General features: G+C 68.0%; 52 protein-coding genes and 10 pseudogenes (1 of these 62 cut by a window edge). 27 read left to right on the plus strand and 35 right to left on the minus strand.

Going from position 1 to position 55,717, the window contains the following annotated elements:
• Window positions 1–89: 89 nt before the first annotated feature.
• Window positions 90–296: a hypothetical protein gene (locus ACZ5ID_RS34155; RefSeq protein WP_468905919.1), complete on the plus strand. Its 207-nt coding sequence runs from the start codon at window positions 90–92 to the stop codon at window positions 294–296.
• A 232-nt stretch (window positions 297–528) separates the two neighbouring features.
• Window positions 529–693: a hypothetical protein gene (locus ACZ5ID_RS34160; protein ID WP_468905921.1), complete on the plus strand. Its 165-nt coding sequence runs from the start codon at window positions 529–531 to the stop codon at window positions 691–693.
• Between the two features lie 324 nt (window positions 694–1,017).
• Here ACZ5ID_RS34160 and ACZ5ID_RS34165 read toward each other — a convergent pair whose 3' ends face one another.
• From ACZ5ID_RS34165 to ACZ5ID_RS34175, 3 genes are all read right to left on the minus strand, one after another.
• Window positions 1,018–1,344 (minus strand): hypothetical protein, encoded by a 327-nt coding sequence (locus ACZ5ID_RS34165; protein ID WP_468905924.1) that lies wholly within the window; start codon window positions 1,342–1,344, stop codon window positions 1,018–1,020.
• A 265-nt stretch (window positions 1,345–1,609) separates the two neighbouring features.
• A complete protein-coding gene (locus ACZ5ID_RS34170) occupies window positions 1,610–2,050 on the minus strand; it encodes a hypothetical protein (protein WP_468905927.1) in 441 nt (146 codons plus the stop codon).
• A gap of 346 nt (window positions 2,051–2,396) precedes the next feature.
• Window positions 2,397–2,924, minus strand: a complete 528-nt coding sequence (locus tag ACZ5ID_RS34175; RefSeq protein WP_468905929.1) for a MarR family winged helix-turn-helix transcriptional regulator — start codon at window positions 2,922–2,924, stop codon at window positions 2,397–2,399.
• Window positions 2,925–3,147: 223 nt separating this feature from the next.
• Between ACZ5ID_RS34175 and ACZ5ID_RS34180 the strand changes: the two genes are divergently transcribed.
• Together ACZ5ID_RS34180 and ACZ5ID_RS34185 are read left to right on the plus strand one after the other, a co-directional pair.
• Window positions 3,148–4,218 (plus strand): alkene reductase, encoded by a 1,071-nt coding sequence (locus ACZ5ID_RS34180; protein WP_468905931.1) that lies wholly within the window; start codon window positions 3,148–3,150, stop codon window positions 4,216–4,218.
• A gap of 108 nt (window positions 4,219–4,326) precedes the next feature.
• The gene (locus ACZ5ID_RS34185) at window positions 4,327–5,199 is read left to right on the plus strand and encodes an LLM class flavin-dependent oxidoreductase (protein ID WP_468905934.1); all 873 of its coding nucleotides are present in this window, start codon (window positions 4,327–4,329) and stop codon (window positions 5,197–5,199) included.
• A 324-nt stretch (window positions 5,200–5,523) separates the two neighbouring features.
• Here ACZ5ID_RS34185 and ACZ5ID_RS34190 read toward each other — a convergent pair whose 3' ends face one another.
• On the minus strand, window positions 5,524–6,465 hold the full coding sequence (locus ACZ5ID_RS34190; protein WP_468905937.1) for an ABC-2 transporter permease: 942 nt from the start codon (window positions 6,463–6,465) through the stop codon (window positions 5,524–5,526).
• Window positions 6,466–6,670: 205 nt separating this feature from the next.
• On the opposite strand from ACZ5ID_RS34190, the gene ACZ5ID_RS34195 reads away from it, so the two are divergent.
• From ACZ5ID_RS34195 to ACZ5ID_RS34205, 3 genes and pseudogenes are all read left to right on the plus strand, one after another.
• Window positions 6,671–7,141, plus strand: coding sequence for a MarR family winged helix-turn-helix transcriptional regulator (locus tag ACZ5ID_RS34195; protein WP_468905939.1), 471 nt, complete (start codon window positions 6,671–6,673; stop codon window positions 7,139–7,141).
• A gap of 12 nt (window positions 7,142–7,153) precedes the next feature.
• Window positions 7,154–7,358 (plus strand): annotated as a pseudogene (locus ACZ5ID_RS34200) (MarR family transcriptional regulator); the annotation flags it as partial.
• 221 nt (window positions 7,359–7,579) lie between these two features.
• Complete coding sequence (locus tag ACZ5ID_RS34205) at window positions 7,580–8,332, plus strand: NAD-dependent epimerase/dehydratase family protein (protein WP_468905942.1); 753 nt, start codon at window positions 7,580–7,582, stop codon at window positions 8,330–8,332.
• 306 nt (window positions 8,333–8,638) lie between these two features.
• Here the strand turns inward: ACZ5ID_RS34205 and ACZ5ID_RS34210 are convergent, their stop codons facing one another.
• The 3 genes and pseudogenes from ACZ5ID_RS34210 to ACZ5ID_RS34220 all read right to left on the minus strand — a co-directional run bounded on the left by ACZ5ID_RS34210 (window position 8,639) and on the right by ACZ5ID_RS34220 (window position 10,112).
• Complete coding sequence (locus ACZ5ID_RS34210) at window positions 8,639–9,124, minus strand: peptidase inhibitor family I36 protein (protein ID WP_468905944.1); 486 nt, start codon at window positions 9,122–9,124, stop codon at window positions 8,639–8,641.
• A gap of 291 nt (window positions 9,125–9,415) precedes the next feature.
• A pseudogene (locus ACZ5ID_RS34215) lies at window positions 9,416–9,760 on the minus strand (helix-turn-helix domain-containing protein); the annotation flags it as partial.
• A 7-nt stretch (window positions 9,761–9,767) separates the two neighbouring features.
• Window positions 9,768–10,112 (minus strand): hypothetical protein, encoded by a 345-nt coding sequence (locus ACZ5ID_RS34220; protein WP_468905948.1) that lies wholly within the window; start codon window positions 10,110–10,112, stop codon window positions 9,768–9,770.
• A 311-nt stretch (window positions 10,113–10,423) separates the two neighbouring features.
• On the opposite strand from ACZ5ID_RS34220, the gene ACZ5ID_RS34225 reads away from it, so the two are divergent.
• Window positions 10,424–10,636, plus strand: coding sequence for a cold-shock protein (locus ACZ5ID_RS34225; protein WP_468905951.1), 213 nt, complete (start codon window positions 10,424–10,426; stop codon window positions 10,634–10,636).
• An 81-nt stretch (window positions 10,637–10,717) separates the two neighbouring features.
• Here ACZ5ID_RS34225 and ACZ5ID_RS34230 read toward each other — a convergent pair whose 3' ends face one another.
• Entirely contained in the window at window positions 10,718–10,885 is a 168-nt protein-coding gene (locus ACZ5ID_RS34230) for a DUF6233 domain-containing protein (protein WP_468905953.1), read from the minus strand.
• Between the two features lie 192 nt (window positions 10,886–11,077).
• On the opposite strand from ACZ5ID_RS34230, the gene ACZ5ID_RS34235 reads away from it, so the two are divergent.
• A complete protein-coding gene (locus ACZ5ID_RS34235) occupies window positions 11,078–11,632 on the plus strand; it encodes a hypothetical protein (protein WP_468905956.1) in 555 nt (184 codons plus the stop codon).
• A 419-nt stretch (window positions 11,633–12,051) separates the two neighbouring features.
• On the opposite strand, the gene ACZ5ID_RS34240 is transcribed toward ACZ5ID_RS34235, so the two are convergent.
• The 8 genes and pseudogenes from ACZ5ID_RS34240 to ACZ5ID_RS34275 form a co-directional block, all read right to left on the minus strand.
• The gene (locus ACZ5ID_RS34240) at window positions 12,052–12,702 is read right to left on the minus strand and encodes an HAD family hydrolase (protein ID WP_468905958.1); all 651 of its coding nucleotides are present in this window, start codon (window positions 12,700–12,702) and stop codon (window positions 12,052–12,054) included.
• Window positions 12,703–12,952: 250 nt separating this feature from the next.
• On the minus strand, window positions 12,953–13,315 hold the full coding sequence (locus ACZ5ID_RS34245) for a transposase (protein WP_468905961.1): 363 nt from the start codon (window positions 13,313–13,315) through the stop codon (window positions 12,953–12,955).
• 150 nt (window positions 13,316–13,465) lie between these two features.
• Complete coding sequence (locus tag ACZ5ID_RS34250; RefSeq protein ID WP_468905963.1) at window positions 13,466–13,912, minus strand: ISL3 family transposase; 447 nt, start codon at window positions 13,910–13,912, stop codon at window positions 13,466–13,468.
• A gap of 193 nt (window positions 13,913–14,105) precedes the next feature.
• Window positions 14,106–14,369 (minus strand): annotated as a pseudogene (locus ACZ5ID_RS34255) (tetratricopeptide repeat protein); the annotation flags it as partial.
• 18 nt (window positions 14,370–14,387) lie between these two features.
• Window positions 14,388–14,903, minus strand: a complete 516-nt coding sequence (locus tag ACZ5ID_RS34260; RefSeq protein WP_468905966.1) for a hypothetical protein — start codon at window positions 14,901–14,903, stop codon at window positions 14,388–14,390.
• A 381-nt stretch (window positions 14,904–15,284) separates the two neighbouring features.
• Window positions 15,285–15,644, minus strand: coding sequence for an ImmA/IrrE family metallo-endopeptidase (locus tag ACZ5ID_RS34265; RefSeq protein WP_468905969.1), 360 nt, complete (start codon window positions 15,642–15,644; stop codon window positions 15,285–15,287).
• A 104-nt stretch (window positions 15,645–15,748) separates the two neighbouring features.
• Window positions 15,749–15,832 (minus strand): annotated as a pseudogene (locus ACZ5ID_RS34270) (MOSC domain-containing protein); the annotation flags it as partial.
• Between the two features lie 121 nt (window positions 15,833–15,953).
• Window positions 15,954–16,068: pseudogene (locus ACZ5ID_RS34275) on the minus strand (Hsp20 family protein); the annotation flags it as partial.
• A 154-nt stretch (window positions 16,069–16,222) separates the two neighbouring features.
• Between ACZ5ID_RS34275 and ACZ5ID_RS34280 the strand changes: the two are divergent.
• Window positions 16,223–16,867, plus strand: a complete 645-nt coding sequence (locus ACZ5ID_RS34280) for a type III effector protein (protein WP_468905972.1) — start codon at window positions 16,223–16,225, stop codon at window positions 16,865–16,867.
• 167 nt (window positions 16,868–17,034) lie between these two features.
• Window positions 17,035–18,954, plus strand: coding sequence for a molecular chaperone HtpG (htpG, locus tag ACZ5ID_RS34285; protein ID WP_468906062.1), 1,920 nt, complete (start codon window positions 17,035–17,037; stop codon window positions 18,952–18,954).
• Window positions 18,955–19,478: 524 nt separating this feature from the next.
• Here htpG and ACZ5ID_RS34290 read toward each other — a convergent pair.
• From ACZ5ID_RS34290 to ACZ5ID_RS34300, 3 genes and pseudogenes are all read right to left on the minus strand, one after another.
• Window positions 19,479–20,102 (minus strand): lysozyme family protein, encoded by a 624-nt coding sequence (locus ACZ5ID_RS34290; protein ID WP_468905975.1) that lies wholly within the window; start codon window positions 20,100–20,102, stop codon window positions 19,479–19,481.
• 271 nt (window positions 20,103–20,373) lie between these two features.
• A pseudogene (locus ACZ5ID_RS34295) lies at window positions 20,374–20,667 on the minus strand (phosphatase); the annotation flags it as partial.
• Window positions 20,668–20,865: 198 nt separating this feature from the next.
• Entirely contained in the window at window positions 20,866–21,495 is a 630-nt protein-coding gene (locus tag ACZ5ID_RS34300) for a maleylpyruvate isomerase N-terminal domain-containing protein (protein WP_468905978.1), read from the minus strand.
• A gap of 479 nt (window positions 21,496–21,974) precedes the next feature.
• Here ACZ5ID_RS34300 and ACZ5ID_RS34305 point away from each other — a divergent pair, with 479 nt between their 5' ends.
• Window positions 21,975–24,281, plus strand: a complete 2,307-nt coding sequence (locus ACZ5ID_RS34305; RefSeq protein WP_468905980.1) for a beta-L-arabinofuranosidase domain-containing protein — start codon at window positions 21,975–21,977, stop codon at window positions 24,279–24,281.
• A 931-nt stretch (window positions 24,282–25,212) separates the two neighbouring features.
• Here the strand turns inward: ACZ5ID_RS34305 and ACZ5ID_RS34310 are convergent.
• Entirely contained in the window at window positions 25,213–25,809 is a 597-nt protein-coding gene (locus ACZ5ID_RS34310) for a TetR/AcrR family transcriptional regulator (RefSeq protein WP_468905983.1), read from the minus strand.
• Between the two features lie 119 nt (window positions 25,810–25,928).
• Here ACZ5ID_RS34310 and ACZ5ID_RS34315 point away from each other — a divergent pair, with 119 nt between their 5' ends.
• The 9 genes from ACZ5ID_RS34315 to ACZ5ID_RS34355 all read left to right on the plus strand — a co-directional run bounded on the left by ACZ5ID_RS34315 (window position 25,929) and on the right by ACZ5ID_RS34355 (window position 35,604).
• The gene (locus ACZ5ID_RS34315) at window positions 25,929–27,059 is read left to right on the plus strand and encodes an FAD-dependent oxidoreductase (RefSeq protein WP_468905985.1); all 1,131 of its coding nucleotides are present in this window, start codon (window positions 25,929–25,931) and stop codon (window positions 27,057–27,059) included.
• 285 nt (window positions 27,060–27,344) lie between these two features.
• On the plus strand, window positions 27,345–27,836 hold the full coding sequence (locus ACZ5ID_RS34320; protein WP_468905988.1) for a DUF2975 domain-containing protein: 492 nt from the start codon (window positions 27,345–27,347) through the stop codon (window positions 27,834–27,836).
• Complete coding sequence (locus tag ACZ5ID_RS34325; protein WP_336004421.1) at window positions 27,836–28,057, plus strand: helix-turn-helix domain-containing protein; 222 nt, start codon at window positions 27,836–27,838, stop codon at window positions 28,055–28,057. Before ACZ5ID_RS34320 ends, ACZ5ID_RS34325 begins: the two co-directional genes overlap by 1 nt.
• Window positions 28,058–28,992: 935 nt before the next feature.
• Complete coding sequence (locus ACZ5ID_RS34330; protein WP_468905992.1) at window positions 28,993–29,814, plus strand: hypothetical protein; 822 nt, start codon at window positions 28,993–28,995, stop codon at window positions 29,812–29,814.
• Window positions 29,815–30,117: 303 nt separating this feature from the next.
• Window positions 30,118–30,261, plus strand: coding sequence for a hypothetical protein (locus ACZ5ID_RS34335; protein ID WP_468905994.1), 144 nt, complete (start codon window positions 30,118–30,120; stop codon window positions 30,259–30,261).
• Window positions 30,262–30,330: 69 nt separating this feature from the next.
• Entirely contained in the window at window positions 30,331–31,350 is a 1,020-nt protein-coding gene (locus ACZ5ID_RS34340) for an aKG-HExxH-type peptide beta-hydroxylase (protein ID WP_468905997.1), read from the plus strand.
• Between the two features lies 1 nt (window position 31,351).
• Window positions 31,352–32,590 carry an MFS transporter gene (locus tag ACZ5ID_RS34345; protein WP_468906000.1) on the plus strand — a complete coding sequence of 413 codons (1,239 nt, stop codon included), beginning with the start codon at window positions 31,352–31,354 and terminating at the stop codon, window positions 32,588–32,590.
• Complete coding sequence (locus ACZ5ID_RS34350; protein WP_468906003.1) at window positions 32,577–33,251, plus strand: 2OG-Fe(II) oxygenase family protein; 675 nt, start codon at window positions 32,577–32,579, stop codon at window positions 33,249–33,251. The genes ACZ5ID_RS34345 and ACZ5ID_RS34350 overlap by 14 nt, the downstream gene beginning before the upstream one ends.
• Complete coding sequence (locus ACZ5ID_RS34355) at window positions 33,244–35,604, plus strand: B12-binding domain-containing radical SAM protein (RefSeq protein WP_468906006.1); 2,361 nt, start codon at window positions 33,244–33,246, stop codon at window positions 35,602–35,604. The genes ACZ5ID_RS34350 and ACZ5ID_RS34355 overlap by 8 nt, the downstream gene beginning before the upstream one ends.
• A 450-nt stretch (window positions 35,605–36,054) precedes the next feature.
• Here the strand turns inward: ACZ5ID_RS34355 and ACZ5ID_RS34360 are convergent, their stop codons facing one another.
• Entirely contained in the window at window positions 36,055–36,846 is a 792-nt protein-coding gene (locus ACZ5ID_RS34360; RefSeq protein ID WP_468906008.1) for an MBL fold metallo-hydrolase, read from the minus strand.
• Window positions 36,847–36,930: 84 nt separating this feature from the next.
• Here ACZ5ID_RS34360 and ACZ5ID_RS34365 point away from each other — a divergent pair, with 84 nt between their 5' ends.
• On the plus strand, window positions 36,931–37,548 hold the full coding sequence (locus ACZ5ID_RS34365; RefSeq protein ID WP_468906011.1) for an ABATE domain-containing protein: 618 nt from the start codon (window positions 36,931–36,933) through the stop codon (window positions 37,546–37,548).
• 432 nt (window positions 37,549–37,980) lie between these two features.
• Here ACZ5ID_RS34365 and ACZ5ID_RS34370 read toward each other — a convergent pair whose 3' ends face one another.
• Window positions 37,981–38,322, minus strand: coding sequence for an STAS domain-containing protein (locus ACZ5ID_RS34370; protein WP_468906013.1), 342 nt, complete (start codon window positions 38,320–38,322; stop codon window positions 37,981–37,983).
• A gap of 49 nt (window positions 38,323–38,371) precedes the next feature.
• Between ACZ5ID_RS34370 and ACZ5ID_RS34375 the strand changes: the two genes are divergently transcribed.
• Window positions 38,372–39,186, plus strand: a protein-coding gene (locus tag ACZ5ID_RS34375) for an IS5 family transposase (RefSeq protein WP_468906064.1) whose coding sequence is annotated in 2 segments (ribosomal slippage) — window positions 38,372–38,732 and window positions 38,732–39,186 — 816 coding nt in all. Because the reading frame shifts where the segments join, the coding sequence is not laid out codon by codon here.
• Window positions 39,187–39,571: 385 nt separating this feature from the next.
• Window positions 39,572–40,414 (plus strand): annotated as a pseudogene (locus ACZ5ID_RS34380) (IS5 family transposase).
• Here the strand turns inward: ACZ5ID_RS34380 and ACZ5ID_RS34385 are convergent.
• The gene (locus ACZ5ID_RS34385) at window positions 40,369–40,773 is read right to left on the minus strand and encodes a hypothetical protein (RefSeq protein WP_468906016.1); all 405 of its coding nucleotides are present in this window, start codon (window positions 40,771–40,773) and stop codon (window positions 40,369–40,371) included. The pseudogene ACZ5ID_RS34380 and the gene ACZ5ID_RS34385 sit on opposite strands and share 46 nt — an antisense overlap.
• Window positions 40,774–41,175: 402 nt before the next feature.
• A complete protein-coding gene (locus tag ACZ5ID_RS34390) occupies window positions 41,176–41,547 on the minus strand; it encodes a DUF6009 family protein (protein WP_468906018.1) in 372 nt (123 codons plus the stop codon).
• Between the two features lie 105 nt (window positions 41,548–41,652).
• Here ACZ5ID_RS34390 and ACZ5ID_RS34395 point away from each other — a divergent pair, with 105 nt between their 5' ends.
• Window positions 41,653–42,102: a hypothetical protein gene (locus tag ACZ5ID_RS34395; RefSeq protein WP_468906021.1), complete on the plus strand. Its 450-nt coding sequence runs from the start codon at window positions 41,653–41,655 to the stop codon at window positions 42,100–42,102.
• 579 nt (window positions 42,103–42,681) lie between these two features.
• Here the strand turns inward: ACZ5ID_RS34395 and ACZ5ID_RS34400 are convergent.
• From ACZ5ID_RS34400 to ACZ5ID_RS34425, 6 genes and pseudogenes are all read right to left on the minus strand, one after another.
• Window positions 42,682–43,245 (minus strand): cysteine hydrolase family protein, encoded by a 564-nt coding sequence (locus ACZ5ID_RS34400; RefSeq protein ID WP_468906023.1) that lies wholly within the window; start codon window positions 43,243–43,245, stop codon window positions 42,682–42,684.
• Window positions 43,246–43,468: 223 nt separating this feature from the next.
• A complete protein-coding gene (locus ACZ5ID_RS34405; RefSeq protein ID WP_468906026.1) occupies window positions 43,469–44,473 on the minus strand; it encodes a YcaO-like family protein in 1,005 nt (334 codons plus the stop codon).
• Between the two features lie 27 nt (window positions 44,474–44,500).
• The gene (locus ACZ5ID_RS34410) at window positions 44,501–44,686 is read right to left on the minus strand and encodes a DUF1737 domain-containing protein (RefSeq protein WP_468906028.1); all 186 of its coding nucleotides are present in this window, start codon (window positions 44,684–44,686) and stop codon (window positions 44,501–44,503) included.
• 606 nt (window positions 44,687–45,292) lie between these two features.
• A pseudogene (locus tag ACZ5ID_RS34415) lies at window positions 45,293–45,597 on the minus strand (IS701 family transposase); the annotation flags it as partial.
• A gap of 77 nt (window positions 45,598–45,674) precedes the next feature.
• On the minus strand, window positions 45,675–46,280 hold the full coding sequence (locus ACZ5ID_RS34420; protein WP_468906066.1) for a WS/DGAT domain-containing protein: 606 nt from the start codon (window positions 46,278–46,280) through the stop codon (window positions 45,675–45,677).
• A 90-nt stretch (window positions 46,281–46,370) separates the two neighbouring features.
• A pseudogene (locus ACZ5ID_RS34425) lies at window positions 46,371–46,952 on the minus strand (wax ester/triacylglycerol synthase domain-containing protein); the annotation flags it as partial.
• A gap of 1,577 nt (window positions 46,953–48,529) precedes the next feature.
• On the opposite strand from ACZ5ID_RS34425, the gene ACZ5ID_RS34430 reads away from it, so the two are divergent.
• Together ACZ5ID_RS34430 and ACZ5ID_RS34435 are read left to right on the plus strand one after the other, a co-directional pair.
• The gene (locus ACZ5ID_RS34430) at window positions 48,530–50,875 is read left to right on the plus strand and encodes an MMPL family transporter (RefSeq protein ID WP_468906030.1); all 2,346 of its coding nucleotides are present in this window, start codon (window positions 48,530–48,532) and stop codon (window positions 50,873–50,875) included.
• Between the two features lie 386 nt (window positions 50,876–51,261).
• Complete coding sequence (locus tag ACZ5ID_RS34435; RefSeq protein ID WP_468906032.1) at window positions 51,262–52,128, plus strand: SDR family NAD(P)-dependent oxidoreductase; 867 nt, start codon at window positions 51,262–51,264, stop codon at window positions 52,126–52,128.
• Between the two features lie 351 nt (window positions 52,129–52,479).
• Here the strand turns inward: ACZ5ID_RS34435 and ACZ5ID_RS34440 are convergent, their stop codons facing one another.
• The 5 genes and pseudogenes from ACZ5ID_RS34440 to ACZ5ID_RS34460 form a co-directional block, all read right to left on the minus strand.
• Window positions 52,480–52,794: a hypothetical protein gene (locus tag ACZ5ID_RS34440; protein WP_468906034.1), complete on the minus strand. Its 315-nt coding sequence runs from the start codon at window positions 52,792–52,794 to the stop codon at window positions 52,480–52,482.
• 14 nt (window positions 52,795–52,808) lie between these two features.
• The gene (locus tag ACZ5ID_RS34445) at window positions 52,809–53,057 is read right to left on the minus strand and encodes a hypothetical protein (RefSeq protein ID WP_468906037.1); all 249 of its coding nucleotides are present in this window, start codon (window positions 53,055–53,057) and stop codon (window positions 52,809–52,811) included.
• A 314-nt stretch (window positions 53,058–53,371) separates the two neighbouring features.
• Window positions 53,372–54,244, minus strand: coding sequence for a helix-turn-helix domain-containing protein (locus ACZ5ID_RS34450; protein ID WP_468906039.1), 873 nt, complete (start codon window positions 54,242–54,244; stop codon window positions 53,372–53,374).
• Between the two features lie 839 nt (window positions 54,245–55,083).
• Window positions 55,084–55,593, minus strand: a pseudogene (locus ACZ5ID_RS34455) (transposase); the annotation flags it as partial.
• Window positions 55,569–55,717 carry the final stretch of a helicase associated domain-containing protein gene (locus ACZ5ID_RS34460; RefSeq protein WP_468906042.1) on the minus strand. Its footprint extends 763 nt past the window's final position, so 149 of the gene's 912 nt are visible here — the last part of the coding sequence; its start codon lies off the right edge, out of view; it ends in the stop codon at window positions 55,569–55,571. The gene ACZ5ID_RS34460 and the pseudogene ACZ5ID_RS34455, both read right to left, overlap by 25 nt.

Genomic DNA, 55,717 nt, shown 5'->3' on the forward strand with positions numbered 1-55,717 from the left:
CTTGCGGACGTACCACCACCGTCTCAGGCACCACCCGCCGGAACAACTCCCACAACTCATCCGGCACCAACCGCTCAGCAAGACTCGCCATGCCCAGCACAACGACCCGCGCCCCCAAAGGAAACGGTGTCTATGTGCCCGAGGTCGACGGCCGCCCCGTCCAGCTGCGCAAGCGGCTGTATGCCGTCCGCGACCGCTACCCCGGATACCCGCAAGAACTCCAGGCGCTTTTGCACGAGCTCGGCCTGCCCTGGGTGAAAGTCGAGACGTGCCAGAGGAGTTCATTCGTCGGGTGAGGGCTTTTCGTATTCCGCCACGCGCCCTCTGCGCTTTCGGTACCGTCTTGCTCCGTACGTGAACAGGCCGAGGAGTTCAAGGCCTTGTTCGCCCCTGCGTTGCGGGGGCCGGGCGTTCCCTTCGGGGAGTGCCCGGCTCACGTTTCCAGGAGCGACACAAGGGAGCTCCACGTCCCCCAGGAGAGGGGCAGCGGCATGGGCACGTCCAGCGCTCAGAGCCCGTTAGAACCACGTGACGCAGGAAGGATTGACGCTGCGCCGGCTGATCCGCCGGGCGCGGGGGTGGCTTTCGAGGCCATGCCGCAGGCGCCATGGGTGGCAGCAGCTGAAGGAGCTGGTCGAACTGGCCGCGGGTGCCGCAGCGATCGTCCAGGTGGTCCTCCTGTTCTGGCGCTGACGCTCTGAGCATCCAAGGAGCCGCCCGGGGTATTACTAGTACCCCGGGCGGCTTCTTGGCTGCCCACCGCGTCCACCGGGCACCCTGTCCGCCGCTCCCCGCATTATGTCTCCGCATTTATAACCTGCGAGGCTAATAATGCGTCTGCCTCAATATATCTGGCAGATTATTACGTCGCGTTAGTGTCGCTGAAGTCTTCTCAGACTGACTATACCGATGTGAGCTGGCGCTGGAGGCGCTTCCGAAAATCCGGAAGCAGTTCCGCACGAGGGTCGGCCGCGTCCTGACGCTTCACCCATATGGGTGATGGAGAACCGAATTGCGTCACCCATATGGCCGTACGCGGGCGAAACAGCACCCAACCCTCCAGGTCACGGGATGATTGTCGCCCTGCCCATTGGAGAGGACGAACCCGTCGCTGGACCCCGCCGTTCCGGGGTCCACAGCATGCTCGCCGGGATCACCCTCGTCTTCGAGCCGCACCACCATCGCTCGCTCGGCGTTCGTCACGGAGGCCAGCAACCGTCCAGACGAACTGGTCAGCCACGTCTCAAGCTGCCCGCTGTCGATCCTCGACTGAAGAGCCTCCACCACCCCCGCCGACGACACAGCGACAGGGCTGTCGTCATCGATCATCCAAGTCTCGATCACGAGCACGACGATCTCACGGACGGATCCAAGAGACAGGCACCCCGTCGACGCCCGCGAGGGCGCACTGCGCTCCGATCACGCGGTCCGCGCCCAGCTTCCCGTCCTGCTCGACCTGACCGACGACGGCCAGTTCATCGAGAACAGCTGGACGGCTCCCCGCACCCCCGGCACAACCGCGGCCCGTTGTCGCGGTCCTCAACCACGACCAGCCGCAGACGCACAGTCCTTTGCTGAACTTTGTCACGCAAGGCACCGATACAACTCATCAGAGCCCTGTGTCGTCAGCTCGGGTCGGCAAGCGCCAGGCAGGATCTGTGTAGTTGTCCCACCACCGGTCCGCGACGGCTCGGGCCAGTTCCGCGTCGTACTGTTCCGCGTCGAAGTGGAGATCAAGCGGCACGTGATCCTGGTACGGCCCTTCCCAGTCGGACCAGACCACGAGCCTGCCGCAGCGTTGCACGACAGCGGTCAGGAACCCACAGCAGCCGCCGGTGCACTCGGGTTCGCCCAGCCTGAGGCGGCGGGCTTCGTGGGTAGCCGTGAGCGGACTGGGCCAGTCCCTCTGCAGCACGTGCGCGGCAAACGGTCCACGCCCGCCCTCGTCGACCGCTGCCTCCACCACGTCGCGGCCGTCCACCAAGAACCGCACCTGACACGCCCACCGGGACCCCGGCGGCAACACGGTTATCTCCAGTCGATTGAACACAAGCCCACCCTAAGCGGATGCTGGTCGACGCTGACCTCCGTCACGGTCGAGCCCACCGATCGTCGCCCTCCATGAAAGGCCCTCCCGCCGCGATTCACCTACGACCTGCATGGACTGGCCCACTCAACTCGTCATGCAAGGACGCTGGCGGACCACGAACGCGCTGTCCGCCGATCAGGGATGGGCCCGCCCAGCGCGTCGCCCGCCAGGTCCTCGTCGCGGAACTGGGCGCATGGTCACGGCCCCTCCCCCGGATCACTGTGAGCAGCTCATGGGCCCGTGCGGCCGGGCTGACAAGACCTGGCAGCGGGAACATCTGCTCTCTGGAGAGTCGCCCGGGCGCTGTCTACTCCTCAAGCGCGGCCGCGCTCCGGGCCAGGTTGTGCTCCAGTCGCTGCAGCACGTCCAGAGTTGTGGTGCGCTCGTCGGCGCTGAGATCGCCGGTAGCGGCGGCTTCGAGTTCCGCCCAGGTCCGTTCGACTTCCCGGCGCAGGGCGAGGCTGGCAGGGGTGGGTTCGACGATGACGGCTCGCTTGTCGGTGGGCGAGGGGCTGCGGCGTACGAAGCCGGCGTTCTCGAGGCGCTGGACGGTGCGGGTCATGGTGGCGGCGTCGGAGTCGATCAGACGTACGAGGTCGGTCTGTCGTTGGGGACCGAGTTCCCACAGCTGCATCATCACCAGTTCCTGGCCGGGATACAGCCCGACGCGGCGCAGGAGCTGCCCGGCGATCATGCGGTGCAGGCGGGCCACGCGGAAGATGGCGTGGCTGATCGGGCCCGCGTGGGCGGATGCCGGCACCGGCACGGTCGCCGCGCTCACCGCCGCCGCGCCTGCCGCCCGGACGTCGGCCTCATCAGAAGGCGGATGTGTCATGACTACGCACTCCCCTCAAGGGAACTTGCCCGAGCAGTAACACGCCTAGCGTGCCATGACAGAGCCAACTCTTCTTCGATACCTCGTCGCACCTGCGCTTATGCGGTGTGATGCGGGTCACTACAACCCCGGGGAATCCCCGCCTCCGTGTTTTAGTTGTTCGGACAGTAAATGCGTCGGGGTCGTGGATCGGCCCGGGCGCCCCCCCTGGTGAAGGAACGACATGACTGCTGCATTCGACCCGATCGACCTGGGATCCGTGCGACTGGCCAACCGGGTCGCCATGGCGCCGATGACCCGCAGCCGGGCCTACGGCCCCGGTGCGAGCGCGACGCCCGCGATGGCGACCTACTACGCGCAGCGGGCGGGCGCCGGGCTGATCATCACCGAGGGCACCCAGCCCTCCGCGGTCGGTCAGGGCTATCCCGACACTCCGGGCCTGCACTCCGAGGAGCAGGTGGCGGCTTGGCGGAAGGTGACCGAGGCAGTTCACCGTGAGGGCGGCGTGATCTTCGCCCAGCTGATGCACACCGGCCGCATCAGCCACCCCGCTCTGCTGCCCGGCGGACTGCATCCCGTGGCACCTTCGCCGGTGGCAGCCAGGGGGAAGGTGTTCACCCATGAGGGGCCCAAGGACTTCGTCACTCCCAAGGAGCTCAGTGAGGCCGAGATCAGCGCAACCATCGCTGACTTCGCAGCCGCGGCACGCAATGCGATAGCCGCGGGCTTCGACGGAGTGGAGATCCACGGTGCGAACGGATATCTGATCCACCAGTTCCTCGCCCCCAACACCAACCAGCGTGCCGACGGCTGGGGCGGCTCCGTCGAGGGCCGCATCCGCTTCGCAGTCGAGGTTGCCGCCGCCGTGGCCGAGGCGGTCGGAGGCGAAAGGGTCGGCTTGCGCATCTCGCCCGGCAACCCCTACAACGACATCGCCGAGGACGACCTTGCCGAGACCTACGCGGCGCTGGTCAAGCAGCTGGCCCCGCTGAACCTGGCCTACCTGCACATGCTCGAAGGCCCGCACCGCACCCTCACGCTCCAGCTGCGCAAGGAATGGCAGGCCGCCTTCATCCTCAACCCCTTCACTCACCCCGACACCACCGGCCCCAACGCGCTGGAACTGATCGAGGACGGCACGGCAGACATGATCGCCTTCGGCGCGCTGTTCCTGGCCAACCCCGACCTGCCCGCCCGCCTCGCCGCGAACGGCCCCTACAACACCCCCGACCCCGCCACCTTCTACGGCGGCGACGAGCGCGGCTACACCGACTACCCCACCCTCACCGCCTGACGTGTCAAACACACAGCGGAGTCCCTGCGGCTCCTAATGTGCTTTGCCGACCCATGGAAAGTCCCTGCCGGGCGTGCCGGGCCGGGATGCAGAGGGAGGGTGCAACCGATGGCACTGCCTGTCTTGTTCGGCGCCAACGTCGACCCCTCGTGGGCCGAGGCGGGCCAGCCGCTTCGGCTGGCGACGCAAGCGGAGCGTGACGGCCTGGACCTGATCACCGTCCAGGACCATCCGTACCAGAGCGCCCACTACGACACCTGGACCCTTATGTCGTTCCTCGCGGCGGCCACCGAGCGGGTGACACTCGTCCCCACGGTGGCGAATCTGCCGCTGCGGCCGCCAGCGATGCTGGCCAAGGCTGCCGCGAGTTTCGACGTCCTCTCCGGGGGCCGCCTGCGGCTGGGACTGGGGGCAGGAGCCTTCTGGGAGGCGATCGAGGCAATGGGCGGACCCCGTCGGGGCAAGAGGGAGGCCGTCGACGCTCTCGAGGAGGCCATCGAGGTCATGCGTGCGATGTGGAGCGGGCAGCGCTCGGCCAGAGCGGGCGGCGCCCACTACCGCGTCGCGGGAGTGCACCCCGGCCCCACGCCGTCGCCGGCGCTGGATATCTGGCTGGGCTCCTACGGCCCTCGCATGCTGGCACTGACCGGCGCCAAGGCCGAGGGCTGGCTGCCTTCCCTGGCCTACCTGGGCCTGGAAGGCCTTGCGGAGGCGACCGCCAGAATCGACGACGCCGCCCAAGGCGCCGGACGCGACCCCGGCCACATCCGCAAGGTCTACAACCTCGGCGGCCTGATCACTCCCACCAAGCGCGGCGACTTCCACGGCCCCGCCGGCCAGTGGATCGACCAGATCGTCTCCCTGGCAACGGAGCGGGGGATGAACGGCTTCGTGTACTGGCCCAGCGAGGACCACGGACGCCAGCTGGCCCTCTTCGCCCACGAAGTCGTCCCCGCCGCACGCTCAGCACTCTCCCCCTGACCGACAGACCGCAGGTCAAGTGCCTCACCCTGCCGCAGGAGTAGGGCCCCGACCTGCTTGACTGCTCACCACAAGGAGCCCTCTGCAACCGTGGTCCTGGCGTGCGATGTTCCTGCTCAACGTCGCACTCGCACTGGCAGCGTTCGTCGGCACGCTCGTTTTCGTGCCGGAGTCCTCCGAGGCCGATCCGCCGGCAGTGGACGCGGCCGGAGCGGTCCTGGTGGCCGTCCCGCGCCCTTCCATCCTGCCCCGGGAGCGTGAGCAGGCCCCGCGACCATCAGCAGGATCGCGGGGCCGCCGCCGAGGGAGGACCGGCCGGATTCTTTACGGGGTGTGCGGCCGATTCTTGCGGGCGCCGCGCAGATCGCGCAGGTAGAGCAGGGCCACGCACGCGATGAACCACGCGGCCAGGACGGCGAGGCCGGACCACAGGCCGTCATTGTGGAAGTAGGACATCCCCTGCAGGGCGCGCACCCCCGCGCCGACGGGCAGCACGCCAGAGAGCGGGTGCAGCCAGTCGGGCAGGTAGGAGGCGGGCATGACCCCGCCGCTGGTGGCGTTGCCGAAGATGAGCAGAACGACCGAGGCGATGGCGGCGCCGGCGGATCCGGTCCATTTCACGATGGCCATGGTCGCGCCGCCCGCTGCCATGGCCATCAGGGCGGTCACCACAGCAGTGCCGGCGAAGGGGCCGGGAAGGGCGCCGAAGCCGGTGTCGCCGGCCAGGAGGGCAACGATGATGCCCCCGAGGGCCCCGAAGAGGGTGAGACTGGCGATGCGCTGGCGAAAACGCAGGGCCGGTGCGGCCTGGTAGGTCATCATGCCGAACAGGTAGCCGGCCAGGACCAGGCCGAACGCGGCGTAGAAGACCGACAGGCCACGGGTGTCGCCGGTGGACACCGCGAGGATGTCCTGGGCGGCCGGGGGCGGGCCCACCTCGGGGCCGGCTTGGGCGAAGGCGGCGGTGAGGGTGGCTGTCACAGAAGGGCCGTTGGCACCTGCGTACAACAGCTTGCCCCTCCCCGCGCCGCGGTCGGGAACGTAGGCGGCGTAGACCTCACGGCGCTCGACCGCCTCGCGGGCCGCTGCTTCGTCACCGTAGGGCCGCACGTCAAAACCGCCAGATATGGCGTGTTCCAGGCCGGCTTCCAGCCGGTGCGCCTCTGCCGCGGTACCGACCACCGCGACGGGCAGGTCATGCGGACGGGGGGCGTGAAACGCGGCGAGGTACACGCTTACGAAGATCGTCCCGATGGTGAGCACCACGGCGACGGGAAGCAGCACACCTTTGAGACCGGAACGAGGATGGGGCTCCGGGGCGGGGTCGGTTATGTCGCCGTGGGCGGCCGGCAAGACGTCGGCCGGGCGGAGTGGGGTCGGGGCTGGCATGAGGGAAGACCGTCCAGAAGTTGTAAGCTGCCTGATAACAAGAGCAGTAAAACATAAGTTGCCTTACAAGTCGGGGAGCCACGTGCACGACAAGCCCATCCACACCGGTTACCTGGCCTGGCACTTCGCCCAGGCCATGGGCACCCGCCTGGAGAAGGAACTGCGCACACTCGAGCTCAACCTCGCGCAGTACAACGCCCTCCAGCACGCCGATAGCCAACCCGGCATCTCCAGCGCCGACGCCGCCCGCCACGCCGGCATCACCGCCCAGTCCATGGGCTCCGCCGTGGGCAGCCTCACCGAACGCGGCCTGATCACGCGCTCGCCCCACCCCACCAACCGTCGCGTCCTGTGCCTGCACATCACCCCCGACGGCTCCCGCCTGCTCACACGGGCCAGCGCTGTCGTCCGGCACGTCAACGAAGAGGCCCTGGCCATCCTCGAACCCCAGGAACAAGCTGACGTCCACCGCCTCCTCCACCGCCTGGTCACCCACCTCAACCCCGGTGCCCTGCCCCCCACCCCAGTCCCCAAGGCAACACCCGGCCCGTAAAGCCACCACGCCCTGCCCCGCCCGCACCACCTGCACCCTCCTCCTGCCCGCCGTGCGGGCCACTACCGAGGCCACGCGATCTTCCGCGTCGCCCGACTGCACCGCACGTGCCGGCCAGCTGCTGCGCCGCGTCGGCCTGCACCCGGGCCAGGAACTGGTGATGATGCAACTACGGGAACTCGGACCGCAGCGCCAGGCCGATCTCGTCCGCCTCCTCTGACGCTGAACCTGGACCGTCTGCCATCGAAGTTGGATCGTCGGCGGCGCTCCCAGAGGTCCCCGTGTCTCGCGCAAGAGATAAGGGGAGTTCCGCGGGTTCCCCACCGCCTTGCTGAGTGGATCAACGGGAGCGAAGATGCCCGGGTTGTCGAAATAAGGGGAGACGCAGTGACTCTGGGAACGGTGGCAGTAACGGGAGCGGCGGGCACCATTGGTTCCATGGCGCGGGAGGCGCTGCGGGGCGCGGCGGAGCGGTTGATCCTGCTCGACCGCGTGCCGCTCCGCCCAGAGGCCGAGAACGAGGACGTGCACGCCGTGGACCTGCGGGACGCCGCCGCTGTGGAGTCGGCCTTGACGGGAGCTGACCGGGTGCTCCACCTGGGCGGCGTGCCCGACGAGGCGCCCCTCCCCGATCTGCTCGAAACCAATGTGCTGGGCACGCACCATGTCCTGGAGGGTGCGCGGCGCATAGGAATCGAGCGGGTGGTGCTGGCCAGCAGCAATCGCGTCACCGGCTTCTACCCCGCCGCGCACCTCACCAGCCCCCAGGAGCCGGTACGCCCCGACGGCCTCTACGGGGTGAGCAAAGCCGCCGTCGAAGCACTCGGACAGCTATATGCCGACAAGTTCGGCCTGTCCGTCGTCTGCCTGCGCATCGGCAGCTTCGAGCATCTGCCTACCGAGCCCCGACACCTGGCGACCTGGTTGAGCCCGCGCGACGCTGTCGGCTACCTGCGGGCCGCCCTGGTCGCACCCTCCTCCATCCGCTTCACCACGGCATACGCCGTTTCCAACAACACCCGCCGCTTCTGGGCCCTGCCCGACCCGGCGGAACTGGCCTACACGCCTGTCGACAACGCCGAACTTCATGCCGCAGGCATTCCTGCGGCGGACTTCCCGGAAGACCCGGCCGCGCCCCAGGCCGGTCCGTACGCCCTACCGCAATTCACCCTCAGGCACCTTCGGCCATGACACCCATATCCACCGTCGGGATGCGTGACGGCAGCAGTTCCGCTGTCGGGTCGTAGCGGTCCGACTTCGGTGGCAAACGGTCCAGCTTCAGTGTCAAAGGGCACGAAGGTGTGACGGCGCAGGCTTGTCTGCGCGGGACGGAAAACAGGCTGCGACATGGACGGTGCCGGAGCCGATGCTGAATGGCCGGTCCACCGCCGGCCGGGCACGGGGCCGGTGCCCCCGTGCCCGGCCGGCGTGGACGAGCCCTGCCCCGCTGCTCCCTCGACCAGTTGGTCCCGCGTGTGACGTGGGCGGACCGGCTGCTTATAGCCCCCTGGCGGCGTAGTCGTATTGGTCGTTGTAGCGGACGTAGGACTTGCGGCCCTCGAACGGCTCGAACCAGTCAGGCTGGAAGTCCTTGGCGGCCTTGAGGAAGTAGTTGCGGTCCGGGCATCCGCCGCGAGCCCAGAAGGAGGACACCTTGTTCCTCCAGTACGCGGTGAATTTGAACTTCTTGCAGTGGTCCGCGGTGGTGCTCCACTGGGCCATGGCGCCGCGGAAGTCATTGTGCTCCCATACGCAGTAGTACCCGTTGCGGCAGGACGCGGCGGTCGCGGACATCAGAACGCGGACGTGACCGTTCTCGTAGGAGATCTCGTTATCGCTGACCCTGGTGCCGTTGGGTACCGCCTTCATGTAGGCGTCGACCCTCGCGGAGGCCGTGGCGGCTTCGGCGGGTAAGGCGGTGAGCCCACCGGTGAGCAGGGTGGCGGTACTGAGAGTGATTGCGGCCTTATGCAAAGCCCTCATGTGGGGTCTCCTCCCGTTGTGAGGCGGGGTTTTGCGTGCGTACCCCACGCTAGGAGCAACGGCGTGGGAGAGGCATCCACCCCCTGGTGGCAACCGCGCCTCGAACCAGCGTGGCAGCCCGCGTTACGGCATACCGCGAGGGTTTACTCACCGGCGGTACAACCGCCGGATACCGGTGTAGGTGCTCCCCAGCTCTCCCCCGTCAACGGCCGGCCTCTTTCGACAGGGCCGCGGTTCGAGGGTGGCTTCGAAGCCGCCGCGATCAGCGGGCGGCCCGTACGGTCAGGAGCTCTGGGTGGGGACCAGAGTGCCGTCCACGATGAGCACGGCGTCCTTCGCGAACCGCTTGCGGGGCTGGAGCGCGAGTAGCGGCCCGAGATGGTCGATGATCCGGTCAGCCGCCGACTTCGACACCCCGAACAGCGGCGCAAGCTGCCGCATGGTCAGGTTTGTGCGCCAGCAGGCTGCGACCAGCAGGGCCCTGTCCTCCAGCGGAAGGCTCCAGGGCCGGCCCCTGCGAACCGCGTCCGCACCCTCGCGCCGCAACACCGTCACCAGCTTCGTGAAGGCACGCGGGCTCAGCCCGGAGAACGGGGCTGTCCAGGAAGGCTCCGACGCCGTGATCACACCAGTCACTGCGTGATCATTCCGCTGCTTCAGGTTCCCCCTGCTCGAACGCAATGCGACAGCGTTCTACCTGGTCGGCCACCTGCTCCATGTACCAGCGCATAACCTCGAAGGGGACGACGCGCTCGTCAGGGCTCCAGACCCGGAGGGTCGGTTGCAGATCCGGGTCCTCGTCCGGGACATGTGTCACCAAGAAGGCAGCGCCGGGCAAGTGGGTCACCGCGGCGTCGGGGTTCTCGGCCTCCTCAACCGACGCCGGCCTAGCTTCGCTCAGTTCCACGGACCAGGCGTCGTCAGACAAGGCGTAGTGGAACAGGACGGCGTAGTGGCGACCTGCGTGTTCCTTGAGCTCCCATGGCATGTCGGCAGGCTGCCACAGATGCCCTTTCGGAGGCTCGCAGGGATCCCGGGTCTCACCTATGAACGCGCCCGGAGGGCGCCCGCGATGCACCCGCAGGGTCCGCCAGGGCCCTTAGGGCGGCCTCGGGGCGCCGTGTCGCAGCCTGGCCACCGCCACAGAAATACGGGGCCCGCAGGGCCCGTTGAGCGCGTGCTGCGCCCTGCCCTCCCGGTGCTGCCGTAGCTCGTTTGCGAGATCCTGAGTGCGACCCGAGTCCGCATGCCACGATCCCATGGGCAGCGCTGGGCCGCCACGCAACCTTGGGAGTGGACATGTCCAACCGGCAGAGCGGCACAGTGAAGTGGTTCAACGACGAGAAGGGGTTCGGCTTCATCACTCCGGACGGGGGCGGTGACGACCTCTTCGTGCACTTCAAGGCCATCGAGTCCGCGGGGTTCAAGTCCCTGAAGGAAGGCCAGGCCGTCTCATCCGTCGCTGAGCGGGGCCAGAAGGGCATGCAGGCGGAGCAGGGCCGCCCGGAGTAACCCGCGTGCGGGCCTGTGTGTCCAGGTGGCGAGCTTCGCCACCTGGACACAGCCACATCGGCGGAGCGCCCGGTTGAGTGGTCAGCCCTGCAGGCTCAGGGCGGTGTCGTGGCGGCAGATCTGGCACGCCTCGGCGCCGCCCCCGCTCAGGGCGAACAGGGCCTGCGCCCGGGCGGCCGGTGCGCAGCGTTCGGCCCCGACGCGGGCCCCGCACTGGTCGGCGGTGGGGCTGGTTTTGGTGTGGATCATGAGGGGTCCACGGTCGATGCCCGTGCTGGACGAGCCATTCCGCCGGGGGCGGGCGCCGACCCAGTTCAGAACATGGGACCCATTTGCCTTCGGGGCGCCGCGCCGTTCGAGGAGAGAGGCGTCTCACGCCCCTGGGCATGCGGACTCTGGCGCGGCAGCCTGACTGCTGTCATCGACTGCCGGGGGGAATGCGTGTTTCTGGATCAGGTGGCCACATTGCTGGGTGTGGGAGTCGGCGCTGCTGGTTCGTACGCCACCACGATGCTCACGGAAAGGGCTCGTTGGCGCCGGACGCAAACCGAGCGCTGGCATGAGAAGAAGTTCGAGGTGTATGCGCGGTATGGCAATGCGCTGAAGGAACAGATTTGGATCACTCAGCGCATCGGTGCGACCCTGGGGTCGCTGGGGTATACGCACGTCGTCGATCCACTGGAGCCCGCTGAAGGCCTGCGTCTTCTCGCCGAAGCCGAAGCGCGCCGGGCCACACTGTGGGAGTCGGTGCTGCTGGTGGGTGACGCGACGACCGTGGCCGCGGCGCGGTCGTGGCACGAGGCAATCTGGACGCTGGGGCGGCATGCGGAAGAGCGGCGGCACGATCCGGGGGGCTGGACCCGCGATTCGCGGCAGGTCAGTCAGAAACGCGACACCTTCTACGCCTCTGCCCGACGTGACCTGGGGGTAGGCGGGCCCCCGCCTCCGTCCGGGAACTGGCCTCGTGAATGGCAGCAGGATGGGGCGGCCAACTGAACACACGAATGCCGAACCTCGGCCAGCCCCGCCGCATCGCACCCCGGCCGGGCGTGCTTTCCGCCAGGGCGCGGGTCATAGGGACGCCGCCCCCAGGGCGGCGCGAGAGTCCGGTGGACGGGGGGTATGGCCGCCAGTGCTGCGGGCGACCTGATCGCCACCGCCGAGCCGCAGTGAACCCTGTCCATGGAAACCTCCGGGCATCTCAGACAGCATCTCCCGTTGACACGCCGTAGGCATCTTGCTCCATGCCGCCCTGTGGGCGTACTCGTCGACGATGCTCAACCGATGGCGGGGCCGGGCTCCCGGCCGCGGTGCGTGCCGGGCTGATGCGGGCTGTGCGCGCCGTACGGGCTATACGCGCTGGGGGTGCTGGTGGGAGCCATGGTCAATTCTTGTGGATGGGACGGTTCAGGTGGCTACCGCTCCGCGATGAGTGTCGGCAGTTTGCGCATGTCGTAGAAGACGGTGGTGTTGGGGCCTTCGAGTCGTTCAGCCGGGGTGAGCCCGCCTGCATAGCCGAAAGATCGCATGCCGGCGGCGCGGGCAGCGCGGACTCCGGGCTGGCTGTCCTCGATCACCACGCAGCCTGCGGGATCGACGCCCATCTGTCGGGCTGCGTGCAGGAACAGGTCCGGGGCGGGCTTGCCGTGAGAGACCTCAGATGCGCTGAAGATGCGGCCCGCGAAGCGTTCGTAGAGTCCGGTACGGCCGAGGGTGTGCCGCATCTTGTCGTGGGAGCCGCTGGAGGCGACGCAGGTCGGCAGGGTGAGTGCGTCGAGGGCTTCTGTCAGGCCCTCGACCGGGGAGAGCTCGGCGTCCACGGCCTCGCGGTGAAGCTGCTCGAACCTCTCCGACCACGTCGCGGCTGTGTCCTCACCGAGCTGAGCTGCGACCTGGTCGCGGATGGCAGCGTGTGAGCGCCCGATGAACCGGTCCACGACCTCATCCTCGGTCAGCGGCCAGCCCAACTCGGCTCCCAGGGCGACCTGCACGCGTGCGGCGATGCGCTCGCTGTCGACCAGCACGCCGTCGCAGTCGAATATGACGAGTTCAATGGGCTTGATCATCCCCGCAGCATAGGACCTCACCAGTCAGGCAGCCGTGCAGCCATCGAGCGTTCGACCAAGACGCCGTTGGCGGACTTGGCGCCGGAGCGGACCAGGGCGACGAGGTGGGGCACATCTGGAGGTCACGTCCGGGGCGAAGACCCAGCCCGCCGTCACCCCCAGCAGCACCCACATGGCCTTCTCGACGACATTCACGTCGGCCGGGTGACGGCGCTCATTGAATCTGGTTCTGGCCGCAGTTCCGTGAAGCTCATGGCCGGGTGAGGATGCGGATCCGGAGGAGTCGGAAGGATGCCCGGTTGCACATGCTCCTCTTGATAGTTTTCACTCTGTTCACGTTGCCTTCGACGACGCCGGAGCTCCATTCCAGGGTGAGGCCGGCGGTGACGGCGTCGAGGTCCTGGCGGAGGAAGCCGCCGAAGCCGCGAACCGGTACGGGAGCGTCCTGTTCGGCCTGGCGGATCCAGTCCATCAGCAGGTGCCCGCGGCGGTATGTGACCAGGTCGTGGAAGGTGCGGGCCAGGTCGCAGACCCGGATGATGTCCGGGCAGGCAAGCCGGACTTGGAAGGGGCGTTCGGCGTCTTTCGTGCTGAGGTCTTCCCGACGGCACATGATCCACGAGGTGATCTTCCGCGGGCTGGGGATGTCGGCGCGGACCGGCTCGGCCTTGCCGTATATCGAGGTCGGTGTCGCGGAAGCGGCGTACGGTCTTGCGGTCCAGGTGGAGGCGGCGGGCGATGGCGCTGATGGTCCAGCCGGCGTTCACGAGCCGGCAGATATCGGCGTGACGCTGTCGGGTCCGCTCCATGATCTGGGTGCGGGGCAGTTCGGCGGGCGGCAACTCGGTGATCGTGATGGGCGCCGCCGTCTCCTCCTCGGCGTGTTTCCGCAGGCAGGAGCGGTGTTGATGGCAAGTCTTCTCCACGGCCGGTTGCCGAGGTTCTGCGGCAGGTGCCAGCGGTCTGCGACCTCCAGGGCGTCCGGTGCGGCTTCCTTGATCGCTTTGCTGTAAGCGGTGGCACGGTCTCTGCAAATGATCTCGGCGCCGCGATGCGCGGTGCGCCAGGCGGCGAAGGTGTCGCACTCGCGGTCGGACAGGACGTCGACGACGCGGCCGGTTTCGACGTCGACCAGCACGGTGCCGTACCGCTTCCCCTTGCGGAAGACGAAGTCCTCGACACCGAGCACGCGCGGCGCCTGCTCGGGCACGGCCGGCTCCGTGAGCAGGCCCAGCAACCGCGTCCGGCCCGCCTTCAACCGCAGCCGTCGGCAAAGCCGTTGACCGGCACGACCACCCAGCTCGACCGCAACCGCATGCTGCCACTGCTTCAGTCCGAGGCTGGAGCGCGGTACCGCTCGCTGAGCTGGGCGACCTGCTCAACGAACGTCCGCGCTCGCAGTCCGCCAGGGTCCGTTCGTACAGCGCGGTCGCCCGGCCCAAGTCCCCCGCTGACCCGTACGCGTACGCGAGGCTGTTGCGCGAGGACAACGTGTCGGGGTGGTCCCCGCCCAGCAGTTGCTCGCTGACGGTGAGGGCGCGTTGGAAGGCACGGATCGCGGCAGCAAGTGCGCCCTGTCCGGCTCGGTAGATGGCGGCGCGGTGGAGGGCTCGGGCGGTGGGCCTACGGTGAAACAAACGCTGCACCGGCACTCCATTGAGGGCCACGCGCCGTAACGCCCGCGACTACGGCAGTCCCCCGGCAACCTTCTGGTACTCCCCCGCCTGCGCTGGGGTGAGGAGGTGGCTGACACGGATGACGCTGGCGCCGTGGACGTAGTCGTACTCGGCCAGTGCCGGCATGCTCTTAATGACGGTCTGGATGTACTTGGCCCGGGCTTGGGCTTCGTCGGGCGTGGTGAAGGTCTCGATGGCGCCGCCGCGGCTGACGTCGCCGGCGTCAAGGCCTTCGGTATCGGCCTTCTTGATTCTCGTGTCCGTGAACGTGATCTTTGACGTGTACTGGCCGGGCCTGCCGAGGAGGTGGTTCGGGTCGTTCTCGGCCGTGACGGTAGCGCCGCGCTTGGCGGTCGGGATCTTCGCGGCAAGGCTGGTGAAGACCACGCCAGCGTCTCTGGCCTTAGCTGGGCTGGACGCGGTCGACGTGGCGGCATTCGGCTCGCTATCGGGCTTGTCGTCGCTGCTGCTGCATCCGGTGGCGGCGAGCAGGACTGCGATGGCGAGGATGGTGGTGCGCTGCATGGCGTGCCCCTTGGTGTGGAGGCCGCTTAGTCCAGTACCGAACGGCTGCCAGTGGGGCTGGTGTTGCCAGTCGTAACGCGATGTCGCCCGCGCGAGTGACCGGCCCCGGACACAGCGAAGCGCCCCCGACCCGCGGTCGGGGGCGCTGTTGCACGTCTGCAGCAACAGGCGCGCGGCTGGAGCCATCAGCCAGGGGCGAGCGAGATGCCGGTGCCCGGGTCACGGTAGCGGGCCGGGGCGTGGTCGTGGCGCTCTGTCGGGGTTCTGGGGCGCGGGTGCATCAATTCACGGCCGCCCGTGGGGAGGACGTTGGCCATGAGGCTGTGTCCTGTTCCGGTCAATTGTCGCCGGCGATCCCGAGGGTGAGGAGTCGGTAGCCCATCACCATTTCGCTGACGTTGAGCTGGCGGGCAAAGGTGGCGGCGAGCTGGGTGGCCGACTCGAACTGGGTCTCGGCGGGCGCACGGCGGTCTCCGGGATCAGGAGCGCGCCGGCGAACCGATTGGCCTCGGCCTCTTCACGGTCGGTGGGCAGGCAGGCGAGGGGGCCGTGGGCGGTGCGGTCGGCGATGCTGAGGATCAGATTGCGGCTGCGGTGGAGGTGGGCGTGGCCGATGAGGTGGGCGAGCGCGAACCGCTGGCTGGCGGACGTACATTGCGGGTCGAGGCCGATGGCGAGTTGTCCGTCGCGGCGTAGGAGTATGCCGGAGAGTTCCAGGTCCCCGGGCTGACGGGCAATCATGATTCCGAGGGTCGTGGCGGCTTTCTCCAGGTCGCTGGGGAGTTCCGTGAGGCCTACCTCGCTGGCGAGGTCCTGGGCTGCCAGGTCAGCTCGGGACAACGCTCACCTGCCTCGGCCAGCGCCGAGACGGGGTGGACCTGGCGTAGATTCGGCTGGGTGGGATCCTGCGCAACGCGCGAGCGATGCTTGAAGGCGCGTCGCCGAGCCCCGGGGGGATCCCCCCAATAACGGCTTTCCCCCCACCAACCCCGCTGACGGCGATCCGATTCCCAGCAGGCGGCAGACGGCCACTTCGGGGGATACAGGGCACTGGCTGGGTGAGCACGCCCGCGTCGCAATCGGCGTTGATGTGCTCGGAATCGTGGGCGTCAGCGAGCACGATCTGGCGGGAGAAGACCTCCAGTGGCCGCTCGGACAGCTCCATCTACGGAAGATGTCGGTCCGCGTCAACGCGGTGAAAACACCCCCCAGCAGGATCAGCGCTCGCCGCCAGTGCTTCACTGCTACCGTGGGGCATGTCATCCTAAAGATGACAAGCAAAATGTCATCGACGAGATGACAGCCCGAGGGAGGTGCCCATGACCGCAGCCGACCAGCCGTCCACGACCGGCTCCGACGCCCACAGCCCGGCGTCCTTTCTCGCCGCCGCCGCTGCCCTGGCCGCCATAGACGACGCCCTGCGCGACGCCCGTCATGAGTCCCCCGACCCTGCCGGACCGAAGCCCGAGCAGGCGCTGGCCTCCCTGATGCTGCTGCGGCAGGTGCGCGAGCAGCTCGCCGACTGGGAGACCGGCCTGATCGAAACCGCCCGCGACGCGGGCGCCAGCTGGGCCGACCTCGCCCCGCCTCTCGGCGTCGCCAGCCGCCAGGCAGCCGAGCGCCGCTACCTGCGCGGCCGCCCCGGCCCGGCCGGGACCACCGGCGAACAGCGTGTGACAGCCACCCGCCAGGCCCGTGCCGCCGACCGCACCACCGCCGCCTGGGCCCGCCGCAACGCCGCCGACCTGCGCCGCCTCGCCGGACAGATCTCCTCCCTCACTCACCTCGCACCCGAAGCACGCTCGGCCCAGGCCGCCCTGGACACCGCCCTCGGCGCCACCGACGCGGCCGAGCTCATCGCGCCGTTGATCGCCATGCGCCCGCACCTCGACACCCGCCACACCGACCTCGTCACCCGTCTGGCCCGTCTGGATGACCGGCTGACCCACGGCGACGGGAGGTGACGATGCATCCCGCACTGTCCACGACCACATGAATCGGCGGCGGGCCGGTCCGACCCGACCGTGCCCAGGCGACCACGGTCCCCCTCAGCCCAGCCCGACCGCTCACACCGTCCGTACCGTTCATGACCTTCATGACCGTCATGACGTTCACCCAGAAAGAGACCCGCATGGGCAGCAGCGCCGAGACACGGGAATTCCAGGCCGAGACACGCCAGTTGCTCCGACTGGTGATCCACTCGATCTACTCGAACAAGGACATCTTCCTGCGCGAGCTGATCTCGAACGCCTCCGACGCGCTGGACAAACTCCGGCTGGAATCGCTGACGGACTCCAGCCTCGGCGAGATCGACACCACCGACCTGCACATCTCGTTGGAGGTCGACCGGGACGCCCATACGCTGACCGTCCGTGACAACGGCATCGGCATGAGCCGGGACGATCTCGTGGAGCTGATCGGCACCATCGCCAAGTCCGGCACCGCCGAGCTGCTGGAGAAGATCAAGGAGTCCAAGGACGCCGCCACCGCCGAGAACCTGATCGGCCAGTTCGGCGTCGGGTTCTACTCGGCGTTCATGGTCGCCGACGAAGTCACCGTGCACACCCGGCGGGCCGGCACCGACTCGGGCACCCAGTGGCGGTCCAGCGGTGAGGGCGTCTACACCATCGAGGAAGTCGACGGCCTTCCGGTGGGTACCGCCGTCACCCTGCACCTCAAGCCCGCCGACAGCGAGGACGGGCTGGCCGACTACCTGTCCGAGTCGAAGATCCGTCAGATCGTCAAGCAGTACTCCGACTTCATCCGCTGGCCGATCCGTATGGCCACCGAGCGCACCGGCACCGACGGCGCGTCCTCCCGCGAAGTCGACACGCTCAACTCGATGAAGGCGCTGTGGGCCCGGTCGCGCAGCGAGGTGACCGAGGACGAGTACAACGAGTTCTACCAGCAGATCAGCCACGACTGGCTGCCCCCGGCCGAGACGATCCACATGCGCGCCGAGGGCACCTTCGAGTACGAGGCGCTGCTGTTCATCCCCTCGCAGGCGCCCTTCGACCTGTTCTCGCGCGAGACCAAGCGCGGCGTGCAGCTGTACGTCAAGCGGGTGTTCATCATGGACGACTGCGAAGCGCTCATGCCCCACTACCTGCGCTTCGTCAAGGGTGTCGTCGACGCCCACGACCTGTCCCTGAACGTTTCCCGCGAGATCCTCCAGCACGACCGCCAGATCCGCGGCGTGCGCCGACGCCTGGTCAAGAAGGTCCTCGGCGCCATCAAGACCATGCAGACCAAGGACGCCGAGCGCTACGCCAAGGTGTGGTCGCAGTTCGGCCGTGCCCTGAAGGAGGGTCTGCTGGAGGACACGGACAACACCGAGGCCCTCCTGGAGCTGGTCTCGGCCGCCTCCACCCACGACCCGGAGAAGCCCACCACACTGCGCCAGTACGTCGAGCGCATGAAGGACGGCCAGGAGACCATCTACTACCTCACCGGTGAGACCCGCGCCATGGTGGAGAACTCCCCGCACATGGAGGCCTTCACCGCCAAGGGGTACGAGGTCCTGATCCTCACCGACCCCGTCGACGAGGTCTGGGTCGACCAGGTCCGGTCCTTCGACGGCCACCCGCTCCAGTCCATCGCCAAGGGTCAGGTCGACCTCGAAGGATCCGCCGAGGACAGCCAGGAGATCGATGCCGACAAGGCCCAGCGCGAGCAGGACTTCGCCGCCCTGCTGCCGTGGCTGACCACCACCCTGTCCGAGCAGGTCAAGCAGGTCCGCCTGTCGTCACGTCTGACGACCTCGGCAGCGTGCATCGTCGGCGACGCCCACGACGTCACGCCGACCCTGGAGAAGATGTACCGGGCGATGGGACAGGAACTGCCGACCGTCAAGCGGATCCTGGAACTCAACCCCACGCATCCGCTGATCACCGCACTGCGCACGGCACACGCCGCGAACGCCGGCGACCCCAAGCTGGCGGACACCGCCGAGCTGATCTACGGCAGCGCGCTGCTCGCCGAAGGCGGCGACCTGCCCGATCCGGCCCGCTTCACCCGCCTGCTCACCGACCGCCTGACCGGCACCCTGTAAACAGGGGCGCGGCCCGGCACCACCATCACCCAGCCGCCCCCGCCCGGCCTCGCCTCTGCCCGCACCCGCACGATACGGGCAGAGGCGAGGACGCACCCAGTAGGGAGACGGGGCGGGCGTACGACAGCCCTCAGAGATCCGCCCCGGCTTGATCGTCTCGACCATGAGGACCGGGTCGAGAGGAGGAACGAGGGCTCTGGTGTCGACGGCAACGAGATCATCTGGCGCGGGACCGGTCTGCAAGGCAGTGCAAGGCAGTTACGTACTCGATGACTTCGGCGTGAGCCAGGCCTGGGACGCGCTGCCGTAGCAGGTGCATCGCGATGATCCGACCTTGTTCTTCCGCTGCTCGGCGGACTTCTTCGTGCAGGTCGTCGACGGCCGTGCGTACGGACATCTTCCCGGATGCGCCGGCGGTAGTCGGCCTCCCCTCGCCGGTGACGTGAGAGACCGGACCGATCCGGTGGAGACCGCCGTCGATACGGTGCTCCAGTCGGCCCGGCCCCTGCGATCGCGGCCCCCAACTACCCTTCCCCTGACGCCTCTTCTTCGAATCTCCTCAGCGTGGCAGCGGCTCGGCCCTGGTAGGTGCGGTACCGGCGCAGATAGGACCGGGCCATTGGGCCGGGAGGCACGCCCCGGGCGAAGGCACGCATATTACGTTCGCCCGCGTTGTAGCCGAGGGCGAGGAGCTCGTCGCGGGTGTAGCGGCGCGCGTGCCGTGCGGGCAGGCACGCGTCGAGGTCGCTCAGGTGCAGGGCAGCCGCGCGGATGGCGAAGGCGGGGTCGTCGCGCAGATCCTGCCATCGCTGCGCCAGGCCGTGCGCGCGGCGCACCGCCTCGAAGGTGGCGTTGTGCATGTTGGCCACCCCGAAGGACGCGCCCGGCTTCCACCACTGCCACAGCCGTTCCCACAGCGGGTGGTGCGGCTTGTACGCCTCGTTGTACAGCACTGTCATGACCAGCAGGGGCGACACCCGCGCCTCGGCGGCGCCGCGCACCACGCATTCCACGTAGTCGGCGGGATCGTAGGCCGCGGGCCGCAGCGGAGGCGTGGACGCGGTCTCGGACGGGGCGGACGGCACCGGCGCGCCGTCGGGCCGAGGTGATGCGGGTGCGCCGCCGGGCCGGCGTGGGGTCGCGGGCACGCGGCCGTCTCCTGCCGGTCGTGACTGTCGCTCCGGCGACGACAGCTCGGCCATCGTGGGCCTCCTTTCCCTGCGGCCGTCCGCAGGACAGATCATCCACCGCGTCGGAGCCCGCATGCCCCGGCACAGTGACCCCAATCGCGGCCGAACGGCGCAAAGGCCCCGCCTGTCAGCCGCCGCCCGGCGGGCGACGCGCGGCCGGGCCCCGGAGTGACCCGCGCTGTCGGCACCTCGGGCCGTGGTCCGGTCCGCGCTGGATGCGTGCAGATCAGCCACGCACCCGGTGCTCACAGTTCGACGTCACCAGCGCCAGGTCCCGGGCTGCAATCCGGTGAACAGGTCCGGGGCACCGTCGAAAGCCGCATAATCCCCGGTACGGACGTCTCATCCTCCAACTCGTGCAATCCGGCAAGGCACTGGTGCGGATCCTGGTTCGATGCACCCTGCGCGAAGGTCTCCATCAGCCGGGTCCGTAGCGCAGTGCGGTACACCTCATCGCGGTCCAGCCCATACGTCGCGCCCAGGTTCGCCCGGCCAGGCGCTGATTGTTCACGGCATCGATCAACGTGCGACGTGGTGCTGGCCGGCGGCAGCGAGTCGGGCCGCTCGCGGATGACCGCCACCTGCTTCAGCCGGATACGGGCGCTGTCCCGCCGCCGGGACCCCCCGGAGCTGGCCAGCCGCCCAGGGGGCGTTCGCCGGGGGTGATCCCGTACGCGTTCGGGAACGCTTCGTCAGCTTTCGACCCGTTCCGTGGCGTGTATCAGAGCGCCGAGATGGAAGCCGGTGCGCGTTCGCTGCGGCTCAGTGCGCGCAGGACGTTGGTGGCGCCGTGCCGGCGTAGGGCGATCCGTGACAGCAAGTCCACGACGGTCTCGACGGCAGGGGCCGGGAACTGTGGGGTCGGCAGCCCGACGCTGTGCGCAAGGTCGTCGCAGTGAACAGCAAGCTCCAGCATACGGCTGGCGATGAAGTCGTCGAGACTGATCGACCAGGGCCCCCACGTGGGCCGACGTACCAGGCGATCCGGCGCGTTGGGCAGGATGCCGCGCAGTTCCTCGACGCATGCGGCGACTCGCGCGGCCAGTGCGCCCGGGCCGTCGGCCGCCTCTTCCCCGCCGCCTGATCGAATGGCCTGGTTGAACGGAGTGTCAAGGTCCGAGCCGATCCAGCTGACTCGCGCGTAGTACTCGTGGACAGAGATGGCGGGCTCGGTCGGTACCGGCTCTGCCAGCACCGTAGGGATGAAGAAGACCTGCCCGGCCAGGTGGCCCGCCAGCCCCTGGACGCTGAGCTTCGCCAGTGCGGAGGGCTGGTGCCAGCCGTCGGCCACCTCCGGTGCGGCCAACAGCTTCGCCGCTGTGTCCCCCACACTCAGGTAAAGCTCCCTCACCTGTGTCACCTTGCTGTCCCCTGTCGCCGTCGGTGGGTGTCTGCCCCGGTCAACCTCGCGGCAAGGCCGATGCATTCCCGGCGAGACGGCCGTTGATGCGGCGCGGGTGCATCACGGGGGTGGCGGACTACCGGCGCGGGATCCTGCGGCGCGTGTGGGGGTAGTGCCTGTTTATTCGAAATCCCGGACAGCATACGGAGCTTAGGTGCCAAATATTGTCACGGGCGTTGACTTCCGCACTGTGCCCCCCTTACGTTCGGCGCCATTACGTCCGACACTTCGATAGCCGTTCGATATATCGGACCTCCCGGACGCAACATGCCCATGACTCCAGCGCCTCGACGTCGGCAGCTCCAACCAGCGAGGGACGTTCCAGCGCGCCCCCGGCTAGCCCCTGCGGCTCGGGGGCCATCTCGACCACCGCGCCCCGGCGCCGCAACGACCGAACAAAGCACTCTCTCGTCATCGAAAGGTGCACGATGTCGTCCATAGTCAGCAGACGGAGACTTCTGCAAATAGCCGGGGCTGCCGCTGCGGCCTCTGCCGAGGGGTTCGTCATCGGCAGTTCTCCCGCCCGAGCCGCGATCCCCTCCACGCGGGCCGCCACCGGAGTCTTGGCACGGCCCTTCGCACTTGGCCAAGTCCGGCTCACCGCAAGCCGGTGGCTGGACAACCAGAACCGTACAGGGAACTATCTCCGGTTCGTCGATGTCGACCGCCTGTTGTACAACTTCCGCGCCAACCACAGGCTGTCCACCGGCGGAGCAGCCCCCACGGGCGGTTGGGACGCGCCGACGTTCCCCTTCCGCACCCACGTCCAAGGGCACTTCCTCACCGCGTGGGCGCAGCTGTATGCCGTGACCGGGGACACGGTCTGCCGCGACAAGGCGACGTACATGGTCGCGGAGCTGGCCAAGTGCCAGGCCAACAACAGCGCCGCCGGCTTCAACCCCGGATACCTCTCCGGTTACCCCGAGTCCGACTTCACCGCCCTCGAGCAGCGGACCCTGACCAACGGCAACGTGCCGTACTACACCGTCCACAAGACCCTCGCCGGACTCCTCGACGTATGGCGCCATATCGGCAGTACGCAGGCCAGGGACGTGCTGCTCGCCCTGGCGGTATGGGTCGACCGGCGCACCAGCAGGCTGAGCAGCCAGCAGATGCAGGCCATGCTGGAGACCGAGTTCGGTGGCATGAACGCCGTGCTGACCGATCTCTCTTCGGAGACCGGTGACGCGCGGTGGCTCGCCGTCGCCCAGCGGTTCGACCACGCCGCGGTGTTCGACCCTCTCACGGCCGGCCAGGACAAGCTCAACGGGCTGCACGCCAACACCCAGGTACCCAAGTGGATAGGCGCCGCGCGGGAGTTCAAGGCCACCGGCACGGCCCGCTACCGGGACATCGCCACCAACGCCTGGGACATCTGTGTCGGCTCGCACACCTACGCCATTGGCGGCAACAGTCAGGCGGAGCACTTCCGCGCACCGAACGCCATCGCCGGATACCTGAACAAGGACACGTGCGAGAGCTGCAACACCGTCAACATGCTCACCCTCACCCGGGAACTCTTCGAACTGGACCCCAACCGGACCGCGCTGTTCGACTATTACGAGCGGGCATGGCTCAACCAGATGATCGGCCAGCAGAACCCGGCCGACGACCACGGCCACGTCACGTACTTCACCCCGCTCAGTCCCGGAAGCCGACGCGGCGTCGGGCCGGCCTGGGGCGGGGGCACATGGAGCACCGACTACGGGACCTTCTGGTGCTGCCAGGGCACGGGCCTGGAGATGCACACCCGGCTGATGGACTCCATCTACTTCCACCGTGACAACACGCTGATCGTGAACCTGTTCGTGCCCTCGGTACTCACCTGGACAGAACGTGGAATCACCCTCACCCAGACCACCTCGTACCCGGCCAATGACACCACGACCCTGCAGGTCACCGGTAACGCCGGCGGAACCTGGGCGATGTGCATCCGCATCCCGAGCTGGACGAGCGGCGCCACCGTCAGCGTCAACGGTGTCGCGCAACCCCTCACCGCCACCCCCGGCAGCTACGCCACCCTGAGCCGCTCGTGGGCCTCCGGCGACACCGTCACCGTCCGCCTGCCCATGCGGATCACCATGCGGGCGGCCAACGACGCCCCCAACGTCGCGGCGATCACGTACGGCCCGGTCGTCCTGTCCGGCAACTACGGCGACTCGGCCCTGAGCGCTCTGCCCTCCCTGACCACTTCCTCCATCAGACGGACCAGCAGCAGTTCGCTCGCCTTCACCGCCACCGCCGACGGATCCACCGTCAGCCTGGGCCCGTTCCACGACGCGCACGGGCACAACTACGCCGTCTACTGGAACACCGGCGCCACCGTACGGCTCGCCAACGCGGGCAGCGCTCTGGTCCTTGGCATCCAGAACATGTCGACGGCCGACGGCGGCCGCGCGCTGCAGTGGCATGACTCGGGCACGGCCGACCACGACTGGGAGATGGTCGCTGACGGAAGCGCGGTCCGCTTCCGCAACGCCCACAGCGGCAAGGTGCTCGGCGTCCTGAACATGTCCACGGACGACGGCGCGACGGTCCTGCAGTGGTCGGACAACGGCACCGCCGACCACCGGTGGACGCTGCTCGACCAGGGGGACGGGACCTACAAGATCCGCAACGTGCACAGCGGCAAGTTACTCGCCCTCGCGGACAACTCCACCGCTGTGGGCGCGTTCGCCGTGCAGGCCCCGGACGACGGCACGACCGACAACCGGTGGCGCATCGTGCGCAGCTAAGGACCGCACAGCTCCACCCGCGCACCCGCATGCCCCGTGCAGAACCAAGGAGTTGCGCATGTCCCGACCTCTCTCCCGGCTGGCGGCGGTCATCGTCGGTGAACTCCTTGATCGGCACGAAGGGGGTGCGTGAGCCCGCACTGGTGCGCTCACCCGACGGGAGCAAGTACCGGATCATCGCGACCGACCCGTGCATCCGCTGCGGGCAGCGGCGACGCCTCCTTCCGTGTGCCGAGCTGACGCGAGACCGGCAGGTGATGCGTACCCGAGCTCCGCCCCAGACCCATGACCTGAATAGTCGCGGGCCACGGAACTGTGGCTCCGGCCGGTGCGGGTCAAGGCCTGAACGGCCTCGAACAGCCTGCAGGCATGGCGTGCTGCCCGACTGTCTTCCGCGGTGCTCCTGGCGGTCTCCCCTGCCGGTGCGGGATCGTTCTCGCCGGCCGGGGAGGAGGGCTGCGGGCAGGCAGCCGGCGTGGGCGGAAGCGATGTCCTGGACGCGGCGGGAGAGGCCCTGCCAGAGATGGGAAGGGTCGCTGACCTGCACCAATCCTGCGGGACACGGGGGGTGCAGCCCGGCCGGCCCACAGCCGAGGGCCCGCAGACGCCGCCAGCCAGCCGTGAAGGCGACGATGCCCGCGCGGGCGGCACGTCGCAGGTCGTCGCCCTGCTCCAGCGGCAGTGTGGCTCCGGCGGGGCGACGGCGTGCAGCGCCGCGAAGGCGGTGGGGACACGGTCGTTGGTAAAAGGCGCCAGAGCGCGGTGCAAGGTCATGCGGGACAGGCCGGTGCGGCCCGACAGCTCCCGCAGGGACGGCGAGCGGAGGGCCTGGTACAGATCCAGGAGAGCGTTATGGTGGTCCGGTTCGATGTAGCGGCCTGCGTCCGGGTGACGGGCGCTCGCATTCCCGTCGCGTTCCCAGCAGGGGGCGTCAGTGCGGCTCCACAGGACCCAGCGCGCTTTCCAGCGTGGCCCGGATCGCCGGAGTGAGCGTCTGGGCGATCTGATCCGGCGTCAGCGCCGCCACGACGGGAAGCTTCAGCAGATACCGGGTCACCGCGAGGCCGAGGAGCTGAGCTGCCACCAGGCCGCCGGCGCGGAGCGCGGCGTCCGGGCCGAGAGCGGCTGCCAGGGCCGGTCCGACCTGCGAGGCGAAGATGTCGTGCAGGCGCTCGGCGGCCCGTTCATTGGTCACGGCCGAGCGGAGCAGCACCAGGAGGGCGTCGTCGGACGGGTCACCCTCCCACCGTTGAAGGAAGTGCCGCACCATCACCCCCGCAAGTGCTCCCGGCTCGGCCTCGGCCAGGGCGGGCAACCGCAGGTCGATCGTCAGCGCGGCGTCGAAGAGCTGCTCCTTGCTGCCGAAGTAGCGCATCACCATCGACGGGTCGATCCCGGCGTCGGCGGCGACCGCGCGGATGGTGGTGCGCTCGTAGCCCTGGCCGGCGAAGCGCTCCCGCGCGGCGCGGAGGATGGCGGCCCGGGTGATTTCGGAGGACCGCCGTGCGGGCGGTGCGCTGTTCGTCATGTCAACGATCGTAGGCCCACGTTCGTAGGCCAACAACCGTTGACATGACTGGGCCTCAGGAACATGATGCTCGGCAGGAGTTGGCCAACAGCCGTTGGCATACGAGAAGGGGATCCCCCATGACCGGTACCGCACTCCCCGCCACCACGCACGTCGCCATCGTCGGCGCCGGGCCGACCGGCCTGGCACTCGCCGTCACCCTGGCCCAGTCCGGTATCGACTTCGTCCTCCTGGACCGCCTCGCCGAGGGCGCCAACACCTCCCGCGCCGGCGTGGTGCACGCCCGGACCCTGGAGGTCCTGCAGGAACTCGGGGCCGCCGACGCGCTGATCGCCCGGGGACTGCGGCTGAACCGCTTCGCCGTCCGCGACGGCGACCGCCGCCTGCTCACCATCCCCTTCGACGACCTCCCTACCCGCTACCCCTACACCCTGCTGGCACCGCAGTACGAGACCGAGGCCGTCCTGCTGGCCCGGCTGCGTGAGCTCGGGGGCGATGTCCACCGCCCCTACCAGGTCAGCACCGTCGAGCAGGACACGGACGGCGTCACCCTCACCACACACACCGGCGCGCGACTCCGGGCCGCGTACGCGGTCGGCGCGGACGGCATGCACAGTGTGGTCCGCGACGCGGCGGACATCGGCTTCACCGGCAGCGCCTACGCCCAGTCCTTCGTCCTCGCGGACGTCACCATGAAGTGGGCACCGGGCCCCGAAGAAGTCGCTCTCACCTTCGGCGCCGCCGGGATATTCGTCGTCGCCCCGCTGCCGGGCGAGCGCTACCGGGTGGTCGCCACCGTCGACGAGGCACCGGCCGAGCCCAACCTCCCCTTCGTCCAGCGGCTGCTCGACGAGCGCGCCCCCGGTCAGGCCCACGTGACGAGCCTGGTGTGGTCATCGCGCTTCCGGGTCCACCACCGCGTCGCCGACCACTACCGGGCCGGGCGCCTCTTCCTCGCGGGCGACGCCGCCCACGTCCACAGCCCCGCCGGCGGCCAGGGCATGAACACCGGCATCCAAGACGCCCACTCCCTCGGCCGCGCCTTCGCCACCAGCACACTGGACGAGTACGAGGCACGCCGACGCCCAGTCGCCCAGCAGGTGGTCACCTTCACCGACCGGATGACCCGGATCTCCACCGTCACCGGGCCGCTGCGCGCGCTGCGCAACACCGTTCTGCCCGTGCTCGGCCGCATCCCCGCCTTCCGCCGCAACCTGGCCACCAATCTCGCCGAGCTCAACTACCGCTGAACGCCGCGACAGACACCGCGCCCGGGGCAGCCACACTGTCGCCCCGGACACGGCCTTGGCTGCGAAGCAGAGTCGAGGGACCGCTGGTCCTACACGGACGGGGCCGTGAGCCCCGGATCACCGAGCAAGAGCACTCCCGCATCATTGCGCTGACCAAGACGCTTCCGTCGAGGGGTCGACGCCATCCCGCCATGGGGCGAACCGCCGCCCGCCCTCCGACCCAACCCTTGCTTCACCTATCGATAGTCGATAGATTTCCATCGCAAAACGATGGAAGGATGGGTCATGGGAAAGCTGACCGTACGTGCGCTGCGCGCGGTGCTCGTGGTGGCGCTCACCGGCACCCTGTTCGCACAGACAGCGATGGTGTGGGCGCTGGTCAGCGGGAACGACCCGGAGGACGGGTCGCTCCCGCTGACCCCGCTGCGCGTGATCACAATCCTGGGCATCGGGACGGCCCAGGTCGCCCTGGTCGGTGTATGGCGACTGGTCACGATGGTGCGACGCGGAACCGTGTTCTCCCACGCCGCCTTCCGGTACGTGGACGTCATCATCGGCGCGATCGTCGCGGCTGCTCTCGTGTGGTTCACGATCACGGCCCTGAACGCGCCCGGCCAGCGGGACGACCCGGGCGTCACCCTCATCATGGGCGGGATTGGACTGGCCATCCTGGGAGTCGCGCTCATCGTGCTCGTGCTGCGGATGCTGCTTGCCCAGGCCGTCGCCCGCGACGCCGAAGCGGCCCAGATGCAGGCCGAGTTGGACGAGGTGATCTGATGCCGATCGCTGTCGACATCGACGTGATGCTGGCCAGACGGAAGATGTCTGTGGGCGAACTCGCGGACCGGGTCGGGATCACGCCCGCCAACCTGGCGGTGCTCAAGAACGGCCGGGCCAAGGCAGTGCGCTTCGCCACGCTCGCCGCGCTCTGCGAGGTGCTCGACTGCCAGCCAGGCGACCTGCTGCGCTGGGAGGCCGAAGACGCCGCGGGCGAATGAGCCGTGCCTGTCGACGCGTCACCGCTCGATCCCGCTTGCCCTTGATGAACTCCGCGAGCATCCCGAGACCGTGCCTGAAGAGATCCGGCGTACGGCCCGATCCGCTAACCCCGAAGCGGTAGATACCGGCGGAGGCGACAGCGCGGCCGCTGCTGGACCGTATCGACGCGACGCGTTGGACCGGGTGGTGAGCCGCTGGCTGCCCGACCGACGCGCCGGGGCCGACGGCCAGCTGCACGCAGTGGCAGTCGACGCCAAGGCCCTTTACGGAGCGGCCAGGGTCACAGGCCGCAAGAGCCATCTACTCGCCGCCTGCGACCACCTCTCCGGCCTGGTCCAAGTCCGTCTACGCGGCCACCAGCCTCACTGCGGAACGGGCCACACCCGCCGAGCGCTGGCCTACACGATCCAGGGCGTACGGAAACTGCTGGCGCGTAACGGCTGGTCCTGGCGGGGGGCGGCTATGTTTTGCCGTCCAAAACCAGTGAAGGTGCACACCCGCTCTCCCAACACGCACACCAACCCGCAGCACAGAGAGCATCCGAGAACGCAAGCACGCACTGCCTCAATCCCGGCGCCTACTGCTCACCTGAACCAAACAAACAAAGCTCAACGAACAAAACTCAAGGCCGCCCAGCACCACTGAAATGGAGTCACCGGAGGGCCGGAGCTGACCATCGGTTGTCCGCGGACAAGTCCTCTTGTCCGCCCGCAGGTGAGCGCTGACCTGCGTTGTTGCCGTATGAGTAGTGCGGACAACGGTGCCTGTGGCGATGTTGGGTGTCGTCAGTCAGAAACAGCTGCGAACGTGCCGGGAATGCTTTGCCTGGCGGCATTGACGGGGAGGGACGACGTATGAGGCCTGTCCGCCACAGCTTGCAAACAGGTTCGCTATCCACCGTGTTGGCGGTACTTACCGGGAGGTGCTGCTAGTCGTGGTTTTTGTGGAAAAACTGTTGCCGACGCTGAACAGCGTGGAGTGGGTGGACTCCTACACCGACCCCATCGCACGCCTCGAGCGCAGTCGGGCCGAACAGCCCCCGACCTACGATCTCGCCTGGCTCGCCGCCATCGGGTCCCGACACCAGGCCGTTGCGGACTTGGCCGCCGGTGTCGGCCGGTCGGTCATCGGGTTGAGAGCCGGCGGATGTTCCGTCATCGCCGTCGACTTCGCGGCCGAGGCTGCCGCGCTCCTCGATGACGTCGCTCGCGAGCATCCCGCCGGCGCCGTCACGGTGGTCCAGGCCGAGGTGCCTTCGCAGGCGATGGTGGACGTGATGGCGTCGGCCGGGGTGACCGCGGCGGTGATTGCGGACTGCTCGATCGACGTCGTGGTGGGCGATGACCACCTGGCGGCTCTCTTCAGCGCCCTCGCGGGAATCCACAGCCTGCGCAATGTGTACATCTCGTGCTTCAGCGATCGGAGCATCGAGATCCTCGCTGGTTATGACGGGGTTGCTTACCAAGTCGTCGATGACAACGGCACAGCCAGGCCCTATCTCACAGAGTTCAGCCCACAGGGTCCCGAACGGCCTCGGCTGCTTCGCCGTCTCATCTGCGTGCTGAGGCCCGACAGTTCTGGCCGTGAGGTCAGTGCCGTCGCCGCCAAGTCGACCCATCGGCTGTGGAGTGTGGAGGAGTTGACCAAGGCGGCCGCAGAACATGGCTTCGTATCGGCGCGGGCTGAGTCAGTGCCGCTGAATCCTGATGATCCGGATGGACTTGATGCCGTGTTCATCGACTTCGAGAGGTCGTAGCCGTGACCGCTGCCACGAGTAGGAGTGCGCTAGCTGGTTCCAATCTTCATCTGCGCCGGATCCCGGGCACTGGCCATTGGTGGTTGGCCACGGTTACGCCGCCCAGCATCCGCCGAGTACCCGCGAGCGTCGCGTCCGTGGTGTGGCTGGCTCACTGCCATGGCGTATCGGCAGCGCGCAAGCACATCGAGGCGACGAGTCCCGCCGCGCTCCGAGCGTTCGACGAGGTCATCGCTCAGTTCGAGCCCCTAGACATGCTCAATCCGAGCAGTAGCCCTACGGAAGAGTGAAGGAGGTGTAAAAATGCGCACTTTCGATACTGCCGCGTTCGGCGACCTCGACAAGCTGCTCGCCGAGCTGCCGACCGAAGCGGAACACGCTGAGCTCCTGGTCCAGGAACTCGGTATCGAACTGCAAGCACAGTCGCAATATCCGACACCGGACTAAACGACTGCAGCGGTGAGGTGTGGCGGCCTAATTCCGCCACACCTCCCGTCCCGAGTTCGAAGAGGTCTCATGAATTACGAACGCCATCTCACGTCCTCGATTTTCGGCAACGCGCAGATCATAGCCGAGGACATGCAGAGCATTCTGCACACAGTTGCAGACGTCATTGACCATCACGACGACGGCGCACCGATTGCCGCACTCCTCCGGTCGCCAGGTACGCCTGTGGAACGCATGATGGCTCACACGACCATGTTTCATGCGATTCGCGAGTGGCGGGCCGGTACCACGGACTGGCTTGACCGACTGGCACCTTTCCCCGCGTGTGCACGCGTAGCCATCGGCAGCTTGAGCCGCCCCGAGAACCGGCCTTCCACGTTCTGCGGTGACCTGCCGGTCGAGTTCGTTGCCTACGTCTCGGCAACCCTGACGGCTACACTCGAGAAGGACGGAGCCGGCCACAATGTTCTGGCCGCCGACCTCACCGAACAGCAGTTAGGGAACCTTGATGCCGCCTACGACTGGCTCAGCGAGGTCCTGCCGGCCTTGTCGGCGAGTTGTCTGTCGGCGGTCGAGTTCTTGATCCCCTTCGACGGGCCGATGGAGAGCGGATATCTCCAGGAATTGCCGCGAACCATCCTCGTTTCCAGGAAACACATCACGAACGGCTCCATACCACGGATCGCCGAAGCGATTCTGCACGAAAGCGTCCACGCCGTCCTGGGTGGCTTGCGTCCCACCAGATCACTCTATGTTCCCGACTACGACGAGCGCAGTCCTGACAACCCGGTGGTGCCGATCCCATGGGGCCCGCCTCGGAGCTACCCGGTTGGCCGCTCACTGGCGGCAGCGCACGTGTACGTGCATCTGGCCGCGATGTACGCGGCAGCCCTCAATCGTTTCGGATCGGATCGTGAAGCCGAGACCGGTCTGCGGCTGGCCCATGATCGAGCAAGCTACTTGCTCGGCGCGGTAGTCGAGGGCGGAAACTCCGTGGTCCTGGGGCCGGACGGTCTTGCCTTCCGCGACTGGCTGGCAGCGCCGTTGGCGCAGCTAGCGCCGGTAAGCCCTGCGTCACGAGGCGCGTAACGTGATCGAGGCAGGTCTGTCGTGGCGTCGAGAACTCTCACTGCATACGGGTGCTTTCGTCAACTCGACTGGCGACGGGATCGCTGTCACGGTCGTCACGCTTTCCCTGGCGGCCTCCGGCCATCCGTCGTTCATAGGTGTCGCCATGCTGGCGGCGCTGCTCCCCATGATCGTTGCGGGTCGCCGATTCGGCATGGTGGTGCGGTCCCGCGGCGGCGCCGGCCTGCTGCTGACAGCCATTCTGGGACAGGTTGTTTCGATCACGGCGATCATGCTGATGATCCGGAACTTGACCGTGTCCCACTGCGTTGTGGTGGCGGTGCTCACCTTCGTGACGGGCGCCTTCGGATCCATGCAGGGCCTGCTGACCTCCACCGCCGTCGGGCGTCTGCGCGAGTCGGACCGAGGCCGGTACACGGCGCGGTTGAGCAGTGTGAAGTCCGCGGCAGGCGCGTTGGGGCCGGCGTTGGGAGGGGTCCTCTATGCGGCCGTGGGGCCCCGAACGGCTCTGATCATCGATGTCGCCAGTTTCGCGGCCAGCATGCTGACGTTGTTCGGATTGCGAGAGGTTCTTCGCCTGCTGGGCGACAACACAGCCAGCCGCCGAAAGCCCACACCGAAGCCGTTCCAGATCCTGGCTGAGGACCCTCAGGTCCTGGTGATGGCGGTGACGGTCTTCGTCGTCGCGCTGGGGTCCAGCGTGGAGGGGCCGGTATTCGCCGTCTTCGTCCGCGAGGTCCTCCACGTTGAAGGCCAATGGTACGGATGGTTGAACGCGTTGTGGGCGATGGGTGGTATCGCTGCGGGAGCAGCGTTCGACCGGCTGGCTCCGATCGGTCACCTGCACCTCATTTTCATCGGCGCCGTGGGAGTCGGCGCGGCCGTCATGACGCCAGCCTTGGTGCCGCAGCCAGCTCTCGTCCTGGGCGTGTATGTGCTGGGAGGCTTCTGCAACTCAGTGCTCAACATCGCCGCGGTCAACCTGATGTATCGGCGCCTGCCGCACGATCGACAGGCGGTCGGCTTCGGAGCCTTCGGCACTGGTGCCAACGCTGCCGTATGTCTCGGATACCTCATTGGAATCAGCGTGGTCGCCTACCCCCGGACCGCCGTCCTCGCTGCCGGCTGCTGGAACATCAGCGTCTCGGCCGGCGCAGCTCTGCTGTTGCTTTGGAAGTCACGGTCTGGATCCGGCTTGTCGGCCGCTCAAGAGGAAGCTGTGGTTCATGATTCTGTCTGACGCCGTTTCGGCCGCTGAAGTGTCGGAGCTGTTCAAGGCCCTGGTCAAGGAAATGGCCAATGCGGATGGAACGATCCCTCAACCTGGCAGCCGCGAAGAACGTCCTCTGCTGGTCCTGGGCGGCCTGCTCGATCGTTTCCGGACCTGCGCACGCGAGCCGATCGTCGTGGATCGGGGCTGGCTTCCGGAAGCGACGCTGTCTGCCTTGCTCACCGAGGCTGCGAACCGTCAGCCGGCCTCGTCGAAGTACGACGGTGGCAGATCCGTGGCGCACACCGGTCCGGTCGCGCAATCGGTGCTTCGCTCCCGGTACCTGCGTGAGGTCGTCAAACACGAGGTCCACGTTCCGTTCGCGGAGCCGGTGTCCGCAGGCTATCTGTACTACGCCGACGCTGGTGATTGCTGCCCGCTCCATCTGGACAACGACAAGTACGAGATCAACCTTCTCCTGTGCCTGTCACACACGAGGGTCACTGCCGCCCACGGGTCCGTCACCTACTTCTACACCTGCTCCGGGCTCCAAACCTTCGATCTGGAGCCCGGCCAGGCGGTCATGTTCCACCGGCTGACACCACACGGACGCACGCCGGTCCGTAGTGGCGAACAGGTGTCACTGGCCACGTTCGGATTCAACGTCAAGGGAGGTGGAGCGGATGCCTGAGACGCTGACCGCGATAGGGCCACGAGACAATCCTGAAGTCCTTGTCGTGTGCCCTCCCACGTGGAACGCCCACGCGCCGCACCTCGCCGTTCCGTTGCTGGTGGGCGTGCTCCGAGAGCACGGGTTCAATGCCGCAGGTTTCGATCTCGGTATCGAGACGTTGGACGATCTGCTGTCGCCGGGAGCCCTCGCGGAGATGCTCCGGATGCGTCGCGGGCAGGAGGGATCCGAGGCCGATACCCCCGGCCTCACTGCACGGACCGCGGGTATTCTGGACTCCCTGTTGTGGGCGAAGGCTGTGGTACGTGGCACCGTCGAGGTGTCTCGACGGGAGTTCGACAACGCGGTGCAGCTCGTGAGCGCGGCATGCGACCTGGTCGCGAAGTCCTTCCCAGGGCATGGAGTTTTCAGCCTGTCGCCCCGGGGCCGCAGTTTCTCTGCGGAGTCGTTCGCAGAGGTCTGGGAATTGGCCGGCGACCCGGAGACGAACGTATACCAGTGGGCCTTCAATCGCATTTGGGACACCAAGGTCGCACCGCGGCTCACTACAAATCTGAAGTACGTCGGAGTCAGCGTCTCCGCAGACAGTCAACTCGTGGCTGCGATCACCTTCATCACACGGCTCAAAGCGGCCCGAAGCGACATCAAGGTCGTCGTGGGAGGCAACTACGTGACCCGCATCAGCAGCCAGTGGACCGCGCCGAACCGATTGTTCGACATCGTCGACGCCATGGTCGTGAACGAGGGGGAGGCGGCGTTCCCAGCCCTCATCACGGCATGGAACACCGACACCGGGCTCGACGAGGTGCCCAACGTCCTGTTCGTTCGCGATGGCGCACTCGTGCGGACAAACGTGCAGCCCGTGGCCATCGGCGAACTTCCGGCTCCGGATTTTGACGATTTGCCGCTGGACAAGTACTTCGCACCCGGGCTGGTGTTGCCGATCTTCGCATCCCGTGGTTGCGCTTGGAACTGTGCGTTCTGCGCGATCCCCTTCGCGTCGGGTAACTTCCGGCAGATCGCCTCTCCTACAGTGGCTTCACACATGGCCTACTTGAGTGAGCGACACCGAACGAAGCACTTCATGTTCGTCGACGAGATCCTCACCCTGCACACGCTGCGGAGCCTGGCGCGGGATCTGACAGCTGCAGGGAGCCCCTTCACCTGGTACGCCGAGACCAGGTTCTCTCCGGGCCTGGACCGGGATCTTGCTCATTTGCTCGAGACGTCCGGGTGTCGCAGGCTGAGCTTCGGCCTCGAGTCCGCATCTCAGCGAGTTTTGGAACTCATGGACAAGGAGACCCGGGTTGAGGTCATCGACGCCAACCTGGCGGCCTTGCATGAGACTTCGATGTCGATCCACCTGTTCGTGATCCACGGTTTTCCCGGCGAAACGGAGGATGAGGCCACGGCCACCGTTCGCTTCGCGCGCAGACACATTGCTGCAGCCAGGGCGAGAGGCAACCGCTGGTGGTCGTGGACAGGATCACCCTTCGTCCTGGATCGGATGTCACCGGTTGCTGCCAATCCCGCTCGTTTCGGCGTACGGCTGGATCCCGAGGCGCTCGGAGAGCTGACGCTGAGCCTCCCTTATACGGTGACCGACGGGATAACGCCGGACCAGGCGAGGCGATTTGGCATGTCCGTTGCCCAAGATGCGAGCCGAGACAAGGATGACTGGGTCAGATACCCACGAGTCGCACCCGTTGAGGAGCACCTGTTCCTTGATATCTCAGGAGCATTCCACCTCCGGGCCGAAGCGACAGCGCCATCAGCCGTCTCACTCAGCGACGGATTGCCTCTTACTGAGGGCACAGTTGTCGTGCCCGATGTCCATCCGACAGGACAAGCGGGTACGACACTGTTCAATCCACGTCGCGGAACCTGGGTATTCCTGCCGACCAGTATCAGCGCGTCCGACGGCATACCGGTTGGCGCGCTGGCCGAACAGGGCGGCGCCTACAGTGCGTCAGAAGTGGCCGCGGCTCTTGTCAGCGCAGGTCTGGTCAGGGCGGACTCGGCTCCCGTCGCTGCGCTGCCGCAGTATGTACGCCTCCGCCTGGCGCCGACGACGTCAGTCACTCACGAAATCACGCGAGGACGGCTCACCAACCTGATGCTTGATGTCGATGCGGCCACTCATGCGTCAATGAACCCGCTGTTGGAGGCGCTGAGCCCCGGAATCACGCTGGACGCCGAAAACAGTGACCATTTGCTCAGCGTCCTGTTGGACGGGGAGCCGGCGACCCCGCAAATCGCGGTCGTCGCAGACCTCTGCCGCCGCAGACTTGTCAGCGTGACGGCGAATCGCCGTGACCCCACCCTCAACCAGGTTGAATGGTGTCTTGGCTGATCCTGGTGAAAAGGCGGGCGGCATGGTTGCCACCGACAGGGCAACGCAGCTTGTCACAGCCGCTCACTCCGCAGCCTTTCTGACACGAGCCCCGCGCGCAGCGGCCGGAGCGGTGCGCAGACGTTGGCGCTCCCCCTCGGATGACGCGGGCACCGCTCGCGTCGTGTCCACGACGCAGCCGGGCATACGAAAAGGTGTGGACCGGCCCGGGCATGGCGAAGGCCCGAGCCGGTCACTTCGTCTTCGACGACTCGAGAAACACGTGACGACCGCGCGGGAGATTATGACGCCTGGGACCGAGTGCATCGGCGCCGGGGAGCGGCACTGCTGGGAGATGACGCAGGGGAGACCGCGAAGGGTCGTGCCGGGGCAAGGGCCGGGGCCGGGGCTCGGCGTGCTGCGGGCCCCGGCCCCGGCACGAGCTCTCGGTTCCTGAGGGGTGGTCCGGGCTCAGGCGCGCTGCACCCAGTCCTGGTCCAGGCGGTCGGTCAGGCCCGCGGCGGCGAAGGCCGCCTCCAGAGCGTCGCGGCCCTCGGTGAAGTGGGCCCAGCTGTCATGGTGGACCGGGACAACACGGCGGGCGTCAAGAATCCGGGTGGCTTCGGCCGCCTGCGCACTGTCCAGGACGATCAGGTTGCCGTCGAAGAGCGTGGGGAAGCGGGGGGCGCCGGCGAACAGGAGGGCGGTGTCGATCGGGGCGAAGCGGTCGGCGATCTCCCTGACCGCGTCGAGCGAGGCGTTGTCGCCGCTGACGTAGACCGTCGGCAGGCCCTCGCCTGTCAGGACGAAGCCGACGACCTGGCCGGCGAAGGGCTCGATCTCCTCACGCGCGCCGGGGCCGTGGATGGCCGGGACGCCGGTCACCGTGATGGTGCCGCCGCCCGGACGCTCCAGTTCGACCCTCTCCCAGTCGGCCAGGCCCTTGGCCTTCGCCCCGAGGCGCTTGCCGCCAGTGGGGGTGGTGAGGGTGAGGGGGACGTCGGCGAGCAGGGCGCGGCCGGAGGTGTCGAGGTTGTCGGCGTGCTCGTCGTGGGAGAGCAGGACCACGTCGACGGGGCCGACATCGGCGGGCGTAGCGGTGGAGGGCGCGGTCTTGGTCAGGGTCGGGCCGCCGGGCGCGGGGTAGTCGCCGGGGCCGTCGAAGGTCGGGTCGGTCAGGAAGCGCAGGCCGCCGTACTCGAACAGGGCGGTCGGACCGCCGAACGTGCGGACCGGGAACTGGTTGGCGCTGAGCTGGGACATGACATCTCCGCTTCTCACGAAAAAAATCTGCGGTTAACGTGATGCCAGGCTAGGCAGGTGTCACGGAAAAACGCAAGCGCTACCATGAGAGGCATGGACGACACCCTGGCCACCGACGTGGCACCGACCGCTCTGCCCCCGGCCCCGGGTGCCGATCGGTACCGCTCCCTGGACTTCGCCGACACCGCCGCCACCCTGCCCACCGGCCAGAGCTACGACCTGCTCGCCGCCCCGGAATCCGCCATGCGCTGGCTCGCCGCTCACAACCTGACCACCCCGGACGTGCAGCTGTACGAGTTCTGCGCCCAGCGGATGCGCACCCTGCGCGGACACATCCGCGCCCTATTCACCGCGCGCGTGGACGGTGCACCTCCGCCCGAGGAATCCCTGCACGCGGTGAACGAGGCCCTCACGGCCGTACCCACCGCCCCCCTCCTCGCCTGGGACGGGGCCCAGGGGCTGCGCCGCGTTCAGGCGCACCCCACCGACCAGGCCGTCAACCACGCACTGGCGACCCTCGCCGCCGACGCCGCCGACCTGCTCACCAGTCCCGACGCCGGCATCCTCGCCGCCTGCGGCTCCGCCCCCTGCGACCGGTTCCTCCTGCGCACCCACGGCCGACGCCACTGGTGCTCCACACGCTGCGGCGACCGCGCCCGCGCCGCCCGCGCCTACGCCCGCCGCAGCGGCACCGTGGACTGACGCACCACCCCAGGACCCTCCTGTGGACCGCCCGGCGGCCACGCAAAAAACACCTCCCTCCAGCAGACTGCTTCCGGCGGCTGACCGACAGCCGGACACTCGATCACTGAAGATCACTACTTCGACTCCACCGCCGCACAGGCGGCGTGTACGTCGAGCAGATCCAGCCCGACCTGATCCCGGAGCACCTCTTCGCTCGCCGAGGTGGGGCAGGGCGGAGTGTTCCGATGCTCCTCGACGCCCAACCCGTGCACAAGGTGGTTAAGGTCCAGTAGTCGCAGACGAGTTCCCGCGACCTGACGTCCAGGAATCTTAGAATCCGCGCGCCTTTGGCCTGTGGTCGCGTAAAGAAGCCAGCCCTACTACCGGGTCTGGGGTGAACTCATCAATCGGGCGGCCTCGGCCGAGCTTCAGCGAGAAGCCGGACGGTGATCACGCCGCCCGCAAGAGCGGTCCCACACCGGTCAGCTCGAAGACACGCTCTGCACACAGCGACAGTCCCTCACAGACCAGGACGACCCGGTTTCGCCGCGCGATTTCGCGCGCGGCGAGAAGGGCGTTCACGCAGGAACAGTCACAGAAGGACACGCCACTGAGGTCCACCAGAACGCGACCGGCTCCGCTGGTCACAGCACTCTCAAGGGCCTCACCCAACTGGGGCGAGGTGCCATGGTCCACCTCGCCCGCCACCACGACCACCAAGGCCCCGCGAAACCCCAACGCGCTCGACACGCGAAAGCGTCCGCCAGCCTCGTCTGCCCGGGCACCGTCCACGGGACCAGCCTCTTAGACGCCGTTTCCTTTGAAGGCGAGGGTCGTTGTGCTGGGCATGGCGAGTCTTGCTGAGCGGTTGGTGCCGGATGAGTTGTGGGAGTTGTTCCGGCGGGTGGTGCCTGAGACGGTGGTGGTACGTCCGCAAGGGGGTGGTCGTCGGCGGTCAGGGGACCGTGAGTGTCTGGCCGCGATCGTGTTCGTGGCGACATCGGGCTGCACGTGGCGGCAGGTTCCGCCCGTGTTCGGGCCGGCCTGGCCGACCGTCTACCGGCGCTTTGCCCGCTGGAGTGCGGACCGCGTCTGGGCCCGTCTCCACCGGGTGATCCTGGACGAACTCGGCGCCCAGGGAGGCCTGGACTGGTCACGCTTCGCCATCGACTCGGTCAGTGTCCGGGCCCTCAAAGGGGGATCCTGACGGGACCGAATCCGACCGACCGTGGCAAGAACGGATCGAAGATCCACCTCGTCACCGACCGGTGCGGTCTTCCGGTCGCGGTCGCCATCTCCGCTGCCAACACCCATGACAGTCTCGCGCTGAAGCCGCTCGTCGCCTCCATACCCCCGATCCGCAGTCGCCGCGGACCGCGCCGCAGACGCCCGGACAAGCTCCACGGCGACAAGGGCTACGACTATCCCCACCTGCGGCGATGGCTCCGCGAGCGCGGAATCACGCCTCGTATCGCCCGGCGCGGTGTGGAGAACGCGCAACGTCTGGGACGTCACCGATGGGTCGTCGAGCGAACCATGTCCTGGCTTTCCGGCTGCCGCCGGCTCCACCGCCGTTACGAACGCAAGCCCGAACACTTCCTCGCCTTCACCGCCATCGCTACCAGCCTCATCAACTACCGACGACTCACCAAGTGAAACGCCGTCTTAATCGTCGGGCTCGGCTCGGGGAAGCGCCGCGAGACCCACCCACGCACACCCTGCTCCCCGTTCCCGTCTCATTCGCCGCCGACCGGAACCGTGCCCGGGTTCAGCGGATCTTGACGCAGAGGGATGGCACGCGGTCGGCGCTGGCAGGTGATCCTCTGGCGATCAACGAAGCCCGATCGTCGGTTAGGTCCCGGACGAGTCTCCGGGCCGCCCCCCAGACAGACCGGGGATACAAACCATTCCCTTCAGAGCTGGAACCCCCGGAAGCCGACCGCGTGTTGGAGACCGTAGCCGCAGCCACTGACAGCTGTCGAACCTTTAGACATGGTTTGTGATGGCGTGATCGCTCGTTGAGCCGTGCGTGACGGATCTGGTGGAGCGGTTGGTGCTGGACGAGTTGTGGACGCTGTTCCGGCTGGTGGTCCCGCCGACGGAGGTCATACGCCCGCAGGGCGGCGGGCCGCCGACGGGGCCGGGGACCGCGAAGGCCTGGCGGCGATCATCTTCGTGGCCACCTCGGGCTGCACCTGGCGGCAGCTGCCGCCGGTGTTCGGGCCGGCCTGGCCCACCGTCTACCGGCGCTTTGCCCAGTGGAGCCGGGACCGAGTCTGGGCCAGGCTCCACCGCATCGTCCTGGACGAACTCGGCAGGCGGGGTGAGCTGGACTGGTCGCGGTGCGCGATCGACTCAGTCAGTGTCCGGGCTGCCAAAGGGGGCGCCACTGACGGGACCGAATCCGACTGACCGTGGCAAGTTGGGATCGAAGATCCACCTCATCACGGACCGGAACGGCCTGCCGGTGTCGCTGGGTATCTCCGGCGCCAACATGCACGACAGCCTCGGCCTGAGGCCGCTCGTGCGCGGGATCCCGCCCATCCGCTCCCGCCGCGGAAGCCCCGACAAGCTCCACGCCGACAAGGGCTACGACGACGACCACCTGCGGAAATGGCTCCGCCAGAGGGGCATCCGCCACCGCATCGCCCGCAAGGGCATCGAGTCGTCCAAGCGGCTCGGCCGTCACCGCTGGGTGGTCGAGAGGACCGTGTCCTGGCTGGCCGGCTGCCGGCGCCTGCACCGCCGCTACGAGGGGACGTCGGAACACTTCCTCGCCTTCGTCGGCATCGCCGCAACCCTCATCGGCTACCGAAGGCTCATCAGCTGGGGTGCCGACTATCCGACGAGCCGTTCTGCCGCTTGGCGGTACTGCTTCGACTGAACTTCCGCCAGTTCCCACAGAGCAGGCAGGCCGTTCTTCCGGAGCCGGCCTTCCGCATCCTGCTGGCAGGCCAGCTCGAAGCGGACGAGGCTGTCGAAGGTGCCGATACGGATGGCGGACGGCCAAGCTGCCACCGCCTCCGACGCCAGGTCCAGCCCCTGCGCTGCCACGATGTCCTGCTGCTTTGGCTTTGTCAGCACCATTACGGCGAACACCACAGAGGTCCAGCCTCTGACGAAGTCATGCCCCGCGAACTCTGCCGGGTACCTGGCGTCCAGCGACCAGCTCTCGGCGAAGGCAGAGCTGAGCAGGTCGTCGTCGAGTTCGCGGCCGTCAAGAAACGCCACGATGTTCGTCACTCCCGCCATGATCAGGCTGTAGCGGTCGAACAGGGCCGGCTCGCTCCGCCAACACCTGCATAGCTCCGCCCAGCCGGATGGCCGCCGCGCAACACAGCGCCTCCCCAACGGCGTCAAACCTCTCGTCCACGATCCCCCAGCCCCTGGCCCAGCCCCAATGGAGGGCAACAACCAGGCACGATAACCGCAAGGGCACCAAAGGAAACGACGTCTTAACCTCCTGCACCAACTGCGGCATGCTGTCGTACGTGGACCTCAAGAAACTCACCCCACGGGGAGGAAGGTGCCCCGTCTGCCACGGCGTCTGCTTACCGAGCAGCATGTCCACCCCGACCAGCTAGTTTTCGGTCGTCACCTGAAAACAGGCCTAGAATGCCCGTTCATCGCAAGACCCGTGGCCGGTTACCTGCTGGAGGCTATCGCCGCAACACCCCGCTGGGAGCGCGGCGTCTTCTCCCCCACCCGGCGCGGTTCGATGGTGCGGGGGTCGACGGCTTCTCCGGGTGCGCCTTGCTGGTAGACGCCGTCGGGGTCGCTGTCGCGGTCGTGCGGCAGGAGGAAGAAGACGCGACGCAGTTGCAGGCCGCTGTCGGGGTCGGCTTCGGCGTCGGGGGTGAGTTCGGTGTAGCCGACCATGCGTCGTCCGTCGCGGGCGTAGCGGGGCTTGCCGCGGCGGCGGGTGGTTTTGTCCAGGGCCTGGCGGACGTAGTCGAGGCGGTCGGTGTCCTCGAGCCAGACGACATTGTCCTCGTGGGCCAGTTCGCTGTCGGTCATCGCACGGTCCTCCCACCGAGGGTGCAATGGTCCAAGGGCGCGGAGCCTCTCTGCGGGGAAACCAGCCGGAAGTCGTTTGTCAGAGGTGGGTGCCAAGATCACAGCATGGGAGTTATCTATGGATACTTTGCTGCTGCCGACGATGACGAGGCGGTGCGCGCCGTGGTCCGCGAAGACGGCGAACCAACCGCGACGGGTTATGACGGGTTCGACGTCAACGGGATGGGTCCGACCACCGACCTGCTGCCGGCGGAAGCGGCTCTCACCGGACGGTCGGCCGAGAGTGTCCAGGCCGACCCGCGGCATGGCCATCTACTCGCGAGTATCGACGAGGGCGAGCTCCTGTGCCTGACGCTGACCGATTCCCTGCGTGATGCACTCGCCGATGCCGATCCGTCCTTGCTGAAAGAGGTTGCCCGCGAGTGGGTCACCTCGGATGTGTTCTGGACGCCCCCGGATCCAGAGAGGCTGGCCGAATTCCTCACACAAACGGCCGTCTTGGCCAGCCGGGCGGTGGCGCGGGGACAGCGTCTCTACTGCTGGATCTCCGCCTGACGAGCATGTGTGGGGCATGAGGTCCGTCTTCCTGTTCAGGCCGCGATGGCTTTATCAGTGAGTTCTGGTACCGGTGGTCGATCGTGTCCGCGGACACCGAATCCGGCCCAAGGCGAGCCGCTGACCTGCGTCGGCTGGATTGAGGGGCAAGGTCGCCGTCCAGCAGGGATCCGGCCTAGGGTCGCTGACCTGCGACGACAAGACTGGTTGGCAAGGAACGGCGCTCGGGCTGAGCTCAGTGACAGCGGACAGATCGGCGGCGTCGCCCGGCGTCGGCGGAAAGTGATATCGCTGAGTTTGACACCGCTTGAGTGCTTGCGGTGGGACCATCGGGTGCTCTGCGTGATGAGGGGGCGCCGATGCCACCGAAGTCCAAGGGCGATCTGTACGCGGCGATCCGCCGCGATCGTCGACCGGCTCACCTTCGGCGGCAACCGCATCGAGACCCGGCCCCGACTCCTACCACCTGGCCCTCACCCAGGCCCGCGCAGCAGCACAGAACGCCGCCGGCTGACCTCACCCGGCCGGCGCAGGGCCATGCCCGTCGTGCCCCGCACGCAAGGGTCCGGACCGCCCCCCCTATTGCGGCGCGATGGCTTTGAGCCAGTCCTCGACGGCGACGACATCTGCCCACTGCGGGAACAGCTTTTCGGTGAGCATCGTGTGCACCTCGGGGTCGGTGTCGAGGCAGGCATCCGCCAGGACGGTGAGGCCGAAGTCCAGGTCGATGGCGTGCCACAGAGTGGACAGCACTACAGCGCTGGTGGCGATGCCGGTGAGAACAAGACTGTCGATATCGCGAGCCCTGAGTACCAAGTCAAGGTCGCTGCCCGAGAACGCGCTCCCCCGCCTCTTGGTAACCACCACGTCGCCCTGCTGGGGCGCGACGTCGTCATGGATCTCGGTGCCAGGGGCCCCCTCGGTGAACAGGCCAGCCCGCACAACGTTTGTCATCACCCTGTTACGAGGACTGACTTCCGGATCGCCCGGCCGTAACCCCATCACCACGTAGATCACGGGAATGCCAGCAGCCCGGGCACCGTCGATCGCGCTGCGCAAGCGCGGCAGATATCCGGAACCGTCGTCGGCGATGGCCACCACGTCCCGTTGGACGTCCATCACCAAAAGTGCGCTGCTCGCCATGCTTGCCATCCCTTCTCCGTTGGGAAACAAGAGCAAGTCTGGTCGATCAACCGAGCCACAGTGAAGGTTTCGGAGACCCTCAGCAGCGTCGCACCCCAGTGCGCCCATGACCGGTGTCGGTTCTCATCGACAGTCTCTTGCGCTGTGATCACCAAGTGCTGTCCAAACTCGCTGATAAGCGGTGTCGCCCGTCAGTTACCAAGCCACGTCCAGGTGCTCCAGCTCACATCCCGCATCCCGCATGGCTGCTCAACCTCGGAGGCGGGGGTGTCGTGGCGCACCGCCCTCGTGAAGACAGCCCGGCCTGTCGGCCGCAGGACACGGTGCAGCTCGCGAAGCGCTGCAAGGCGGCCCGGGGCGAAGGAGAGGACGCGCTGACCTTCTCAACCCGCCCAGCCAGAGCCGCTACCTGCTGCGCGAAGTCGCCGCCCGGCGGCGCCAGCACTTCGCGCATCACCGTGCTCCACTCAAGCCGCGGCCCGGGCGCGGGCACAGGCCGGGGTTGCGGGGCCGCGGTGAAAACCTCTTCCTGGCAGGGGGCGTCGCGGGTTCCGGCGATGCAGGTCGGTCGGGATTGCATCGCTTCGGTGAGGGCCCGGGACAGGGCGATGGGCGGGGTGGGGTGGCAGCCGGAGCGGGGAAGCAGAGCGGGAATTCCTCGCTCCATACGAGAGCCAGGCACACCGGCAGGCCGTAGGCGTTTTCGACTGCGCTGATCTCCACTTCCATGCCCACTTGGTACAGGGAATCGAGAAGCTGTCGGCAGTAGCGGTCCTGGACGGTGGCCGGGTGGATGGGGAGGCGGCTGGCTCCGTGGCATGGGGTCGTCGTCGGCGAGTACGTCGCGTTCGATCACCTCCAGCACGGCGTGCAGGACCGCCTCGGTGCGGGTGTTGCCGCAGGCGAGTCCCGTACTGGTGGTGTGCCACAGGTCCGGCTCCCACAAGCGGCGTGCCGCACCGCGGCAGATCAGGCCAGCCCCCGCAGGAGAGTTGGCCTTCTGGTCAGGACACCGGTGCACGTCACCCAGTCGACCTCCACCGCCGCCAGGTCCGGATGGCTTCTGGCGCACGGAAGGGTCGTTCAGGGGGTAAGACACGTCGAGATCGGAGGCCGCGGCATTGAGGGCGATGCGCGGTGGGTGGTCCCCCGCGCACGCGAAGGTGGGTCCCCACGCCCGCCCGCGGGACGATCCCCTTCCGGTGCTCCCCGCGCGCGCGGGGACCACTCTTCCTGAGCTGCATCGTTAGGGTTCTTACGACCGCGTCGGCCAGATCAGCGCTTGGGCGACGATGACGTTCTCACCGTTGAAGGTGACGGCGGGGCCTTCGTACAGTTCGTAGCCAAGACTAATCGCCTCGCTCACCCGGTGGCAGAACGTGGCGTCGTCCGGTCCGGTCAAGACTCGGTAGACGGGCAACCCGTCCGGTGGTGTGTTCATGAGCGAAGGATCTCAGGCAAGCTCCAAACGCCCATGAGCACCCCCAGCTCAATCGCTCCCAGGGTCGTAAATATATACACACCGACAAGTACGCCTACGTCTCAGCAAAACTTGGACCGGATCACCCCGCCTGCGCATGGACCACTGACTCGCGGCCGGCGCCGAGCTCGTCCCGAGCGGTTCACCCCCCCCCTGCGCGGGGAGCACTCTTCCTGAGCTGCATCGTTGAGGACACTTTGCAACTTCTTGACCCATCCTGGAGGGCACCAGCAGAACCTCCTCACGGCCTGTCGGGCCGATCCTCGACTTCCGCATTTTAGACCTCACTTACCTGCCGTGGCGTCTGATCTGAGGCAGGGGTAAGACACGGGTCGCCGCGCCAGCGCCCGCTGAAGTGAGAGCGGCCCTACGCTGCCAGGGTGCCGCCAGCGCAGCCCTTCACTTGGGGCAGTGTGATGAGATGAAGTTCCTCCCCTCGTGAGTGAAGTAGGTTCGCTACCGGTCGACTTGTATCCCGGAGGCCCGGTAGGAAGATCGCGACGCGGGCCTTGACATCCACCCCGCCGAACACACCGCCCACACCAACTCCTCTCCACCTGCCGCAACCCCGACATCAGGCGCCGTGGCTGGATCCGCCAGCAGCAACTCCAGACGGAGCGCGTTGGCCTGCTCGTGGTCCCAGGTCGCCTCCGAAAGGAGGAACTGCAGCCGCTACACCGCCGCATGCTGGGCACCCACCACCGGCTCGGCCCCGGCCAGGCAGGTCAAGGGGTTGTTCCGGTCCCGCGGCAGCAGCAGCCCGGCGAGCTACTCACGGCACGCCGCCGGGCCAGCATCCCGAACAGCCCATCGAAACGGGCGGCATAGCCTTCCAACGGACCGGGCACGGGCGGGCCCGGCAACCGCGTCATCTCAAGCTTCACGTAGGCGAGGTGAGACTCTCACTTCCGGCGTACTACCGCCACGACCCGCCGTCAACAAACCACCGCTAGGGGGCGCGGGTGGCGAGCGTCTCCACACTGTCGGTGAAGGCAGTGGCGAGCTGCGGCAGGTGGGCACGTAGGCTGTCATGGGCGGTCAGAGCAACCGTGTGTGCGTCCGCGTAGGTGGTGAATACTGCGAGCAGCGGCATCCGGGGCGGTAGGCAGGAGAAGAGAGCGGACTCCTCCACCTGGCAAGGTCCCAGCCGCAGTGGCGCCTCGCATAGACGGACGTTGGCGCACGAAGTTGCTCGCATCCACGGGTTGGCGAAGGTCAGTTCACTCAAGGCATCTACTGACACGGGCCCCAGTCGGCACAAGGAGGTCATGAGCTGTGCGGCGCCGACCGCGGTACGCCGCTGCTTGTGGTGAGCCATGGCCTGCTGTACCAGGCGCAGTCTTTCCACGGGGTCCTCGACGTCCAAGGGGAGGCGCACCCGCACCGGGAAGGCGAGGTTACCCAGGTGATGCTCGGCGGCCCGGGCGGGGCGCATGCTGACCGGAACAGCGGCGTAGACACCAGACGGCCGGGGGCGGTCCCCGAGCACCTCGGGCATCGTGCTCAGGGCGCCGGTGAACGCGGCGAGGACCACGTCGTTGACCGTGACAGCCAAGTGAGGGAGTACTCTGCGGGCGGCGGCTACAGCCTGGCCTGACACCGTGCCCCGTGCGGCGACGCGCAGGGTTCCGGCCGGGAGGGTGCGGTGGTGGCGGGGGGCAGGGCGGGCGATGTTCCGCAGGATCTCCGCGACCGTCCGTGCGCCGGTTGGCGGGCGGTAGAGGGGAAAGGGCACGGCTGCGCCCGGCGTGGAATCGGGAGAGAGAGCGGCGGGGCCGTGGCACAGCAACCGTACGAGCACGGCCAGGGATTGGCCGTCGAGCAGGGCGTGGTGGGCGCTGAGCGTCACAGCCTGCTGCCGTGTCGCGGATTCCGTGAGCAGCCGCACCTCCCACAGGGGCCCTCCGGGATGAAGAGGCAGGGTTCGGCTGAGCAGCCGGGAGATGGCGTCGTCAAGATGGTCGCCGGGGGCTAGTAGTTCGTGGACCACTGGCTGGGGAGGGGTGTGTCCGTCGGGGGCCAACCAGCGGTAGGGCCGGTGTGGCTGCCCCTGGTTGTCGGCGTGGGGGCGTAGCCACAGACGGGGGACCGTGCGCCAAGCCTGTTCCACCCGGTGCGCCAGTGTGGGCAGGGGTAGTGGGGGGCCGGACAGGCGCAGAAATGCGACCACGGTCATGGGGGTGTGCCGCTGCTGCAGGGAAGCCATGAGGCAGTCCACTGTTGCCATTCGGGCGGTGGGGGCCACGGCGTTTTGCTCCTTCAATGACGGCACCCCGCGCGCGGGGGCGGCGGACGGCCGCCGGTGGCCGCCTCAGGGCGGTGGACAGTGGCGGTGTCGCCGTTGGCGCAGTGGCCACGCGCAAGGCTGAGTTGATGCGGGTTCGGGAGTGAGGCACGGTGACGCACGCGCGCCCTGCCTGCAAGCCCCCAGGAGGGTATGCGGAATGACCCATCGCGGGTGTGGGGCGGTGGGCGGTTGGTCTACGAGCGGGATATGCGCTCTGCCGACGCCGTCGTGAACGGCGTGGTGTGCACGGTCCTCGATGAGGGGGGCTGCGAAGCGGTCGCGACAGGTGGCGTTGGCCGGATACGCGGCTGCGATGCCCACACTCGCCGGCTCGGGCATCGCAGGGCCGCGGCGACCTCATCGAAGTCGGCGGCAGTGCGGGTCACCAGCGTCGGGTCATAGCTCGTAGCCGCTGTCGGCCAGGCGGACGGCGAAGGCCCGGCCCATGCCAAAGGTGACTCTGGTGATGAAGGCGGTGGGCACAGTGGGGGCTCACACTGGCTGGAGGAAGCCGTCAGACGTGGATGGCTCCGTGGTGTCGACCAGCCCCTGGAAAGGGCGGACGATAGACCTGACTTCCACAACTCCACGGCCATTTCCCCGTGGTGAGGCAGGGGCCACGGCACGTACACCCTCCCATCGGTCGGGCCATGGGCTGCGGCCGAGCGGACGAACTCGGTGGTGCGGTCGCCCTCCACGGTGAACAAGTTCATTTCCGCCACTGCCCTGGGGCACTGCCAAGGCTGATGACATCTTGACGGCACCGAGGTGGGCGATAGCGGTGCGTTCGGCGACTACCACCTGCGCGTGGGGCAAGGTGCTGGGTCACGGCGGCGGTCGACCACGGCATGGCCTTGGTTTTCGAAGAAGGCCACCAGGCGCTCCCCGGCACCGGCGCCGCGGGCTGCCCGTGTGGGGCTCCCCGACGGTCAGCACCGTACACGGCCACCACCGCCAGCACGACGTCAAGCAGACACCGCCCGTTGGGCCGCTGAGACGGCAAGATGCTCATGGCTGACCTTCTCTGTAGCGGCGTCCGATTGCCTCACAGTGGGCGCGCCTGGGCCAGCGCACGGAAGGCATCCAGGGACGACAGCGACGCCTCAGCTCCGATGCCGAGCAAATCGCTCGGCGGCAACGGGGTACAACGCGGACACTATCGGCTCGCGCGCGATGAGGTGACGTGCCGTCACCCGTACTGGTGAACCTCATCGACACGGCTCAGACCCCCAACCGCCTCTCCCCCCAGAGGGGCTTGTCGGCAGAGCCTTGTCAGTCCAGTGCTCGGCCTTTCGCGGCGCGGATGCCTATTGGAGTTTCTCTATGATCCACACTGGCCGACCGGTAATCCCCCTGCCGGGCTCCCGTTTCTCAAAGCCCACCATGGAGTTCCTCAACGACCGTGGCATCACCGACCTCACCCGGCGCGCCCCAGATCCGGCTCGGTTACCAGGCGACCGCCCCGACACCCCCACGGGCCAGCCACTGACCCGCCCCGCCGCGAGGAGCCATCTCACATGCGCCAAGACCCCCCGCTCCCCCGCGGCCTGCTCGCCGCACCGCTGGCCGCCTTGGCGCGCTGGGCAGCCCGGCGTCGCCGCGGCATCCTGACCGCCGCCCTCCTCTTCACCCTTACCGGCGGACTGCTCTCCTCCGGCGTGGCTGGCCACCTAGCCGACGGCGGATGGCTCGCACCCCAATCCTCCTCCGCACTCGCCCGCGCTGTGCTCAACCGCTCCGACCACGGCGGTCTCCCGCCCGTCCTGCTTCAGGCCACCGGCCCCGGCACCGTGGACAGCGCTCCGAACCGAGCGGCCGCCATTCGGCTCGTGGAGCGCCTGCGCCGCATCCCGGGCGTGCGCGGAGCCGACTCGTACTGGACCGGGCCCGTCGGCCCGGCCGATACACCGGCGCTCCCACCGCCGCCCCCAGACCCGCTGCTGCGCTCCACCGACCAGCGCACGGCCCTGATTGCCCTGTGGCTCAGCGGGAATGAGCACGCCCAACGCGTCGCTGCCGAAACGGCGGTGGCTACCGCCTCCCGCTACCGCGGCCCGCTGCGTATCCAGGCAACCGGCGAAGCGGTGATCACACGCGCCGTGGAGCGCGCCAGCGAACGCGCCATACTGCGCATGGAAGTGCTGGCCCTGCCCGCCACCCTTGTGCTGCTCATCCTTGTCTTCGGCAGCATCCTCGCCGCCTGCCTCCCCCTCGCCGTCGGGGCCGTAGCCATCATCGGCACCGCAGTCATCCTGCGCGGTATCGCCGCCTTCACCCCGGTGAGCACCTTCACCCTCAGCCTCACCACCGCTGTCGGCTTGGCCCTGGCGGTGGACTACAGCCTGTTCATCGTCGCCCGCTACCGCGAAGAAACGGCTGCCGGGCTACCCCACCTGCAGGCCTTGGAATACGCCACCGCTGCCGCCGGGCGTGTCATCGCGGTCTCCGCCGGCACCGTCGCCGTCTCCCTGCTGGGCCTGCTGCTTTTCCCGCTCTACTTCCTGCGTTCCATCGCGCTCGCGGGCATCAGCGTCGCCCTGCTCGCTGCCGTCGCCTCCCTGCTGGTCATCCCGGCCGCCCTTGCCTGCCTTGGGGAACGTCTCGCCTCCCGCGACCGCCTCGCCCGCTGGCGTACCGACCCGCGAGGCGCCGGCCGCTGGTACCGCCTAGCCACTGTGGTGATGCGCCGCCCCTTGAGTGTTCTTGTCCTCACCGGCGCTCTCCTGCTTCTGATGGCTCTGCCCTTTCGTCACGTCGCTTTCGGTTCCCACGACGAACGCGCCCTACCCCGCGACGCTCCAACGGTCGAAGCCGCACAGGACCTGCGTGCGCGCTTCCCCCACATGCGTACCGAGATCGACGTCGTATTGCCGGGGTGGCAGCCCGCCGACCGCACACGCACCGACCAGCTCGACGCCTACGCCCGCCGCCTCTCCGCGCTCCCTGGCGTGCAAGGGCTGCGGACCGCCACCGGCATCTACCTCGCCGGTTCGCCCATTGGCAGCCCTTGCACCGCCCCAGCGAAAGTGCGGGCGGCGGATGCCTGCGACCGCGCACACCGGTTTGCCGGCCCGGGTGGCACGTGGATCGCTATCAGCGCCACCGCACCGCCTTACACACCCCCGGCTGCCGCCCTCGTCCACCGCCTCCAAGACCAGCCAGCCCCCACCCGGGCCGTCATCGGCGGGGCCACCGCCGAATTTCTCGACTCACAAGCCCTCATCGCACGAAGACTCCCCGGTGCCCTTGCCGTCGTCGCGGCAGCCACGCTGGCCCTCCTTTTCGCATTCACCCGCAGCCTCTTCCTCCCCCTCAAGGCCCTCCTGCTCAACCTCCTCAGCCTGATGGCCACCTTCGGAGCGATCGTCTTCGTTTTCCAAGAAGGGCACCTGCGATGGCTGGTGGGCGACTTTCAGCCCACCGGCACCACCAACCTCATGGTGCCGCCGATCGCCTTCTTCCTGGCCTTCGGGCTGTCCATGGATTACGAAGTCCTCCTGCTGGCCCGCATCGGCGAGGCCCACCGCCGTGCTCGTGACACAGTCCGTGCCACCGCCGAAGGGCTCCAGGCCGCCGCGCCGCTGTTCACAGCCTCCGCCGCCCTGGTGCTCATCGTGCTTCTGGCACTGGCGGCCAGCCCGGTAGCCAACCTGAAGTGCATCGCCGTCACCGTCGCCCTCTCGGTGTGCCTGGACGCCATTGTGATCCGGCCGCTCCTGGTGCCCGCAGTCATGCAACTGGCCGGAGCGGCTAACTGGTGGCTTCCCCGACCTCTGCAGTGGCTCTGGCCCGAGACCCCGCATTCCACCCGTCGTCATGACGCCAGCCTCGAACCGGCAACCCAGAAGGGAACCCCGGCATGACCCCTCCCGCACCCCGCCCGCCATACGGCCACCTCGAAGAGCCCCAGCCCGCTTCCCAACCGTGAAAACCTCGCCGAGCGCCTGCTCACCGCCTGACCCAGGCACTCCTTCGACCCCGACGAGGCCTCGCCTGGAACCAGCCCCCTGGAACCGTTCCGGTGGTTCCGGCCGCCGGAGTTGGTCTCCTCTACGACACTCCTCTGGGGCAGCGGATGCCGCTCGAGCTGAGCATCGAACTGTCCCGGCACGCCTTGGAGCAGCTCAGGAGCACGGCGCGGACGCGGCGGCGTGGCGGCGCCTGAGGCGTAAAAACGAACAGCCCCTGACCGACGCACTCGACAAAGACCGAGGTCGTCCTCGGCACCCCCATCCCGTGAAAGGGCTCCATGCCTCTCTACGACCTCGCCGGACACACCGTCGTCATCACGGGTTCCACTGGCGGACTCGGCTCAGCCCTCGCAACCGCCCTACGCCGTAAAGGCGCCCACCTCGCCCTCCTCGACCTCGACGCGACCACCCTCGCCACCCAGGTCGACACACTCGGCGGCCCGGCGGTGGCCTGGGCCGCCCACGCCGACGTACGCGACCTCGACAGCGTCCGCTCGGCCGTCGACGGCGCCGCCGAATACTTCGGCCGCATCGACGTCGTCGTCGCCAATGCGGGTGTGAGTGCTATCGCCCCGACCTCCGTTCTCGACCCCAATGCCTTCGAACGCATTGTGGATGTCAACCTGAATGGAGTCTGGCGCACGTTCAAAACCGCCCTGCCCCACGTCGAGCAGCAGCGCGGGTATCTGCTTGGCATCTCCTCGATAGCTGCCTTCGTACACTCCCCGCTCCAAGGCCCCTACACCGCTACCAAGGCCGGAGTCTGGGCGCTGTGCAACAGCCTCCGCATGGAGGTACGACATCTGGGCATCGGCGTCGGCACGGCCCACCACACCTTTTTCAAGACCCCCATGATGGACGCAATCCACACAGACCCTGCCGGTAGCCTTCTGTGGGGCGGAAACGAACGCGGGTTGTGGCGCATGACGACGATCGACAAGGCAGTACGCAGCATCGTCTCCGGCATCGAACGCCGCGCGCAAACCATCACCACATGCCGGACCCATGCGCTGGTGGCAAGGGCTCCTGGCCTCTTCCGTCCGTTCGTCGACCGCTTCGGGTTCACGGCCGCCACCGTCACCCAGGCAAGTGCGGTTGCCTCCTCGGCCGACTGCCCCCGGCCCGCTCCCGCCCGGCGCCCATGACCTCGGCTAGGATTCGTGCGCCTCACCACAGGAGGCCCTTACTGGCTCTACAAAAAGGGCTGAGCGGGCAGGCCGGGCTTCCATAGCTCGACGGCCATCTCCCCGTGGTACAGCAGGGGCCAGCGCACGTAGGTCCGCGGGGCAGCTCCAACTCGGTGGTGACTGCCTCGCACACCGTCAGGCCCTGCCCGTCGCGCTCGTCGGCGGCAGGTAGAACCGGGCACGAAGGCGGCCGGGGCACCGTCTCGACCGCCTGGCGCCAGCCGGGATCGGCAAGGACGCCGTCGTCGGCGAGGGCCTTGGCCAGCGCCTCACGCAGCCGGGCGGCGTCGGTCTCCAGGTCGGCGGGCATCATCGGGCTCCGCCGCCTTCCGTGCTCAGGATGTCGGCGAACGCCGTCGTGATGTCGCCGGCGTCGGGCAGCCAGCCCCACTGGCCGTGGGGGTTGCACTCGACGAACACCCAGTCCTCCGCCTCGTCGCCGTCGCCAGTAAGGGCGAAGTCGAAGCAGCCGAAGACCAGGCCGAACGCGCTCAAGTAGCTGTGCAGCGCCGCAACCGGGGCCGGGACGCCGATGGGGGCGTGCAGGAGCTCGTCCCAGTCGCCGCGGCGCCAGTACCGAGACGGGGGTCGTTGCCCGCTCCCTGGCCGGGACGGATCACGCACCAGGCGGCGTGACCTCACCAGGGAGGGGGAGATACGGCGAGCACGGTCGATGACGCGCACCCGGACGGGTGGCACAGTCCGTAGGGGCGGTAGATCCGGTCGTGGGAGGGTAGGTGGTCGCGGCTGTCGACGTACACGAGCCGCCTGCACAGCAGGGCGGGGCAGCGCAGGGTGATCAGGCGGCCGGACCAGGCATCACGGGCCACCTGATGACCCGGCCCCAGATCGTCGGCGCTCGCCGTGATCACGATGCACAGGGCCATGCCGTCGCCGCCGGCACCCGGGTGCCGGTGTGCCGCAACACGCCTCGGCCCGCCCGTGCCCGGCCTCACATTCCGCTTCCTGGCGGCTTGCTCCAAGCGGTCCGCAATCACGCTCATGACCAGGCGAATCACTCGAAGAAGTTCTCGCAGGAGCGGACAGCCGACTTCCCGCGAGGCTCAACGCGACTGATCGTCTTGGTGTTGGCGGTCAGCAACTCCACCAAGAGATCACCTGGGCCCTCGGGCCTGGACTCGATCCTCCCATCACCACGGCGAGACCGTCTGCGAGGCGCCCAGAACTTCACAAGCCGCCCTCAGGGTCGGGGTGCCGTGTTGACGTACGTCTTGGTGACGTCGGTGATGAAGTCGCGGCTGCTGTCGGGGCTGAGGGCCTGGGCCTGGAGGTGGTCGTGCAGCATGCTGTAGTGCCGCACGTCGGATGGCTTCTCCAGATAAAGGTCGCTGGTGAACCGCTCCAGATGCACCACCGTGGCCGCGGAGCTGTCGGCGAACTTCAGGATGGAGAACTGTCCTGTCATGCCCGGATGGGCGCCCGACGTGTAGGGGAGGACCTGCACCGTGATGTGCGGCTCGGTGCCAAGTGCGTTCAGGTGCTCCAGCTGTTCACGCATGACGTCCGGGCTGCCGACGACACGGCACAGTGCCGATTCGTCCAGGACCGCCCACAGTCGCAGCGGCCGGGCCGGGTCGTAGATCCGGTGCTGCCGGCGCAGCCGCACCTTCAGACGTGTGCCGGCCTCTTCGACACTGAGCAGAGGGATCGTTTCCGCGATGACCGCGTCTGCGTAGGCCGGGGTCTGCAGCAGAGCGGGGATCATCATCGATTCGTAGGTGTGGAGGCAGACGGCGTCCGTCTCCAGGGCCACGTAGACGCTCTGCGGGATGTCGCCGTAAGCGTGCCACCAGCCCTGTTGCCCGGATTCCTTGGCCAACTGCATCAGTGAGTCGATGATCTGCGGGTCTGTCTCCCCGTAGACCGCGCACAGATCGCGGACATCACGGGGGCTGATGGCGCGGCGGCCGTTCTCCAGGTGACTGATCTTGGGCTGGGAGACCATAAGGCGCTCGGCCACTTCGGTGGTCTTCAGCCCACTGGCCAGGCGTAGCCGGCGCAGCTCGGCTCCCAGACGGCGTCTTCTGGCGGTGGGGTTGCTGTTCGCCGCCACGAGCGGTGTACCTCCGGCTCCAAGTCATGCTGATGGCTCGCAGACTGCCATGGACATGGGCTGTTGATCAGGCGCCTTGCCGCCGTGTTCGCGGCTGCCAAAATGGACTGTGACCTTGTCATTTGCCTCACGGCAGGGACCACTGGGCGTTCTACGGGGAGAGAGCGAAGGCAGGACTGAGCAGGCGGTCGCATCAGACGACCCGCCGGATGTCCGCCGGGGTCGTCGGCCAGCACGATGGCGCCCCTGATGCGCTTGCCCACCGGCTTGCGGCGGATCTCGAAGCTGTGGCACACGCCGATCACGATCTTCAGACCGTGCTGCCCGACCCGGCCCGGGTCAGCGGCCCGGGCCACCGGCAGGGCCGGATCGGTGTCCCACGCGCTGATCTCCCGGATCCAACGGACACGGGCCGGGCGCGTGCTGCATCAATGACGTCACCAGCGAGCAGATCCTGCACGCCGTCTCCCACCTCCCGAGCCCCGCTGTGGAGGTGTTGGGTCCGGTGGACGAGGTTCAGCCCGGTTTCGCCGTTATGCCCTAAGCGGGGACGGAGGTCATCAAAGCCGGACTGCCCGCCCCGGGGCATGAGTCCCCACTGCACCCCCGGGGTGGGGTGCTCCCGTTCTGGTGGAAGGACCTCAACCGTGACCGGAACGGGGGTTCCTGCGCTCCCAGGCCGGGACGGATCACGCAGCCATGCGGCGTGACCTCACCAGGGAGCGGGAGTTGCGGGCGGGCGTGATCGGTGACGCGCACGCCGGACAGGCCGCACAGGCCGTAGGGGCGGTGGATCCGGTCGTGGGCGGGTACGTGGTCGCGGCTGTCGGCGTACACCAGCGGAGCTGGGTGGCGGTGACCTCGGCGACGTCGTCCTCGGGCCCGAGACGGACGGCATCCAGCAGCTGGCACCAGGACGTCCGGCCCGATTCGAGGGCGGCGACGAACGAGTACGGCCAGCCGGGCACGAACTGGTCCGAGGACCGTCCGCTGCGGCCGTAGACGTGGCAGAACAGACGCTCCGCGCTGGTCGGCGCGTCGGGGCGGAGCCAGTTGCTGACGTCGACCGCCAGGACCAGGCGCCCGTCGGCGGCCCGCGGCATCGGCAGACCGGCCAGCACCTGCCGCAGCCGGGGCACGTCCACGTACCCGTGGTTCAACGCCTCGTACATCGCGCCGTGCCCACGCCGGTGCTCGGCCACCAGCGGGAGGTCAACCGGCGAGGTCACCGGACCGTCCACGCACAGCAGCGCGTCGGCCAGCTCGAACAGTTCGTGCCCGCGGGCGGTCAGGCAAGGGAGCGAGTTCGACGGATAATTCGACACTACGGAGCTCGGGAACTCAGGCAACTGGCGGAGCGCGGGCGGAACTCCGCAACAAGCCTGTACTGCTCCCCGGTGCACTGTCCGGCGGTCTGCTTCGTGCGGGTCTTGCGCCACCACGGGCCGATCATCACCCGCTCCCCGCCCGCCT

The organism is Streptomyces sp. NPDC031670, from assembly GCF_055580545.1.

Bases quoted from the DNA above. Each gene is read 5' to 3' on its own strand.
- ACZ5ID_RS34155 (WP_468905919.1), top strand. From the start codon at position 90: ATGCCCAGCACAACGACCCGCGCCCCCAAAGGAAACGGTGTCTATGTG.
- ACZ5ID_RS34175 (WP_468905929.1), bottom strand. From the start codon at position 2,924: ATGACACATCCGCCTTCTGATGAGGCCGACGTCCGGGCGGCAGGCGCG.
- ACZ5ID_RS34180 (WP_468905931.1), top strand. From the start codon at position 3,148: ATGACTGCTGCATTCGACCCGATCGACCTGGGATCCGTGCGACTGGCC.
- ACZ5ID_RS34185 (WP_468905934.1), top strand. From the start codon at position 4,327: ATGGCACTGCCTGTCTTGTTCGGCGCCAACGTCGACCCCTCGTGGGCC.
- ACZ5ID_RS34205 (WP_468905942.1), top strand. From the start codon at position 7,580: ATGGCGCGGGAGGCGCTGCGGGGCGCGGCGGAGCGGTTGATCCTGCTC.
- ACZ5ID_RS34210 (WP_468905944.1), bottom strand. From the start codon at position 9,124: ATGAGGGCTTTGCATAAGGCCGCAATCACTCTCAGTACCGCCACCCTG.
- ACZ5ID_RS34220 (WP_468905948.1), bottom strand. From the start codon at position 10,112: ATGCCATGGGAGCTCAAGGAACACGCAGGTCGCCACTACGCCGTCCTG.
- ACZ5ID_RS34225 (WP_468905951.1), top strand. From the start codon at position 10,424: ATGTCCAACCGGCAGAGCGGCACAGTGAAGTGGTTCAACGACGAGAAG.
- ACZ5ID_RS34230 (WP_468905953.1), bottom strand. From the start codon at position 10,885: ATGATCCACACCAAAACCAGCCCCACCGCCGACCAGTGCGGGGCCCGC.
- ACZ5ID_RS34240 (WP_468905958.1), bottom strand. From the start codon at position 12,702: ATGATCAAGCCCATTGAACTCGTCATATTCGACTGCGACGGCGTGCTG.
- ACZ5ID_RS34245 (WP_468905961.1), bottom strand. From the start codon at position 13,315: ATGTGCCGTCGGGAAGACCTCAGCACGAAAGACGCCGAACGCCCCTTC.
- ACZ5ID_RS34260 (WP_468905966.1), bottom strand. From the start codon at position 14,903: ATGCAGCGCACCACCATCCTCGCCATCGCAGTCCTGCTCGCCGCCACC.
- ACZ5ID_RS34265 (WP_468905969.1), bottom strand. From the start codon at position 15,644: ATGATTGCCCGTCAGCCCGGGGACCTGGAACTCTCCGGCATACTCCTA.
- ACZ5ID_RS34280 (WP_468905972.1), top strand. From the start codon at position 16,223: ATGACCGCAGCCGACCAGCCGTCCACGACCGGCTCCGACGCCCACAGC.
- htpG (WP_468906062.1), top strand. From the start codon at position 17,035: ATGGGCAGCAGCGCCGAGACACGGGAATTCCAGGCCGAGACACGCCAG.
- ACZ5ID_RS34305 (WP_468905980.1), top strand. From the start codon at position 21,975: ATGTCGTCCATAGTCAGCAGACGGAGACTTCTGCAAATAGCCGGGGCT.
- ACZ5ID_RS34310 (WP_468905983.1), bottom strand. From the start codon at position 25,809: ATGACGAACAGCGCACCGCCCGCACGGCGGTCCTCCGAAATCACCCGG.
- ACZ5ID_RS34315 (WP_468905985.1), top strand. From the start codon at position 25,929: ATGACCGGTACCGCACTCCCCGCCACCACGCACGTCGCCATCGTCGGC.
- ACZ5ID_RS34320 (WP_468905988.1), top strand. From the start codon at position 27,345: ATGGGAAAGCTGACCGTACGTGCGCTGCGCGCGGTGCTCGTGGTGGCG.
- ACZ5ID_RS34325 (WP_336004421.1), top strand. From the start codon at position 27,836: ATGCCGATCGCTGTCGACATCGACGTGATGCTGGCCAGACGGAAGATG.
- ACZ5ID_RS34335 (WP_468905994.1), top strand. From the start codon at position 30,118: ATGCGCACTTTCGATACTGCCGCGTTCGGCGACCTCGACAAGCTGCTC.
- ACZ5ID_RS34340 (WP_468905997.1), top strand. From the start codon at position 30,331: ATGAATTACGAACGCCATCTCACGTCCTCGATTTTCGGCAACGCGCAG.
- ACZ5ID_RS34350 (WP_468906003.1), top strand. From the start codon at position 32,577: ATGATTCTGTCTGACGCCGTTTCGGCCGCTGAAGTGTCGGAGCTGTTC.
- ACZ5ID_RS34355 (WP_468906006.1), top strand. From the start codon at position 33,244: ATGCCTGAGACGCTGACCGCGATAGGGCCACGAGACAATCCTGAAGTC.
- ACZ5ID_RS34360 (WP_468906008.1), bottom strand. From the start codon at position 36,846: ATGTCCCAGCTCAGCGCCAACCAGTTCCCGGTCCGCACGTTCGGCGGT.
- ACZ5ID_RS34365 (WP_468906011.1), top strand. From the start codon at position 36,931: ATGAGAGGCATGGACGACACCCTGGCCACCGACGTGGCACCGACCGCT.
- ACZ5ID_RS34390 (WP_468906018.1), bottom strand. From the start codon at position 41,547: ATGACCGACAGCGAACTGGCCCACGAGGACAATGTCGTCTGGCTCGAG.
- ACZ5ID_RS34395 (WP_468906021.1), top strand. From the start codon at position 41,653: ATGGGAGTTATCTATGGATACTTTGCTGCTGCCGACGATGACGAGGCG.
- ACZ5ID_RS34400 (WP_468906023.1), bottom strand. From the start codon at position 43,245: ATGGCGAGCAGCGCACTTTTGGTGATGGACGTCCAACGGGACGTGGTG.
- ACZ5ID_RS34410 (WP_468906028.1), bottom strand. From the start codon at position 44,686: ATGAACACACCACCGGACGGGTTGCCCGTCTACCGAGTCTTGACCGGA.
- ACZ5ID_RS34430 (WP_468906030.1), top strand. From the start codon at position 48,530: ATGCGCCAAGACCCCCCGCTCCCCCGCGGCCTGCTCGCCGCACCGCTG.
- ACZ5ID_RS34435 (WP_468906032.1), top strand. From the start codon at position 51,262: ATGCCTCTCTACGACCTCGCCGGACACACCGTCGTCATCACGGGTTCC.
- ACZ5ID_RS34445 (WP_468906037.1), bottom strand. From the start codon at position 53,057: ATGGCCCTGTGCATCGTGATCACGGCGAGCGCCGACGATCTGGGGCCG.